Genomic DNA, 57,671 nt, shown 5'->3' with positions numbered 1-57,671 from the left:
AAGAAGAAAGGCGTTCCGCATAAGGTCTTGAATGCCAAATACCATGCGGAGGAAGCGGAAATCGTATCTCGAGCAGGTCAGCCTGGCGCGGTTACGATCGCAACCAATATGGCGGGCCGTGGTACGGATATTATGCTGGGCGAAGGTGTACATGATTCGGGTGGACTGCATATCATAGGTACAGAACGTCATGAGAGCCGCCGGATCGATAATCAGCTGCGCGGTCGTGCGGGCCGTCAAGGCGACCCGGGCTCGTCCCAATTCTATCTGTCCCTCGAGGATGAGTTGATGAAGCGTTTTGGCGCTGAAAATATTATGGCGATGATGGACCGCCTTGGTATGGAAGAAGACCAGCCAATCGAAAGCAAGCTGATTTCGCGTGCTGTGGAGTCGGCCCAGAAACGCGTTGAGGGCAACAACTTCGATGTGCGTAAAGTCGTCCTGCAATATGACGATGTGATGAATCAGCAGCGTGAGATTATTTACAAACAGCGTAGAGAACTGCTGGAGTCCGAGAACATCCGTGAAGTTGTAGAGAGCATGATTGACGGAGTGATCGAGCGAATAGTGAAAGTACATTGTCCGGAGGAACAGATTCCGGAAGAATGGGAAATTCATGAAGTTGCGAACTTTATGAATGCCAACCTGCTGACGGAAGGCCAAGTGTCCGATCAAGACATCTGGGGCAAGGAGCAGGAAGAGATCATCGAAAATCTGCAAGGACTTGTGAAAGCCCGCTATGATGAGCGCGAGGAAGAAATCGGCGCCGAATTCATGCGTGAATTCGAGAAAGTCGTTGCACTGCGTGCAGTCGACAGCAAGTGGATGGATCATATTGATGCGATGGATCAATTGCGTCAAGGTATTCATCTCCGAGCCTACGGCGGAACTGATCCGCTTCGTGAGTATCAATTCGAGGGCTTTGAAATGTTCCAGGAAATGGTCGAGGCCATCCAGGAAGAAGTTGCGAAGTACATCATGAAGGCCCATGTCCAAAGCAATCTGGAGCGTCAAGCGGTTGCGGAAGGTCAAGCGGTCGATCCCAAAAATGAAGCGACAGGTAAAAAGCCGCTAGTCAAAGACGACCGTATCGGGCGTAACGATCCATGTCCATGCGGCAGCGGTAAGAAGTTCAAACAGTGCCACGGCCAAGGCAGCTAATAGGCTTCATCGACTGGGGACCCATCTATTTAGCTTGGGTCACTAGCCGCGTGAAGGTGCGGCAACGATTGAACGATGACGTATGCTCAGCATACTCCATACCTGACTTACTAGGTCTAACGCAGAAGACAGAAGAGTAAGCCAAGGCCAATGGCAAGCAAATAAATGAGGTGTAAGACAATGCTAGAACCAGAAGTAAAGCAGGATCTTAGGGAAACGGCAAAGCGACTAACGGAATTAAGGGGGTCTCTTTGACTTAGATCATAAGCTCGAAGAGATCGGTGATTTCGAGGAAAAAATGGCTGCGCCCGATTTCTGGGACGATAACGAGAAAGCCCAGAAAACAATTAGCGAACTCAACGCGATCAAGGGCGTTGTGGAGCAGTTTCAGACGCTTTCCGGCGAGTACGACGACCTGCAGGTCATGGTCGAGCTCGAGGAGGAGGAAAGCGACGACAGTCTTGCCGCCGAGATCGGCAGCGGCATCAAGGCTCTCGTCAAGAAGCTCGAGGACTTCGAGCTTCAACTGCTGCTCAATCAGCCGTACGACCGGCTGAATGCGATACTCGAGCTGCACCCCGGAGCGGGGGGACCGAGAGTCAGGACTGGGCGGAGATGCTGCTGCGCATGTACCGCCGCTGGGCCGAGAAGCGTGACTTCAAGGTCGAGGTCCTCGACTACCTGCCCGGCGACGAGGCCGGAGTGAAGAGCGTCACGCTCATGATCAAGGGCTTCAACGCCTACGGCTACTTGAAGACGGAGAAGGGCGTACATCGGCTCGTCCGCATCTCGCCGTTTGACGCCTCCGGCCGCCGTCACACATCCTTCGTATCGTGTGATGTGATGCCGGAGATCGAGGACGACGCGGAGATTGAAATCCGCACGGAGGATCTCAAGATCGATACCTACCGGGCCAGCGGCGCCGGCGGTCAGCACATCAATACGACCGACTCGGCCGTTCGGATCACGCATATCCCTACAGGCGTCGTGGTCAGCTGTCAGCAGGAACGTTCCCAGATCAAGAACCGTGAGAAAGCAATGAAGATGCTTCGTTCCAAGCTCTATGAGAAGAAGATCGAGGAGCAAGAGAAGCAGCTTGCCGAGATTCGCGGCGAGCAGTCGGACATCGCGTGGGGCAGCCAGATCCGCTCCTACGTGTTCCATCCTTACAGCATGGTGAAGGATCACCGCACGTCTGCGGAGACGGGCAACGTCGGCGCGGTGATGGACGGCGATTTGGATATGTTCATGGATGCGTACCTGCGTCATCAGATTCGCAAGGAATAGTCAGCTTCACGCATAGTTCCCGCGTTGGACGAAAATCCTACACCTGACAGGTGTGGGATTTTTTTGGAGTTTGTCGAGGGAGGCATACAGCGGCCGGTGATCGTACTGAGCAGGCTGGCAGGTGAACTAAGCTGAGAATGTGCTACTGTAGGATGATAGGCATATGCGACTTTGCAAACCAGATGTTCCCGAAGGCGAAGGTCAATAAGCATGTGCGTGCCGGACTCATCCCTGAGAGACCCGATAAATCCTAACTCATCAGAAGCGATGTAAGGTGAAAGTAAAGCCCTGCATAGTCTGTGACAACCAGAGCTCGCATGCAAAACAAACAATCCGTGCCGAAAGTCTGGCTTGGTGATCCGTTGGTGCAGAATGGAAGAGTCATGAATAAGAGGCTTACCTTCCCAAAGAATTCACATCGAACGCCTTAGCGGTCCAAGAGCTTCAAACGCACGTAGGTACGTTACCGTCCGAACTGTAAGGATGATGGAGTCAGATCGATTGATCCGAATATCGGATCATAAGGACGCAAGGATCAACGCTACACGAGAAGATCGAAGCTGGCAACTGCTCAGGGCAGGCAGCCAAAGTCGAGCAACTGGCACTCGCCATCCCTTTTTTCGACAAATTCAGAAATCATAGCTTCCCCTTATAAAGGAGGGCCGCTTGTGGCCAGAAGAAAACAAGGAATCCCGATCGGGAGTCCTGCACATACGGTAATCGAATATGTCATGCTGGTTGTCGGATCGCTGATTATCGCGGCCAGTTTTAACGCCTTTTTGAACCCGAATCAGATTGCCTCCGGAGGGGTCTCCGGCGTGTCCACCATCGTGCAGCATCTGACAGGTATCAGCCCGGCCATCACACAATGGGCGCTGAACATTCCGCTTTTTCTACTGGGATTATGGCTGCTGGGCGGGCAATACGGTGTGAAAACCGCCGTAGGCTCTGTGGTATACCCGCTTTGTGTGCTACTGACAAGTCATATTGGAGTCCCTACTCATAATACGCTGCTCGCGACCATTTATGGAGGGATGGGCATCGGTCTGGGGCTGGGTATCGTGTTCCGGGGGAGAGGGTCAACAGGAGGACTCGGACTGGCTGCTCAGATCCTGCATAAATATACAGGTATTAGTCTAGGTTTTGCTGTAGCCATCTTTGACGGTCTCGTTATCCTTTCGGCAGGTGTTGTGTTTACGCCGGAGAATGCACTGTTTGCCTTAATCGGATTATTCGTGACAACGAAAACGATCGATATTGTACAGCTCGGGTTCAACTACGCGAAGGTCGCCTTTATTATATCGGAGCACACGGAGGACATCCGGAAAGCGATTCTATACGAGCTGGACCGAGGCTTGACGGAGCTAAGCGGTGCGGGAGGCTATACGGGAGCGTCAAGAGTTGTACTCATGGTGGTCGTCAACCAGAACGAAGTGAGTCGGTTAAAAACACTGGTACAGGCTGTCGACCCGCAGGCCTTCGTCATTTTGAGCGATACGAATGAGGTGCTGGGGGAAGGCTTCCGCAGACATAGCTAGCAAGACGGGAGGGGCACGACTCACATAGCTACGAACTAGCACTGTATATTGGACACACTCCATAGCTACGAACTAGCACTGTATATTGGACACACTCCATAGCTACGAACTAGCACTGTATATTGGACACACTCCATAGCTACGAACTAGCACTGTATATTGGACACACTCCATAGCTACGAACTAGCACTGTATACTGAGCACGAACTCACAAAGTTACGAACTAGCACTGTATACTGAACCCGAACTCACATAGCTGCGAACTAGCACTGTATATTAGACACGAACTCACATTGCTGCTAACAAGCACTTTATACTGGTCACGGCTCACTTAGCTGCTAGCAAGCACTCCACATTGAACGTGAACTCATATAGCAACAAACTAGCCCCTCATATTGAACACGCTTCATCAACTATCCTAGCGAGTGGAATCTATGCATTTGAAATAGAAGTTGCTCTTTGGGTCTAGATTCTGGGATAATAATACAGGGCTAGAACAAAGGGTTGTAGACTGTATTAGATTTTATGCAGAGTATGCAAAATAGATCGAATGCTGCAAGCCGAAAAAGCTGCATAATCACGCGAAAACTCTGGAAAAAATCCATTGAATTATTATGTATAAGTCCGTATAATAATACATATCTTTTTGGGGACGTTTGGAGGAATAACCATGAGCAATTCACTAAGAGCGGCAATTATTGGGGCTACCGGCTATGGCGGTGCCGAGTTGATTCGCCTTTTACAGGCGCATCCTTATGTTACGATTACTTCCGTTGTTTCAACCTCAAATGCAGGGGCGCCTCTTGCAGAGAGTTTTCCTCATTTGAATCAAATATTTGTGGGCATTCTAGATGAGTTGGACGTCGATTTGATCGCCGGAAAAGCGGATCTCGTCTTCTTGGCGACACCTGCGGGAGTCAGTGCTGAGCTTAGTATGAAGCTGCTTGCAGCAGGACTCAAGGTCATCGATATTTCAGGCGATCTGCGTCTTAAATCAGCGGAAGCCTATGAAAATTGGTATAAGAAGCCCGCAGCGCCGGCCGAAGCTCTGGAACGAGCAGTGTATGGCTTGTCGGAAGTATTCGGTGACGAGGTCAAAGGAATGGACCTTATTTCCAATCCAGGCTGTTATCCGACTGCAACACTGCTTGGTCTCATACCTGCGGTGCAAGCGGGATGGATCGATCCGTCCACGATCATTATTGATGCCAAGTCCGGTGTTTCCGGAGCGGGCCGTGGATTAGGACTGGGCGCTCATTACGCCGAAGTGAATGAGAATTTCAGTGCTTATAAAGTCAATAAGCATCAGCATATTCCAGAGATTGAGCAGGCGCTGAGCCGCATCGCGGGCAAAGACATCGTGACGACGTTCACGACACATTTGGTTCCGATGACGCGCGGGATCATGACGACCATGTATGCAACGATAATTGGCGAGCACACAGAAGCAGAGTTTATTGAAATGTACCGTCAGTATTATGAGGGCCGTAAGTTCGTGCGGATTCGTTCCAACGGCAAGATGCCTGCGACGAAAGAAGTGCTCGGCTCCAATTACTGCGATATCGGGTTTGCCGTTGACGAACGGACAGGGCGGTTGACGATTTGCTCGGTCATCGATAACGTCGTGAAGGGCGCTGCCGGTCAGGCGATTCAGAATTTGAACCTCATGATGGGCTGGGAGGAGACAACGGGCTTGTTGTTCTCTCCGGTGTATCCTTAATTCATAGTGAAAGCAAGAAGATCGAATCCACAATCCACATCCAAAAGGGACAGGTGAAGGGCGAAGATGTCGTCACAAGAGCAAGGGAAGTTTATCGTTGTGCCGGAGGGGTCCGTTACGACTCCGAAAGGCTTTCGCGCAGGCGGACTGCACTGCGGACTGAAGAAAACTGAGCGCCACGATCTGGGCGCTATTGTCTGTGAGGTGCCGGCGGCAGCGGCGGGCGTGTATACGCTCAACGCGTTCCAAGCGGCACCGCTGCGCGTTACGCAGGAGAGCATCGCCCAAGACGGCAAGCTGCAGGCGATGATCGTGAACAGCGGCAACGCTAATGCGTGCACCGGCCAGCAGGGCGAGGACGACGCGCGCGCGATGCGCGCTGCGGCGGCAAAGGCGCTGGGCCTGGAGGTGCATCACGTAGGCGTGACGAGCACGGGCGTTATCGGCGAGCTGCTGCCGATGCATAAAGTTCTTGGAGGCATCGAGGAGCTGCCGCAGCGTGTGAAGACGGACGGGGGCGACGACTTCTGCCAGGCGATCCTGACCACGGATCTCGTGCAGAAGATGACATGCGTCCGCGTAAGTATTGGCGGCCATGACATCCATATTGCCGGCGCGGCCAAGGGTTCGGGGATGATTCACCCGAACATGGCGACGATGCTCGGTTTTATCACGACCGACGCCAAGATCGAAAGCCAGCACCTGCAGCTGCTGCTGAACCGGGTGACGGACAACACGTTCAATATGATCACAGTTGATGGCGACACCAGCACCAACGACATGGTTGTGGTGATGGCAAGCGGACTGGCAGGCAGTGAGACGCTGAATCCGCAGCATCCGGATTGGGAAGCCTTTGCAGCTGCGTTCCAATACGTAGGCGAATACCTGGCCAAAGCGATTGCGCGAGACGGCGAAGGAGCGACCAAACTGATCGAGGTTAATGTGGTCGGTGCGGAGTCCGACAATGCGGCAAGAGCCATCGTCAAGTCGATCATCGGATCGAGCTTGGTGAAGTCGGCAGTGTATGGCGCAGATGCCAACTGGGGCCGCATCATTGCGGCAGTGGGATATTCAGGCCAGTCGGTGAATGTTAATACGGTCGATATCCGTCTCGGCGACATTACGGTTCTGGAACAGTCTCGTCCTGTGAAGTTTGATGAGGAGCAGGCTCTTGCTTATCTGAAAACAGATACGATTCATATTCATGTGAATTTACATATGGGAAGCGGCAAAGCTACGGGCTGGGGCTGTGATTTGACGTATGACTATGTACGGATCAATGCAGCTTATAGGACGTAGAGGCAGCTCACTGGCGAAATCTATTGAAATAGCAGCCAGCTTCAAGCGGCAATGATGTGAGGCCTATGCCATATTAGGAGTAGGGGAATCGTATTTCTGGCTGGGCGAGCCAATCAGCGAGCTGTGAGCTGCAGCGGCTATTGAAGAGTTCACGGTTAACATACAGGTTGATATAGATTTGTAAAGGGGAAGCGGCAGTGAAAAACAATTGCTTTGTCATGAAATGCGGCGGAAGCACGCTGGCGGCTCTGCCAGAAAGCTTTTTTGCCGATATGCGTCAGCTTCAGGAAGAAGGAATCGTGACGGTCATCGTCCACGGTGGCGGACCCGCAATTTCCGATACGCTGTCCAAGCTTGGGATTGAGACAGAATTTGTGAACGGACTGCGCCGGACAACGGAAGACGTACTGGATGTTGTGGAGATGGTGCTCTCCGGCAAAATCAACAAGGAAATTGTACGGCGTATTCAGCTGGCAGGCGCGTCGGCGTTAGGTCTGTCCGGGGTGGACGGTCAATTGATTGAAGCTGTTCCCGTCAGTAACGCAAACGAAGTCGGACTGGTTGGCGATGTAACGAAAGTCAACGCAGAGCTGATTCAGGATGTTGTCCAAATGGGATACATTCCGGTCATTGCTCCAGTTGGCTTGGGTGCAGACGGTGGACAACGTTATAACATTAACGCAGATACGGCGGCGGGAGCGGTTGCCTCGCACCTGGGCGTGGAACAAATGATCGTGGTAACCGACGTGCCGGGCATCATGAATGGTGAGAAGCAGGTGCTTCCTGTGGTAACGGTTGCTGAAATTGAAGCGATGATCCAAAGCGGCGTCATTTATGGAGGCATGATTCCGAAGGTGCGTGCTGCCATTGCATGTATACAAGGTCGAGTTAAGGAAGTTGTCATCGTCAACGGCTCCGAGCCGAACGTTTTGAGCAAAGTGTTAAAAGAAGGCGGCATCGGCACACGGATCGTGAGATAAGAAGCTATTTATTCACAGAATCGATTGATTGATAAAGCCATTCGTCATGGCTTCCGGGAGGGTTTTCAATGACTGCAGCTGGTAATAGCGCGCTTTTTCCTACCTATGCGAGATATCCGATTACGCTGGTAAAAGGGGAAGGCAGCCGTGTATGGGATGATACGGGAAAAGAATATATCGATTTGATGAGCGGAATCGCGGTAACGAACCTCGGACACGCTCCGCAAGCGGTGAAAGAGAAGCTGGTCGAGCAGCTCGATCAGTTATGGCACGTCAGCAATTTGTTCCACATTCCGAACCAGGAGAAGCTGGCGCAGCTGTTAACGGAAAATAGCTGTGCGGATAAGGTATTCTTCTGCTCTACGGGTGCGGAAGCCAATGAGGCGGCGATCAAGCTGGCTCGACGTTACGCGCAAAAGGTCCTGCAGAACGGCAAATATGAGATCATTACGTTCAACATGTCCTTCCATGGCCGTACATTGGCTACTTTGACTGCTACAGGTCAGGATAAGGTGAAAGAAGGCTTCCTGCCGCTGCCGGAAGGATTCGTGTACGCGCCTTACAACGATATCGAGGCGGTTCGCGGCCTGGTTAGCGATAAGACCTGCGCCATCATGATCGAGATGGTTCAAGGGGAAGGCGGCGTGCTCCCGGCTGACCCGGCATTCATCAAACAGCTGGCTGAACTCTGTGAGGAGCGCGGTCTGCTTCTGATCGCGGATGAGATTCAGACGGGAGTTGGGCGCACGGGCAAGCTGTTCGCTTACGAGCACTACGGTATCGAACCGGATATATTCACCCTGGCCAAAGGGCTTGGAGCGGGCTTCCCAATCGGCGCTATGCTGGGTAAGGGTAAGCTTGCAGAAGCGTTCAACGCAGGAAGCCATGGTTCCACGTTTGGCGGAACTCCGATTGCAACAGCGGCTGGTATTGCTTCTATTGAGACCATTCTGGAGAATAAGCTCCCGGAACGTGCGGCGGAACTTGGTACCTATACGGTTAACAAGCTGCAAGAACGACTTCAAGCGAACCCGCTAATTTCTAAGATTAGAGGTTTAGGTCTTCTCATTGGAATCGAGTGCACACAGCCCGCTGGAGAGATCATCAGCGAAATTCATAAGCGCGGCGTGCTGGTTATTCCGGCCGGAGCGAATGTCATCCGATTGGTGCCTAGCTTGACGATTCCGCAGGAAGACCTGGACCGGGGTATTGATGTCATTTGCGAAGTATTGGCGGAGAAAGCGGCTGCGGCCGTTCAATAAACGAGTTTATTTGAAGCAGAAAGGTAGGATGATATGAACAGTACGTTAAAGGAAGAGTTGGCTGCCCAGCTGAAAGGGCGCGATTTTCTTGCACTTATTGATTATACACCCGAAGAAATTCAATATTTGATCGATTTGGCAATTGATCTTAAGCGCAAGCAGAAGGCAGGAGAGCCTCATAATCTGTTAGCCGGCAAGACGCTAGGCATGGTTTTTGAGAAATCCTCCACACGTACTCGGGTTTCTTTTGAAGTGGGCATGTATCAACTGGGCGGCCAGGCGCTGTTTCTAAGCAGAAATGATCTGCAGCTTGGGCGTGGCGAGACGGTTTGGGATACGGCGCAGACGTTGTCCCGCTATCTGGACGGCATCATGATCCGCACGTATGAGCACCGCAAGGTTATTGATCTGGCCAGAGGGGCGACAGTTCCCGTGATCAATGGACTGACGGACTACGCGCATCCTTGCCAGGTCATGGCGGATTGCCAAACGATCCTGGAGCACAAGGGCAAGCTGCGCGGTCTGAAAATGGCCTACATCGGCGACGGCAACAACATGGTGCATTCCCTCATGATGGGCGCTGCTAAACTGGGCATGGATTTTGCGGTTGCAACTCCAGAGGGCTACGAGCCGGATGCCAAATCCACAGCGGCTGCGAAGGACAATGCGGCACAAACCGGCGGAAGCGTACTGGTGACGCATGATCCGCGTGAAGCGATCGAAAAAGCCGACATCGTGTACACGGATGTATGGGCGAGCATGGGCTTTGAAGCTGAGCAGCAGGAGCGGGAAACGGCATTCAAAAACTATCAGGTGAACGAGGATCTGGTGAAGTACGCGAAATCCGACTACCTGTTTATGCACTGCCTGCCGGCGCATCGCGGTGAAGAAGTGAGCGAAGGCGTCATCGACGGCGAGCATTCGATTATTTTTGATCAGGCGGAGAACCGTCTTCATGCTCAAAAAGCAATTATGGCGGCATTGATGTAAACCACCTTCATGCAGATGTGTGAAGTGAGGATATAGTTTATACAAGGGAAACGGAGAGATGGATTCATGGCAAAGGAAAAAATCGTGTTAGCCTATTCCGGCGGGCTGGACACATCAGTAATTTTGAAATGGTTAAAAGAAACCTACGATGCGGAAATTATCGCGTTCACAGCGGATATTGGACAAAAGGAAGAGCTGGACGGCCTTGAAGAAAAAGCGCTGCAAACCGGCGCATCCAAAATCTATATCGACGACCTGCGCGATGAATTCGCTAAGGATTTTATTTACCCGATGTTCCAAGCGGGCGCTCTGTACGAAGGACAGTACCTGCTAGGTACAAGTATCGCGCGTCCTCTGATTGCGAAGCGCATGGTTGATATTGCCCGCGCAGAAGGCGCAACGGCTATCGCTCACGGGGCGACAGGCAAAGGCAACGACCAAGTCCGTTTCGAATTGACGGCAGCAGCGCTTGCTCCGGAAATTGGTGTAATCGCTCCTTGGCGTCTCGAAGAGTTCCGCGAGCAGTTCCCGGGACGTGCTGAAATGATCGCTTACGCGGAGAAGCATGGTATTCCGGTTCAAGCTTCGGCTGCCAAGCCTTATTCGATGGACCGCAACCTGCTGCATATCAGCTTTGAGAGCGGCATGCTGGAGGATCCTTGGTTTGACTCCGCGGCTGAGTCCAATAAAGATATGTACGTACTGAGCGTTTCCCCTGAGGATGCTCCCGATCAAGCGGAATACGTAGAACTTGATTTTGAAAAAGGTGACTGCGTAGGTCTGAACGGCGCGAAAATGAGCCCACTTCAAGTCATGGAAGCCCTGAATGAGCTTGGCGGTAAGCACGGTATCGGCCGCGTGGATATGGTGGAAAACCGCTTCGTCGGCATGAAGAGCCGCGGTGTATATGAAACTCCGGGTGGTACGATCCTGTTCACCGCTCACCGCAAAATGGAATCGCTGACGATGGACCGTGATGTGATGCACCTTCGCGATTCCTTGATTTCCAAATACGCTACGCTCGTTTACAACGGTTTCTGGTTTGCCCCAGAGCGTCTGGCAATCCAAGCGCTAGTAGAAGAAAGCCAAAAGAACGTAACGGGTACGGTTCGTTTGAAGCTGTACAAAGGCAATATCATGGCTGCCGGCGTGAAGAGCCCTGTCAGCTTGTACAACCCGGATATCGCGACAATGGAAGCCGATCCTTCCAAAGCGTACGATCAAGGTGACGCTACGGGCTTTATCCGCCTGAACGCGCTGCGCCTGAAGGTTTCTTCCGGTGTGCAGCAGAAGGCGAACCAATAAGCAGATCAACATAGCAAATGCGCGGGCTTTCCCTCCGAGGAAAGCCTTTGGGCTGTATCGGCGGCTTGTCCGCCGCCGTGCCGCTCTAATGACGAGAGGAGAATGAATCGTGTCTAAGCTTTGGGGTGGACGATTTACGAAGCAAACCGACCAACTGGTCGAAGAATATACAGCGTCGATTATGTTCGACAAAGAGCTGGCTGAGGAAGACATCCAAGGTAGCTTGGCCCATGTCTCGATGCTTGGCAAATGCGGCATTCTGCCGGCTGACGATGTGGAGAAGATCAAAGACGGCCTGCACGCTGTACAGGGCATGATCCGCCGCGGCGAGTTGGAATATACCGTTCAGAACGAAGATATTCACATGAATATCGAAAAAACGCTGATCGACCTGATCGGTCCGGTCGGCGGCAAGCTGCACACCGGCCGCAGCCGTAACGACCAGGTTGCGACGGACATGCATCTCTACCTGCGCAAGCGCGTGGTAGAGTTCGTCGGGCTGCTCATCAAGCTGCAGGAAGCGCTGCTTGATCAAGCCAAGAACAATCTGGATACGATTGTTCCGGGATATACGCATCTACAGCGTGCGCAGCCGATTCTGTTTGCGCATCACATGATGGCGTACGTCAGCATGTTCCAGCGCGACCTGGAGCGCTTGCAGGACAGCTACAAGCGCATCAACATTCTGCCGCTCGGCGCTGGAGCGCTCGCCGGCACTACGTTTGCGATCGACCGCCATTTTGTGGCGTCGGAGCTTGGCTTCGACCGCGTGTACGAGAACAGTCTGGATGCGGTCAGCGACCGCGACTTCATCCTGGAGTTCCTCTCGAACGCGTCGATGATCATGATGCACCTTTCTCGCTTCTGCGAGGAAATGGTGCTCTGGTCCAGCACGGAGTTCGCCTTCGTTGAACTCGATGACGCCTTCTGCACCGGCAGCTCGATCATGCCGCAGAAGAAGAACCCGGACGTTGCTGAGCTCGTCCGCGGTAAGACGGGCCGCGTCTATGGCAACTTGTTCGGTCTGCTGACCGTACTGAAGTCGCTGCCGCTAGCCTACAACAAGGACATGCAGGAAGACAAGGAAGGCATGTTCGATACGGTTCGTACCCTGCAGGGGCGCTGCAATTGTTTGCCCCTATGGTTTCAACGATGAAGGTGAACAAAGACCGCATGAAGCAAGCAGTCAACCAGGACTTCTCGAACGCAACGGACATCGCAGATTACTTGGTGAACAAGGGTCTGCCGTTCCGTCAGGCGCACGAAGTCATCGGCAAGACAGTCCTGTACTGCATTCAAAATAAGAAATACCTCCTCGATATGAGTATCGAAGAGTTCAAGGGCTTCTCCAGCCTGTTCGAAGCGGACATCTATCAAGTCCTGCAGCCTGAACAGGTCGTCAATGCGCGTAACGTCTACGGCGGAACCGCAAGCAACCAAGTGTCCGCGGCCATCGAGCGGGCAGAAGAAGTGCTGAAGCAGGCCGACGACTGGTTCCAGACCTATTTGGCAAAGAGCAAATAAGTGAAAAATAACATCAACCTCCGACCCGCTGAATGCAGCGGTCCGGAGGTTTTCATTTGTTCAAATACTATTTCCCCATCACCGTAATCGATCCCGTATCCGTCCGCAAACGCACTTTGCTGTGTCCGTCTCCGATGGTGCCAGTCAGGGCATTACGGCCGTCTCGGTTAGCGGTGGCTCCTGGCACATCCAGATTAACCCTGCCGACATCGGAGGATAGATCGAAGAAGGCTGATGTAGGCTTCGCAGTCAGCTGAAGGTCAATGGAGCCGGTATCGGCATCCATTTCGACTTGTTCCCCCAGCTCTCTGAGCTTGGCCTGGATACTGCCTGTATCTGTCTTGATGGTGACGTTGCCTTGCGCATCACCGACTGTAATTCGTCCTGTATCACTTTCCAGGTGAAGCTTAGAGCCTTCAAAGCGGTCGAGCGCGATGCTGCCCGTATCCGTTACGGCGTGCAAAGATTCGGATTTGATATCCTTCAGCTGTAGGGACCCGACATCGGATGAGACGCTTATGGATTTGTACAGTTTGTTCGGCAGCGTGACTTCTGTGCGGAGTCTAGTATCGTGATGGGCGATCAAGTTCTTGAGTTCATTCAGGTCAAAGCCGAATTGAAAATTATTGCGCGGGTTATTACAGACGTTGACGGTCCAGGTGTCGGAACCTTCGGTTACCGCGTCAATCGTGCAATCCTTAGCTAACGTTTTACTCACTGTGCCGACAAGATGAACCGTGATGTCCTTGCCGTCAGACGGAATGAAGGTCATGCCGATAAAGTCGGTGCTGATGGACAGATTCTCAATCTGGGCGGCATCCATACTTTTTTCCACATCAATTTGTGTAATACCGGAGTCAAAATCCGTCTCTTTGAATGAGATGGCGGTTCCTACCAAACCTACAGCGAGACACAGAAAGCCAAGCACCATCCAAAATTTATAGCTTTTTTTCATGGATTAAGCCCCCTTGATTAGTTTCGCGTTGAATCGAATGTAGGATCCGGTGAGTTTGAAAAACCAATGGAACAACCAGGTAGAAGCGGAAGTCAGAATGAGCCCCAGACCAAAGCACGCTAGCATAGCGAACACGATGAGCCTCATGTCTTCTCCCGAACTGCCCCAAAGCGTGGCGACTACACCGATTACGGGTGCTACCAGCAAAGCAAATCCGGCTGCAAATAAGCCGATTAATGTTCCGAACAAACCGAACCATGGCCCGACGACAAAGATCAGATTAAAAAATCCAAGTGCAATACTGACGATAATCGCCTTGATACCTGTTTCTGCTTTGACTGCATGTGGATAAGGCGGTATATGCGTGTAGGTCGGTACGGAATGCGGTGGTGGCGGCGGGGCCGTTTGCGGGCCTTGTGAGCCTCCTGCATATTGGCTTGGAATAGGTTCATAGGAATAGGGAATCTCGGCTTTGGAGTACGTTTGCTTGAACGCTTCGGGAGCCGGATTTTTTGCATTCTCAGCAGACTGCTGTCGTATTCGAGCTTCAGCATCCGCTTGCTCGTGGGAGGACGCTGGGTTCTGAACTTGGTTTTGTGCATTCCAGCTAGGAATGCGAGGATAACCAAGCGACTCGGCAACATCATCCTCATGCTTACCGTTTTCTATTGCTTTTTGAAATAGTTCTTCATAGACAGACAATATATTTTGGCGTTCCTTCTCGGGGAGACCGCGTAATCGGTGGTTCAGTTCCTTGAAGTAATCCGCTTTACTCATGGTGCGATTCCTCCTTCAGCATTCCTTGATACTCCTAGAATAAAAGAAAAAGTCATAGTGACCTAGTATCTAGAGTCATATGACCTGTCATAATCTTTTGGAACCCGCTTGCTATCGAAAAGTAGGCCCTTTGACGCCGTCCTCCAGGAGCGGGCTGCCCGGCTCAGCGGGCTTTCCTTCATCGGGCTTGATATCGCCCGTATTGGCGGCGACAAGAGTGGGGACCGGAGAGTACCGATCCTTGGAGATCAGCTCCTTACCCACAACTACACCGTCTTGCTTTTTGTACCGATAGGTCTCTACGACATAACCCGCCTTTCCTGTGCTGATCGGTCTGGTTGTACCGCGGCGCAAGGACGGATTATGAACGTATTTGACCGGTGGCGATATCGTCGCTATGATTTTGGATTCGATCTCATAAGTCAGGGAGGAGGACATATGGCCAAACAACTTGACCGTCACATTCTGGCCTGTCGTGACCGTGCGTATCAGCAGATAGGAGTCCGTGTTGTTCCGAAACTTGAAATTAATATACCCACTTGCAAAAGTCGCATCCTGGCCTAGCGGCACGTAGCTGACGGGCAGCGAGTGATTGCGCCTTTCGACAATCTCAAGACCGCTTCGCAGCACGGCATTGTACAGCGTAGAGGACACTTGGCAAATCCCTCCGCCAATGCCCGGCACCAGTTTTCCGTTTAGAATGACAGGAGCTTCTTTATAGCCGAAGTGAGCTTCCGTTTGCTCAATGATTTTACTATAGTCAAATACATCATCTGGGGCTAAGAGCAGATCGTGGATGGTTGCGGCAGTGGATCTGATATTGTGAATCCGTCCCTCTCCGCTGGGGGGAACGATGTTGTGAACTGAGCGATTTTTCGTTCAATCTTTTGCTGCTTGAGTGAGTCAACCGTGACACTAGCCGGCTGCTCATAGAGAGGGATGGTAATTTGAAGTGTTTTCTGTTCCATGTACCCAGGTGTGACGGGTGGAATCAAGGAATCTAGCTGTTTTTTCAAAGTGACTAGATCAATTCTAGGAACACTGCGGTCAGGTTCATATTGAATGGTATCATCGGGATTGACGATTCGTCGTGCAGCAGTAGGTTGATGATCGTAGACTTCCTTCCATGATTGTTGAATGACTGCTTGAAGTTTGTTGGTGTCGATAGAGGCGGACATTGGAAGATCTGCATGACTCAACGACCATCTGGCGGAAATCCGATTGGCCATAGATCCGTGAAGTAAGCTCTGTAGGGCTCGATCAACTTGTTCTCTGTGTAGGACAATGCCCAATTGCTCTAAAGAGAGTGTTTTTCCTGTGATTTCTGGATTTGTTGATTGAAGCTGAACGGGAAGGGAAGAGATCTGTCTCCATCTCTGTTCTAACTGCTGTTCAAAGACTTCGTGTGGCATTCCTCCAGCGTTCCAGCCGGCAACCTGAAAGTGAGAGGGCAGCTTCTGTCCGCTTCCATAGGTATAAAGCGCGCCACCTGCAGCGCTAGCACTGACGATGACGATAGCTGCAAGCAGTAATATTTTTCGAGCAGGCGTTAAGTAGACGGAGTTGGACAACATGCAGCAGCGTCTCCTTTACAACTTAGGTACAGGCTGCAAGAAATTCGCAGCCTGTACTACTATTTGTATCGTGCTCTCGTCTATTTTATTACGATATTTGTTGACTCCGATGGTCTCAGACATGCCCTTCATTCATACTACTGAAGTTTGACAGGTAGGGGTGTAGCGCTTTTCTTAAAGGTGGCATCTCCGAGCTGTCCGGCTTGATTTTGCCCCCATGCAAACAGTTTGCCGTCCATCGTAACAGCTAGAGCATGATTATATCCTAGAGTGACAGCAGATACTTTCTGTAACCCTTCAATTTGTTCAGGAGTTGTATTCCAAACTGGGCTTTCACTTTCAATCTTCGCGCCTAGAATCCATGCCGTCCCATCTTTCTTCACTATGACCGTAGTCCAATCATTGGTTGTGATGGAGGAAACCTGCTGCAAGTCTTTAATTAGAGAAGGCTTAGTGACAGTATCAATCCCCTTTAAGCCGAGGGAGCCGAAGCCGTTGTTTCCCCAGCCCCATACGGTTCCGTCTTTCTTTATGACAAAATAATGATCCGAATGACCTGAGGAAAGTGCAGTAACATGAGTGAGTTCCTTCATTTGTACTGCTTGGTAGCTCTCATTTTGACGGTCGTTCGTATAGCCTGACCACTCCCATACAGTTCCATCACTTTTTAAAATATGCAGTTTGCCGTGCCCAACGGAAATATCTTTAGCTTTCTGAATATTTTCAATTCGGGTCACATTGTTAGTATACGGATATGGAAACCAGACCCACACGGTTCCGTCTTGATCTAATGCAGCGTTCAAATAGTCGGTTGAGATTTTAGTAATATGGTTTAATCCCTCAATTTTTTGAGGCGCAGGAAACTCAGATTTCCCTGTAATATCATTTAATTTCCTTCCCCAGCTCCATACAGTTCCGTCTTTTTTGAGTATGACGTCTCCATTTCCATATTGCGCAGATACAGCGGCGATTCCTTCCAAGTTGTTCATTACTTCCGGTTTATTGTCTCTTTCTTTTAACTTATACTCCGGTCCATATTCGCCTTGCGTAACCACCGTATCACGATCAGCTACATTGCCCCAGTACCAAACCTTCCCCTCCGAACTAGTGACAACATTGTGATAATCAGAGGAGCTTATTGCATACGCAGGATTTTTGTTCGATTCAATGCGCGGTGAGTCTGCGAATGTATGACTTCCGAGGGTTAGCGACAAAACGGTTGCAATCCATAATACTCGCCCTTTCTTTACAGTAATAAAGCTTCGTTTGGTTGGCTTCACTACAATCACTCCTTCGTTTATCCTAATTTCGATATATACATACCATAAAAATGGGAAAAAGTTTTGGTTAAATCCAAAATTTGTAAGATGGTTAAAGGCTTGCTGGTATTCATGCTTAAACTTACTAGCGCAGGATGCCTCAAATTCTCTCAAAAAATGATATAATGGGGGTGATGTGCACGAAATTTCTGGACGAAGTAAAGGATTTTCCGCTTTTATGTCGAAAGGATAAAAGCTATCTATATGATTGGATGTGATATTGTGATCGAAATGCAGGACGTATGGAAAACATACTCCAACGGCACTCATGCATTGCGAGGTATTGATATAAAGGTGGACCGCAATGAGTTCGTTTATGTGGTAGGTCCGTCCGGTGCAGGTAAGTCGACATTTATGAAATTAATGTATAGAGAAGAAAAGCCGACCAAGGGTCAAATCTTTGTGAACGGCTTTAACCTGGAGAAGCTGAAGCAGCGCAAAATTCCTTATGTACGCCGTAATATCGGCGTTATTTTTCAGGATTATCGTCTGCTGCCGAAACTGAGTGTCTATGACAATGTCGCTTTCGCTATGGAAGTCATCGAGGCTCCGAAGAAGCAGATCAAGAAGCGGACCATGGAAGTGTTGGAACTCGTGAAGCTCAAGGACAAGGCGCTTTCACTGCCGACCCAATTATCCGGGGGCGAACAGCAACGGGTGGCTATTGCCCGGGCAATAGTGAACAATCCATCCGTCATTATCGCCGATGAACCGACAGGAAATTTGGACCCCGATACCTCTTGGGGCATTATGAAGCTGATGGAGGAAATTAATTTCCGCGGCACGACAATCGTTATGGCCACACACAACAAAGAAATCGTCAACACGATGCGCAAACGGGTTATTGCGATAGAGAAAGGCGTCATCGCTCGTGACGAGCAGCGGGGGGAATACGGCTATGAAGATTAGCACGGCCGCTCGTCATTTCCGTGAGGGTACGCGCAACATTATCCGCAATGGGTGGATGACATTTGCTTCAATCAGCTCGATTGCTATTTCCTTGTTTATATTGGGGATTTTCGTTTTGATCACGCTCAATGTCAATGACATCACGGGTCAGATTGAGAAGCAGGTCGAGATTAACGTCTATCTGGAAGTGAATACGCCTCAAGATCAGGTAGCTTTGCTGCAAAGCCAAATCACGGGCATTCCTGAAGTGAAATCGGTCAAGTTCGTCTCGAAAGAAGAAGGGCTTATTTATTTGAGGGATAAGCTTGGCGAGAGCGGTAAAGCGCTGCTGGAAGGCTTTGAAGGGGAGAACAATCCGCTGAACGACGCATTCACGGTTGAAGTGGATGATCCGCATCATGTCGCGGCGGTTGCCGATAAAATTAGTGCGCTCAATCTGGGCAAAGATCCAAAGCCGATCTATAAAGTCAACTACGGCAAGGGCACGGTTGAAACCTTATTTAAGGTGACAGAGGTGATCCGCTGGGTAGGCTTCGGCATCGTGATTCTGCTTTCCTTTACCGCTGTTTTCTTGATTGCCAATACGATCAAAATTACCATTCTGGCGCGCCGCAAGGAAATCGCCATTATGAAGCTCGTAGGGGCAACCAATTCATTTATACGTTGGCCATTTTTCATAGAAGGAGCTTTGCTTGGTTTTATAGGTTCTATTATTCCCATCCTTATTATCTTGGGAGGGTACTGGAAGCTGTTAAATACAGGCTCCATCGATCTGAGCATGCTGATGATTAAGCTGACGCCGTTTGAACAGATTGCTCCTACCCTTACCCTGCTGCTCCTTGGCATTGGTATGGTGATCGGGATCTGGGGAAGCTTGATTTCGGTACGTAAGTTTTTGCGTGTGTAATGGTGCTTGTTTATTTTCAAAGTTTCATAGAAGGATCTACTAGGTTAGGAGGCTATGTGCTTGAAGAAAAAGATGTTGCCCACGTTGCTAACACTTGGAATTGTAAGCAGCCTTATGGTTCCATACGCTGGCTACGCCGCATCAGCAACGGAAAAGATCGACCAGCAGCTGTCTCAACTGAAGAAGAAAAAAGCGGAAATTCAACAGAAGGCGAACAATGCCCAACATCAAATTGTGAAAGTACAGAATGAAAAAGAGCAAACCACGAAAGACATCAAGACCTTACTTGCGCAAGTAGATGAAGCCAGTAAAACGCTGTCTGATTTGAACACACAGATTGACGATGTATCCGACCAATTGGAAGATAACGTCAAGCTGCTTGATGAAGCGGAAGGCAGGGTGGAGAGCCGGGACCAGATGCTGAAATCCCGCCTTCGGCTGATGTATATGAACGGGTTTGTTTCGTATATGGATGTGCTGATGAGCGCGACGAGCTTCTCTGATTTCTTGAACCGTCTGGAAGCCCTCAAGTCGATCGTGAACCAGGACAAAGAAATCCTGGAAGCGAATAAGAAGGACCGCGATACGGTGGAGCAAAAGAAAATCGAGACGGAGCAGCAGCTGGAAGAGGTCAAAGGCCTCTATGCCAAAGCGGATACAGCCCGCGACGAGCTTCAAGCAAAGGAAAAAGAAAAAGAAGTGAGAATCGCTTCGCTCAGTAAGCAGGAGAAAGAACTCGAGGAAATTTCCGAGGATAGCGAAGATCAGATCATTCAATTGGCTAAGCAGGAATCAGCACTGCAAGCCAAAAAGCGCGCTGCGGCAAATGCGAAGTCACCATTTACTTACTCTGGAGGCAAGTTCGGATATCCGCTGGCAACCCAGGCTACACTGACATCCGATTTTGTTATGAGGATTAATCCAGTTACAGGCAAATCAGAGAACCACAAGGGGATTGATTTGGCTGTGCCGAAGGGGACGGAAATCCGGGCGGCAGAGAATGGCTCCGTGATCTATGCTTCATGGATGAGCGGTTATGGGAATTGCGTTATTATTGATCATGGCAACGGAGTTTGGACTTTATACGGTCATATTATGAATGACGGCATTTATGTGAAGAAGGGCGATACGGTCAAGCGCGGTCAAAAAAATTGCGGGCGTGGGCTCCACGGGGCAATCGACCGGCAACCATTTGCATTTTGAAGTGAGAATCAATGAGAAGCCTGTAGATCCCAAACCCTACTTAAGATAGGACAACTTGGTTATAAAACGGGGGGCGCTTGTCATATACTAATCAGGCGAACTCGTTCCGAAAGGTGTAAGCCTTACGGGCATAAGGGGTTTTAAGGACAAAGGTGGTGAATCACGCTGTGCAGTTTAAAGGAAGAACGGTATTAGTATTCGTCATGCTATCGGTGATTGCGAGCAGCATGGTCACGTTAACATTTGCGAACCCATCGATACTTCCTCTGTGGGGAGACAAGCCGGCGGGGAGCTCTGCGGCTGCGGCTTCAGCAGCAAGTGGGCTGACGAATAAGGATTTGAGCAAAATCGCAACAACGTACCAGTTAATCGAGAGCAAGTTTTTGAAACAGACGGATCATGACACGGTCGTGAATGGAGCTATCAACGGCATGCTGGAGTCGCTCGAAGATCCTTTTACCGTGTACATGGATCAGAACGAAGCCAAGCAATTTGATGAAAGTATTACTTCTTCCTTTCAAGGAATAGGAGCGGAAGTATCCTCCGAGGATGGGAAGTTTGTCATTGTATCCCCAATTAAAGGCTCGCCGGCGGAAAAGGCAGGCATTCAAGCGCACGATGTGATCGTATCGGTGAATGGCGAGAAGCTGGATGGGCTGACGCTTAACCAAGCCGTTATGAAAATCCGCGGTCCAAAAGGGACGCAGGCGAAGCTGGATATTGTGCGACAAGGCGTAGGCGATCCGATACAGGTTATTGTCGTCCGCGACGATATTGATGTCGAGACGGTGTATGCCGAGATGCTGCCGGATAAAATCGGGAAAATCGAGATTCGTCAATTCTCCTCCAACACGGCTACCCGTTTTGCAGAAGAGCTGAAGAACCTTGAAGATCAAGGCATGAAGGGTCTTGTGATCGATGTGCGGAATGACCCGGGCGGTCTCTTGAACGTCGTTGTAGATATCGTGAATCCGTTCGTGAAGGACGGCAAACCGATCGTTCAGGTGGAGAACCGCGACGGTAAGCGCGAACCGACGCCTTCTACCGGCAAAGGTAAGGATTATCCGATTACGGTGCTTGTGAATAAAGGCAGCGCGAGCGCTTCTGAGATTCTGGCTGGGGCCTTCCAAGAGGCTGTGGGCAGTAAGATTGTTGGTGAAACCTCCTACGGCAAAGGGACCGTTCAGGTTACCTTCGAGAAGGAAATGGGCGACGGCAGTAATATCAAGATGACCGTGTACAAATGGCTGACGCCAAACGGCAACTGGATTCATAAGAAGGGTATCCAGCCTGATATTGCCGTAGACCAGCCAGCGTACTTCAAAGCGGCTCCTCTTTCTAAGAAATCGGTAATTAAGCCTGACACAACTAGCGATGATGTGGAAAATATGCAACTGATGCTGTCTGGACTTGGCTTCGCGCCGGATCGGACAGATGGCTACTTCAGTGACAAAACGGCACAGTCCCTCAAAGCATTCCAGCGAGTAAACGGGCTGCCGATGACTGGTGAAGTAGACACGGATACGGCGAATAAGCTGGAGAAAGCCATTCTCACAGAGATTCGCGATCCGAAGAATGATCTGCAATTAAAAGCTGCCGTAGCAGAATTGCAAAAGGAACTAGCGAAATAATTTTGCAAAGATACTGGAAAATAGACCGGTAAGGCAGGAAAACCAGCGAACTGGTCGAAATACATGTAGGAAGGCTGCGAGATTGGCGGCCTTCCTATTTTCTTTTTAAACAAGGAGCCTGCGCGATATGGAATTTGCGGTACCGTTATTGGAACGATTCTTGCATGCCATTGTACAGTTGTTGATCAACCCTTTTTACTATATAGGCGTTGTGTTTATCCTGCTTCAATACCGGAAACAGGTGCAGTTAGAGCGAAAGCTGTTTCATACGAAGCTGCACTCCCTCTTGGACGAGACATGGCGAACGTTGCTTTGGGGCTGGGCCTGCGGTATGGCAGCATCAATCGTCATGATGTTCATCGGCGTCAGTGTAGCAGCTGAAACGATCATGCTGCTGTGGGTTACTTCCCTCGTGCTGTTGTTATTTCGCGTCCGCTTTCTGTGCTTCGCCTATGCGGCTGGCATACTGGGGATTGCCCACTCCATTTTGTCATGGCTTCCTAACCGGGCAGAGCTGGAAGGGAGCGCTCCAATGGTTCAGTGGTTAGGGCAAGTGGATGTCCCCTCACTCCTGGTCATTGCAGCTGTGCTTCACCCTCTGGAGAGCTTCTTAGTGGGGATGCAAGGAGCAAGAATGGCAAGTCCTCTTTTCCTGGAAGGCAAGAGAGGCAAAATCGTTGGAGGCTACCAGCTGCAAGGCTTCTGGCCGGTGCCGATGTTTTTACTGGTGCCGTTCTCCGGCGGAAGCACGGAATCGCTGCCTTGGGGAACGATGCTGCATGCAGATTGGAGTGCGGGCTGGAGTCTGCTGGCTTTTCCTGTCATGATCGGATTCACCGAGCTGACGATTTCCAAGCTGCCGAAGGCTCAAACCAAGCTAAGTGCGAGCCTGCTTGCTGTATATGGCATCGTTACTTTACTACTTGCCTGGGGTGCCGCCCTGTGGACGCCGCTTATCATGGTCTCTTCCCTACTGACCTTGCTTCTGCATGAAGCCTTAATCAGATACAGTCAGTGGCGGGAATTAAAGCAGGTTCCGTTCTTCGTGCACGGTTCCCGCGGGCTTATGGTGCTGGCTGTCATTCCTAAGAGTCCTGCTGAGGAAATGGGGATTCTTGCAGGTGAGACGATTTCGAAGGTAAATGGTCATGCGGTTGCTAATAAGGCGGACCTTCATGCGGCTATTCGCATAAATTCTGCTTTTTGCAAGTTAGAGGTGCTTGATCAGCGAGGAGAGGTACGATTTATGCAGCGTGCTATTTTCTCTGGAGACCATCACCAGCTAGGGATTATCCTGGCACCTGACCAACAAGCTCTCTATTATATGGAGCACAAGCCGCAACATTTGTTTTCCTACTTGCGCGGCAAGCTGACCGGCGTATCATCCAATCAATCGGGGAAGCCGATGTGATGAACAACAAGACCCTGGTTCTCTCAAGGAGAAGCAGGGTCTTTTGGCAGGCTCGGGGTCAGATCTTCACGCAGTACGATAATTTCCACACGTCGATTCTTGGCGCGGTTCGCATCGCTGTCATTGCTGGCTCTAGGCATGGTATCGGCATAGGCGGTAGCTACGAATTTATGCTCATCGATCCCTGCCGTGTCGCTGAAATAGCGGAGCACGGAGAGAGATCGGGCGAAGGAGAGTCCCCAGTTGTCCTTGTAAGGAGAGCCCGTCGCAAGCGGGATATCGTCTGTATGGCCTTCGATGCTGACCTTGGATTGCAAGGTTGGAAATAGGGAAGCCAGCTTTTGCAGAATCGGGTACGAAGCAGGCTTGAGATCGGCTTTGCCCAGATCAAACAGGAACAAATCGTTCAGGGTAATGGCGACGCCGCGATTGGTGTCGACAGCGGAAACATCGGCCTCTAAGTTTTGATCTGTGATGTACGTTTGAACCTGCTGTAGGAGATCTTGAAGCTCCTTTTCTTTCTTTTCCTTCTCGGAAGCCTTAGGAGCCTCCGTGGGCTCGGGCGTCGGTGCAGGTGTCGGTTCCGGCTGCACCGCATTATCTTGTTTGGGCTCTTCTGTGTCCTTTGTGTCGGCATCACCTTGTGTAGGGGTCATTTGCCCGCTGATGCCCCGGCCTTGGTCAAGGATCGAGTCGGCTTTTTGAAATTGCAGGTTTAGCGCCTGAGCTAGAACGGAATACTTTTGAACATCGAGTTTACTCATGGCGTACATAATGATGAAGAATACAAGAAGCAGCGTAATCAAATCGGCGTAGGTGATGAGCCAACGCTCATGGTTGACGTGTTCCTCCTGTTTTTTACGCCTCCTCGGCATAGCTTCCACCTGCCTCTCGGGACGTTCCTTTCGACATCTTATCGTGAAGGAAGGAGTTTAGTTTCTTCTTGATCAGTTGAGGATTTTCACCGGCTTGCAATGCGAGAATGCCTTCCAGCATCAGCTCCATTTCGGACGTTTCCTCCTTGCTGCGGAGCTTGATTTTATTTGCGATAGGCAGGTAGATCAAGTTGGCGCTCATAACGCCGTATAGAGTAGCTGTGAATGCGACCGCAATAGCGGGTCCGAGACTGGAGGGATCGTCAAGATTACCGAGTACGTGAATCAGTCCCATGACCGTGCCGATAATGCCCATTGTAGGTGCATAACCGCCTGCCGATTCAAATATTTTTGACATGTTCTCTTTCTCATGCTCGATAGCATCCATCTCCAGCTCTAGAATTTGTCGAGCTAGTTCGGGATCAGTTCCGTCTACGACCATCATAAGCCCTTCTTTAAGAAATGGATTGGCATGCTCCTGGGCTCTTTGCTCAAGGGCCAGAACCCCTTCCCGTCTAGCGACGGTGGCCATGTCCACAATTTCTTCTATCGTGTGGGAGGGATCGCTTTCTGTTTTCATGAAGGCAATTCGCAGCGCTTGAGGTACTTTCGTGAGTATACGTCCGGGGAAGCTGACCGCAACCGCACCAAACGTGCCTCCGAACACGATCAGCATGGCACTGGGGATGAATAGAGATCCAAGGTGCCCGCCGTCCCACATATAGCCTCCGATTAAACCTGCCAGGCCCAATACAAGCCCTAAAATCGTTGTTAAGTCCATGGTTGTACCACTCCTCATTGAACGTTTGATAAATGGTGGATGCGCCTGTGCTCAGCAGATATTGCCGTTTGCAACGAATTTGATAAAAAGGGTATAATAGGTAGAAACGAGAACAAACATTCCTATGGATGAAAAATAAGGAAATGCTTGTTAAGACACCTGATGAACTGTATAAATATTGGAAGTAATACATGTAGTATCGGAAACCGAAGACATAAAGTTTATAGATAGTTTGATATATCCAAAGTGCGGGTGATAAGGATGAATGATATTCAAATCAGTTCCAAGAAGTTCGAATTAGTGTCGGAGTTTGCACCTCAAGGCGACCAGCCTAAGGCGATCGAGGAGCTTGTCCGGAGTATCCAGGCCGGGAACAAGCATCAGACGCTGCTTGGTGCTACAGGAACGGGGAAGACGTTTACGGCGGCGCAATTAATCGCCAAGTTGAACAGACCGACCCTGGTGATTGCTCACAATAAGACATTGGCTGCGCAGCTGTGCAGCGAGTTTAAGGAGTTTTTCCCTAATAACGCGGTATCCTATTTCGTCAGTTACTACGACTACTATCAGCCGGAAGCTTATATTGCTTCCTCAGACACTTATATTGAGAAGGATTCCAGTATCAACGAAGAGATCGACAAGCTCCGTCACTCCGCAACCAGCTCCCTGTTTGAGCGCCGCGACGTCATCATCGTAGCGAGCGTTTCATGCATTTACGGTTTGGGTTCACCGCAGGAGTACGGTTCTTTGCTGCTTTCTTTGCGTGTCGGCATGGAGAAGTCGCGCACCGAAATTTTACATCGTCTCGTTGATATCCAGTATCAGCGCAATGACCTCAATTTCGTGAGGGGGACGTTCCGGGTGCGTGGAGACGTGGTCGAGATTTTTCCTGCGTCGCATGGCGAACATGCGGTTCGCGTCGAACTGTTCGGAGATGAAATTGAGCGGATTACAGAGATTGACGTTCTGACGGGAGAGATTATCGGGGAGCGTGATCATGTTGCCATCTTCCCTGCATCCCACTTCGTTACTAAAGAAGAAACGATGAAGCTCGCGCTTGTCAATATTGAAAGAGAGCTCGAAGAGAGACTTGCGGAGATGAGCGAACAGGGCAAGCTGCTGGAAGCCCAGCGCCTTGAGCAGAGAACGCGGTACGATATTGAAATGATGCAAGAGATGGGCTTCTGCTCCGGAATCGAGAATTACTCGGGACCGCTCACGTTCCGCGAACGAGGGGCAACGCCGTATACCCTGATGGATTATTTTCCGGAGGATATGCTGTTCATTGTCGACGAATCCCACGTAACGCTGCCTCAAATACGAGCGATGTATAACGGAGATAGAGCGAGGAAGGAAGTGCTGGTTGATCACGGCTTCCGTCTGCCGTCCGCCTTGGATAACCGTCCGCTGCGTTTTGAAGAATTTGAGGATAAGATCACGCAGATCGTGTATGTATCGGCAACGCCTGGACCCTACGAGCTGGAGAAATGCCCGCAGATGATTGAACAGATCATCCGTCCGACTGGCCTGCTCGATCCGATCATTGAAGTGCGTCCGACGAAAGGGCAGATCGATGATCTGCTTGCGGAGATTCATGACCGGATACGCAAGGATGAGCGTGTGCTTGTTACAACATTGACGAAGAAGATGTCCGAGGACTTAACCGATTATTTAAAAGAGGTTGGTATCAAGGTTCGTTACCTGCATTCGGATATTAAAACATTCGAGCGAATGCAGATTCTGCGTGACTTGCGTTTGGGCGTGTTTCATGTGCTTATAGGTATCAACTTGTTGAGAGAAGGACTCGATCTGCCGGAAGTTTCGCTGGTAGCGATTTTGGATGCGGATAAAGAAGGATTCCTACGTTCGGAACGTTCCATGATCCAAACAATCGGTCGCGCCGCTCGAAATGCTGACGGCCGTGTCATCATGTACGGTGATAAGATCACGGACTCCATGGAAAAGGCAATTAGCGAGACGAATCGGAGAAGATCCATGCAAGAAGCATATAATCAGGAGCGGGGCATTACACCGCAGACGATTGCCAAGAAGGTCCGTGATGTCATTGAGGCAACAAAGGTTGCCGAGCAAAAAGCGGATTACCTCACAGAAGTTAAAGGCGCTAAGATGTCCAAGAAGGATCGGGCTTCGCTGATTGAGCGCTTGGAGGCGGAGATGAAAGAAGCGGCCAAGAACCTGCAGTTTGAGCGGGCAGCCGAGCTTCGCGACGCACTAATGGAAATGAAAGCGGAAGCCTAGCACTCATAGATGAGGGATGGAGAGGAAGGATACCCCGTGTCCAGAGATAATATCGTCATTAAAGGAGCGAGAGCTCATAATTTAAAAAATATCGACGTGACCATTCCGCGGGATAAGTTTGTCGTGCTGACAGGGTTAAGCGGCTCAGGCAAATCGTCGCTCGCTTTTGATACGATTTACGCAGAGGGGCAGCGTAGGTATGTAGAGTCGCTGTCCGCTTACGCAAGACAGTTCTTGGGCCAGATGGATAAGCCGGATGTAGACTCCATTGAAGGGCTGTCTCCAGCGATCTCCATTGACCAGAAGACGACAAGTCGTAACCCACGCTCTACGGTTGGTACGGTGACGGAGATTTACGATTATCTCCGGCTTTTGTTTGCGCGGATTGGAAGACCCCATTGCCCAACCCACGGTATTGAAATTACGTCGCAGACGATCGAACAAATGGTGGACCGGATTATGGAATATCCGGAACGGACCAAACTGCAAATCCTGGCACCTTTAGTATCGGGCCGCAAGGGAGAGCATACCAAGCTGCTGGCGGATATTCAGAAGCAGGGCTTCGTGAGGGTGCGGATCAATGGAGAAACAACGGATCTCGCCGAGAAAATCGAGCTCGATAAGAACAAGAAGCACAACATCGAAGTGGTCGTTGACCGAATTGTCGTCAAGGATGACGTGCATGCAAGGCTTGCTGACTCGTTGGAGACAGCGCTGAAACTGGCCAACGGCCGAGTTATCGTCGATGTCATTGACCAAGAAGAACTGTTGTTCAGCCAAAATCTGGCTTGTCCGGAGTGCGGATTCAGTATTGAAGAATTGGCGCCGCGGATGTTTTCGTTTAACAGCCCATTCGGCGCATGTGCGGAGTGCGACGGACTGGGCAGCCAAATGATTGTGGATCCTGAGCTTCTCGTTCCGAACAACTCGCTTACGATTGAAGAGGGAGCTTTCGAAGCTTGGGCAGGCAGCACATCGAACTATTACCCGCAGTTTCTTGCCGCTGTGTGCGAGCATTACAAGATTCCCCGGGACCTCGCGGTATCGGAGCTCTCTAACGATCAGATGAAGGTGCTCCTCTATGGAACTGGAGGCGAGAAAATCCGGTTTCGTTACGAGAACGATATGGGAGCGACGAAAGAAGCTTTAGTTCCATTCGAGGGCATTATCCGCAACCTGGAGAGAAGATTCCGGGATACATTCTCCGAAGGAATCAGAGAGCATATTCAGACGTATATGAGCACGAAGCCTTGTCCGAAATGTAAGGGCCAGCGTCTTAAGCCCGAAACGTTAGCCGTGACGATCAATGGCAAGAATATCGCACATGCGACGGCTCTTTCAATTGGTGAGGCTCAAGAGTGGTTTGAAGGGCTGCAGCTTACCGATAAAGAGAAGACCATTGCGCATCTGATCTTGAAAGAAATCAACGCGCGTCTGGGGTTCCTTGTTAACGTTGGGTTGGATTATCTGACGATGCATCGAGCGGCGGGTACGTTATCCGGGGGTGAAGCCCAGCGGATTCGTCTCGCTACGCAAATCGGCTCCAGTCTGATGGGAGTTCTCTATATTCTCGATGAGCCAAGTATCGGTCTTCACCAACGCGACAATACACGACTCATCAGCACACTGGAGCATATGAGAAACTTGGGCAATACGCTAATCGTCGTTGAGCACGATGAGGATACGATGATGGCTGCGGACTATATCATCGATATTGGCCCAGGAGCAGGTATCCATGGCGGACAAGTGATTGCTCAGGGAACTCCCCAAGAGCTGATGCAGGATTCGAATTCACTCACCGGTCAGTATTTGAGCGGCAAAAAGTTTATTCCGGTACCAGCAGAGCGTCGCAAGCCTAATGGCAAATGGATCGAAATCAAAGGTGCTAAGGAAAACAATCTGCGCAACGTGACCGCGAAGTTCCCTCTGGGAGTGTTTTCGGCAGTAACGGGTGTGTCGGGCTCCGGGAAAAGTACGTTAATCAATGAGATTCTATATAAAACGTTAGCGCGTGAGCTCAACGGAGCCAAGGTACGTCCTGGCGAGCATAAAGAGGTTCTGGGACTGGAGCATATCGATAAAGTCATCGATATCGACCAATCTCCAATCGGACGCACGCCGCGTTCCAACCCTGCGACATATACAGGTGTATTTGACGATATCCGTGACCTGTATTCCAACACGACGGAGGCCAAAATCAGAGGCTACAAGAAAGGTCGCTTCAGCTTCAATGTGAAGGGCGGACGATGTGAAGCCTGCCGCGGCGACGGCATTATCAAGATTGAGATGCACTTCCTTCCGGATGTCTACGTGCCTTGTGAAGTCTGCAAAGGCAAGCGCTACAACCGGGAGACGCTAGAAGTAAAATACAAGGGCAAGAGTATTTCTGAGGTACTCGGGCTCACCATCGAAGATGGCTGTGAGTTCTTCAAGAACGTGCCGCGCATCCACCGCAAGCTGCAGACGCTGCTGGACGTGGGGCTGGGCTATATGACGCTCGGCCAGCCGGCAACGACGCTGTCCGGGGGCGAAGCCCAGCGTGTGAAGCTTGCGGCGGAGCTGTACCGCCGCAGCACGGGCAAGACGATCTATATCCTCGATGAGCCCACTACGGGGCTTCATATCGACGATATCGATCGTCTGCTGAAGGTGCTTCACCGTCTCGTAGAGAACGGTGAAACGGTGCTAGTCATCGAGCATAACCTCGATGTGATTAAGACGGCGGACTACCTTATCGATCTGGGACCTGACGGCGGAAGCCGCGGTGGACAGATCGTAGCGACCGGCACGCCGGAAGATGTTGTGAAGGTGGCCGGGTCCTACACCGGCCAGTATTTGAAGCCGATCCTCGAACGGGACCGCGAGAGGTCGGAGGATTACGCCAAGCGTCTGGAAGTTCTGGAGGACGCAGTAGGCTAGAAGTCTTCTGTGAAAGAAGACCAAAGCTTCGATTCGCACTTGAGAAGAGAAGAGAAATTTAAAGTGAACGTTGAATTTAACGTTATATTAGAAAGTATCAACAGTGAAAAGCTTGGAGTCCGAATGCCCATGAGGCGTTTGGGCACCAGGCTTTTTATTCGTCTATCGGAGAGTGCGAAAGAACACTTTATAAAAAAACGCTATTTTTTATAAAATTATCGCCCCCAATTCCGTATAATTTTTGGGAATAACAGGGGATTTGTTAATATTTACGAGAAAGGAACAGGCTTCGACAATTTAACCCTCTATCTTAATTTTAAGTGTAAGCTGTATAATAAATGTGTGAGATGTGTACGTAGGATGGAAAAAATCATGTGGAGGCGCTTTCATGAAAAGAACGCTTGAACTTCAGCAACTAGTTTCGCAGTTGGGGATTGATCCGCAAAGGTACCTGGCATGGAAAGAACAAGAGCTGCTAGATGAAGTCAGCATGAACATAATCCTAAATGAACACACCGTAGATATCGTTTATGAGCTGGCGAAGTAAGGATAATAACGCCGGATATTGAAACAAGCGTGGATGGCCTGGTACGGGCGGCTGCGCTTGTTTTTTACTATTTATAGAGGCGTCCATCAATCATCGAGTAAAGGAGGAAGTAGACTACTTATAGCCCGTAAGAGAGCCCGTAAGAACAAGCTTCTTCAATAAGCGAGTTCATTACAAATTACTAGGTAACAACCTAAGTTTGTACGTATCGCTAGGCGTTATAAATCTGTCTACATTTGGACATCGTATACTACGTGACAAGATCTTTGTAAAACAATTGGTGACAAACTTGTTACACATCCGGGAATCACTTGATTCTTGCGCCCAATCAGGCTAACATAGTATTAAAATAGCAGAAACTGTGCCATGCACCGAGTATTAAGAGGAGGTCTCGCAATGTTTTTAGCGGAAGAAGCGGCAGCAGCAACAAGCACATACAGTACCTTTGATATTTATGTGCTGATCTTCACATTGGTCATCGCAATTGGTTTTATCAGACAGCTGATTCAACCAAAGAGAAATTATTTTGCAGTCGGCTTTGCCGGTGTCGCTTTGCTCGTATTCGGCATCATGGATGTCGTCATGATCAAAGGCTGGTAATCAGCTCAGTACTGACTGAAAATCAGGGAATACATGAAGAAAAGAAAGCCCGCAGAGAAGCCGGTATTACCGGAATCTGCGGGCTTTTTCTATAGGAGTGAAGGCTGCTAAGCCTTACACCCACCACATTTCGCCAAGAGGCTCACGAATAAGAACTTGCTGCAGGTTCTGAACGGCTTTGGAGAAGCCTTCATCAACCGACATTAGACCATCTTCGTGCTCAATGCTTACAACGTAGTCGTAACCCACCAGACGAAGCGCGCTGATGATGTCCGCCCAAGTTTTCAGGTCATGACCGAAACCTACGGAACGGAACTGCCATGCGCGGTCCAGCATGTTGGCGTAGGACTGCATATCCGTCAAACCGTAGCGGTTTACGTTGATCGGATCAATCGTGGTGTCCTTCGCATGGAAGTGATGGATGGCTCCAGCACGGCCAAGGATTTGCACCGCTTGAACCGGATCAATCCCTTGCCACCACATGTGACTCGGATCCAGGTTGGCGCCAATGACTTCACCTGCAGCTTCGCGCAGACGCAGAAGCGTAGCTGGTGTATGTACAGAGAATCCGCCGTGGAGCTCAAGCGCGATCTTGATGCCGCGGTCCGAAGCGAACTTACCTGTTTCTGTCCAGTAAGGGATGACTTTCTCTTCCCACTGCCATTTCAGAACGTCTTGGAAATCGTTCGGCCATGGAGCGACAGGCCAATTCGGATATTTAGCATCTTCATGATCGCCTGGGCAACCGGAGAAAGTAGTAACAACAGGAACTTCCAGACGCTGAGCAAGCTCAACAGTTTGAATAAATGTATCGTGATACTCTTTCGCGATTTGCTTTTGCGGGTGCAGCGGGTTGCCGTGGCAGCTCAGCGAGCTAATCGTAAGTCCGCGGGATTCAACCGCTTTCTTGAATGCTTTAAGCTTCCCTTCATCGGCCAGTAATTCTTCCGGCTTGCAGTGAGCGTTACCAGGCCAACCGCCGGTTCCAATTTCAACGGCATCCAGACCTTTCGCAGCTACATAATCCAGAGCTTCCTCAAAAGGCTTGCCGCTGAACAGAACCATAAAAACGCCTAACTTCATTAGGTACACCTCCAAATATGAGTAGAAAACTACCATTACAAATTATACCACTACAACTATGCAAAATGAAACAAGCCCTTGTAGATACGGAAAACCGTTTCATAGTTGGAGCTGTAAATAATGACGGAGAAGGTAACGAGCGCTTGGGTGATCAGGCAGCGCATGTAGAAATAGGTCTTCGACACTTTCTTCTTATTTACGGTTGTCAGCTTCAGAAGATTTTCCACAGCAAGAATAATGCCATGATAGAGTCCGTAGAACAGATACAGCCATGTAAAGCCATGCCAAATCCCGATCGAAACCATAATCACAACAGACAACATGGAAGCGACCCAACGTGAGGGAGCTTTACGCGAGAAGAACATAAAGATATGATCCCGGAAAAAATCACCCAATGTCGCGTGCCAATTGCGCCAGAATTGCGTCATGGACGGCGAAAGCAGCGGCTTTTTGAAGTTCTCAGGAACGGTGTAGCCCATCAACCGGCCAAACCCGATGGCGATATCCGAATAGCCGGAGAAATCAAAATAAATGATCGCATAGAACCAAACCATCAGGAACAGTGACTGATGCGTATGCAGGTCCTGCTTCAGCACTTCGTTAAAGATTCCAGTCATCCAGGTGACGACGACCATCTTTTTGAACATACCAAGAATAATTCGTTTCACAGAAGCCTCAAACAATGCGGAATCAACGCGATACGGCTGCTTCGTATCCGCCATGAAGTCCCGGAACTTCAAGATTGGACCCGATGTGAAGGTCGGAATGAACAAGATATAATTGCCGTAATCGATAGCGGGAACCTCGCCCTCTTTACCGAAGAAGTAGGCAAAGTAGTAAGCATCAATCACTTTTAAGACATTGTAGATGAGGCCTAGATAAATAATAGTATCGAAGAGCGGATGATGAAAGATATCCATCACGAATAATCTGACGCCAAGAAACACACCGGCAACATTGGCTGCTATCGCAAAAATAAATGTCGCCTTCCGCCATACGGCTGTGCGGCACAAATACACAAATCCGCCGTAGTTGATGAGCGTATAGACGGTGTAGAACACACAAAGCTTTTTACTGAAAAACAGTAGAAAGAAGAGGCTGAATACAATCATAAGTATTCGCTTGTTATTTGCCCACTTGCGTGTGAGCATCAGAACGGCAATCATCCCAGCCATGGCGACAATCGCGTTCATATTCATATAAAACATAGCTGATAAACTCCTCGCAGCTGCGGCACTACCTCCAGGTCAATCAAGCGCAGCAGCTAGAATTTCTCGTAAATAAACAGGCCTTTCCCCGTGAAATACGTCAGTACAAAATAGAGCATCACGAGATAAATTAGGATTTCGAAGGCTTTTCTAAGGAATGAAGCCATGCGTCAACCTCCTTCGTAAAGAGAGGCGCTCCGTCCTCGCGGTTAAGATGAACAAGATCATGGAAGTATTGCGGTTCGTAGTGGTCTAACAAATCCAGCACCGGCACATGAGCCTGTTCCAGTTGAGCATTTACTGTCTGCTTCAGGGAGGCGACATAAGGGGGCTGCTCGTAGCCTTTATTCCAAGGCATCCAGATGACCCTTAGCGTTAGGTTATGGGCTTTCGCGTACTCAAGCACCCACTGAAGCGCATCCAAGTTGTCTTGGAAGTCCTTCAACGTCATCCAGCCGAACCGTTTATCATAATCCGCCCACTTCTCCTTGAGAGCAGCATCGTCGATTCGGTTGTGGTAGAGCTCCTTGTCGATCCATCTTGGCTGGTAGGCGAAAGGATCTGATTTGCTTAGCTTCAATGTCTCAGGAAACTTGGCGCAAGCCTCCATACGGGAAGCATCCTGCTTCGATAACCCTTCATACAAGGCGCATGCGAACTCCGTGCCGGAATCGCGGAAATAGTCTCGGTACGTGTATACATAGGGCTGATACCAAGGCTTGAACCATGGATAGGTGGGATCGGTCTCCAGGCTGTCCAGCATGGTATGTACGTCAATACCGACAACAAGCTCGTCTTGCACATGGTACAGTCCGCGGTCCAGAATCTCCTTCAGGTCGGTGATTTTGCCATAAGACAGCCCCATCTCAATAAGATGAGAATCCGACTGTTCCTCGATATAGGCTGCAGTGACAGAGGAGTTACCGAAGAAAACCGGTCCCGATTGGGACCAGTTATGATGGAAAAGCGTTTTAGTAAAATCATTTTTATAAAAACGGCGTGAGCTCACCATCGGATTCCACCAGGAAATCAACAGATCAGAGACGATGAGAGCGAGCAGCAAGCCCAGTACAAAGCCGTTTTTCTTGAGAAAAGCTGCAAACTTCACGAAGATCACTCATTATCAAATGGATTGGAAGAACGGCGACGGGACAAAGCCTCATTCAGCCGTTCACGTAGAACGTGTTATTTCTTACAGAGACTTCTCTTGCCAAGCATGGTACTGCTCGCGGAATGCAGCCGGCCAGAGCTGCTCGTCGAGGCCGTATTGAGCCAAGAACGCGAATGCCCAACGTTCGATACCAAAGCCGACACAGCCGGTCACCGCATTCCGTTTGCCCATTTTGATATTAAAAGCATTACCGAACGTATTGCTGTGGAAGTTCACAGAGCTGCAAGCGATGGACTTCTTAATTGAAGGAATCGTCAAGCGAAGCTCGTATTTCATTTCCTGGTTGCGCTGGAAGGAGGCTTTTACTTGGAAATCGTTCGTGAAGAAAGGATCGTTCGCAATTTCCAGCAAGCTGTCCACATTCCACTCTACGGCCAATTCCTTCAAGTATTCGATGGACTTCAGGCGGTTTTCTTTCACAAAATCTGGCTTCCCGACGAAAATAATCTCCCTCATTGAGAAATCAAGCAAGCGACCAAAGTCCGTATGATTCTTGGACTCGAAGCGGTGGCACTTGGCAATCGCCGTCACGACCACGCCCTCGCCTTCCAAAATTTCATCCTGCAAACCTTCATAACAGTGGTAACAGGTCGAAGGATTCATCGTGAAATTCGGCTTCGGCATGTTACGGTCTAGTTCCAGCTGATGATCCTTGTTCCAGCCACCGGCTTCGCGAATGGATTGCGAGAACGTCTCAATAACATCAAGGTCTTCCCTGAGGTGAGTCAAGAAATGAATGTGCTCCGGAAAGGAGGTAAAGTGATTCGTTTTATTCAGTGTCTCCGCATGAATAACAGCCGGATAGGATTCCTCTTGGAGTCCTTCGAACCTCTTAGCAATCTTGGTTACAAAGGAATAGTCTAAAAAGCGCATCAAGCTGGAAAAAGGTTCTCGAAATATAAACAGCCCCGGCTCCAGCACCTTAATGGCTTTTCGTTCTACCAGCTCGGCGATAATGTCGCCTTCGTACGGCGTATCTACCTTGTGCTCAAACAAGATATTTTCTTTAAACCCGAAATCGCCTTTGGAAAAACGCTCGATGAGCCGTTCCACGCGCTCGGTAATGGCCTCGTTACCTGCGGGAGAATCGTGCTCGATATGGATGTGTCCGTCTTCGATACGAATATCTCGGATATGTTCATCAACAAAAGCAGAAGCGTACTTGAGCTGTCCGTGCTGGCTTTCAGCCAAGCGCTCCAGAGAGATCTTACATGGCATGGAAGTGTTACCTCGCAGTCTTTTTCGATATAAATTCGGCTATCTCACGCACGGTATTCATCGGATAGAGCATCAAATCCTGATTCGTGACCTGTACGGAATACGTTTTTTCGATATGGGCAATCAGGGCCGTTGCTCCGATTGAATCGATAAATCCATAATCAAATAAGTGAACATCGACGCCAAAGTCATCATCGTCTTCTTCAATTTCATAACGTTCGCGAATATGCTGCTCAAGTTCTGCTAGCAGATCATCATGGGCCATGCGGACCAACCTCCGGTTCTAGGGTTAAAAATGAAAAAAGGAAGGCGGCAATTCAGTTACTGCTGCGCCTTCGTTAACATGAATTCAGCTGCATCCCCGTATCGGGTGATGGTATAGGTATGTGCCTCAGCATCATGCTTGATATCAGCACCGGCTGCTTCAATATGAAGCTCATCCCTACTGTAAAGCTTCACCTGCTGCAAGCCTGCTGCTTGCAATTGGATGTGATAGACGCCGTCCTGCGAAGTGATTTCAACAGGTACATTAGAACGGATCAGATGTAAACGGTCCTGATTGGGCTGAATACCAACTATGACGGGCTTGTCCAGACCGATGTACATTCGGGAGCCCTGAGATGTGTAGATGTCTGAGGTGGTGTCCAGACTAAGGTTGCTAAATGCTGCGCCTTTCTCGATGACCACTCCGAGTGTGCGGGCATAAGGTCCGGCCAATTCGGAAATCGGATCGATGTTTGGCGTAATCGTAGCATGCCAGTGTGGAACCCCGCCTTTTACAAGATCCTTCACCTTGTCCAATAAATAAGAACCCCAAGTGCGTTTTATTTCTACTTTGCCCTGAATGGCCGTCAGGAACGACTGAGCCATCTGGGTTTCACTCATGAAGTTATAATCGTGCGCCGTTCTAAGCTTATCGAAGTAATCGGCGAACTCGGTTAAATCGGCAATCTTGGACGGTATCGGAAAATGGTACTCGATATGCTCGAAATAATCGATCGGCATATCCAGCTTCACCATTGAATCGAATACGTCAGTCGTAGCGTAATCCCCTGTCTGAGGACAGGAGTAGGTGTGTGAATCAGGAACGGTTTGCCATCGCGTTGTTCTCCCTGAAGGAGGAAAGGAAGAGACCAGACTGATTCGGGTCTGGACAATACCGGCGATTCCGACGGCAGGAAGCCGAAGTTGTACCACATGTCCTGCGCCTGTTCGCTTCGCATTGTTTGCTGATGATTCGGGTTGTTCACCCGCCAGGTATGCTGGTTCGTGCCCGGATGCGTCCAGGGAATGCCGAGATTGGCGAACGCTCGTTTTTGCATGAGAAGCTCCTGAGCTTCTTCTTCATCGCTTTTATAATTATGGACAAATACATGCGGATTCAACTGCATGTGTTGATCCTGGGTATATTGAATAAATTCCTTGAGCTCTGCCGGGTAAGGGAACTTCGGATCATCGATCGGCACCGGAGAGCCAAACTCGACGCCTCCCACGATCAGATCCTCCTTACCGTCATGATTCAGATCCATCCATAACGGAACGGAGTAATGCCCGGCAATCAGAGCATGATTGCCCACTTGATTCAGGGTTGCACCCTCGAGGGGCCCTTCAAGCTCCAAGCGCCATCGGCGCCTTGGAGATAGACCAGCAGGTCCCCTTCATTGCTGCCGACCACGAGATCAGGTCGGCCGTCGCCGTTCATGTCGCGCACCGCAGGCGCGGCATGCGTCCGCCCCTCGGGCAGCTGGAACAGCTCGCTGCCCGCTGCCAGATCAAGGCCGGCTGCGCCGCGGCCTTGCAGTACAAGTACACGCGCCCGGCTGCATCTCCGGCCGCGAGGTCGAGCCCGCCGTCGCCGTTCACGTCGGCGACCGCCACCGCTGCCGCTCCGCCAGGCAGCGTCAAGGGCTTGCCGCCCGCGCGCACGGCCGCGGGCTCCCCGAAGCTGCCGCCCGTTAGCTGCGGCAGCGCCAGTACGGCGCCGGACTCATCGGAGACGATGAGGTCCGTGCGCCCGTCCCCGTTCACGTCAGCCGCGTGAACGGTGGTGTAAGAGCTGAGCTGGAGCGGCCTGCCGGACGCCAGCATCAGCTTTTGCGCGGCGCCGAACGTGTCCGGCAGCGCGAGGCCCACTGGCGGCGGCTCACTCGTGTAGGCCGCCGGATCCGGCCCTTGATTCGTGTAAAGGTACACGAATCCGTCGGCGCTGCCGGCCGCAAGATCCGTGCGGCCGTCGCCGTTGAAGTCTCCCGCGGCCGGATACGCGCGGTAGGGACGCTCAATCGCGCTCGCCAGATCGCGATATTCCGGGAACAGGGCTTGGCGCAGCGGCACGCCGCCCGCCATTACATGGAGGCCGCTCGCGTAGCCGGAGCCGACCAGCTCCCCGACGAATTGCGGCTGCTCATTCGTCCCCGTATTCAGCTGCGCGGTGATGCTTTCGCGCCACTGCCCCCAATAGAACGAGCTGCGTACGAGTGTAAACGAGGGAACCTCGTTATACTTCTTCAGCAGCTCGGCCCAAGCGATGCCGTCCTTTTGCTGAATCGCCGGCATCGCCTCAAAATGGTTCTGAAACGCCATAGCCGGTCTCCCGTAAGGGCCGAGTACCTTTTTGATGCTGTACCCAAGCTTCTCTTTGGACACATACGACAGCATCTCACTGCGGAACTCCATATTCGCCGCCGCGAACGAGAAGCTGAATGAAGGCTGGTTCAGCGGCAAATCCCTCTTATTGAAGTAGGTCGCTCCCGGCGTTGGTTTGCTTTCCGCCTTATACTTGGCTGCGTACTCGCTGAAGCCCTGCGCCGGATCGCTTCCTCCCGTCATATCAAAGCCCGTTGCGAAATAGCGGTTCGGCAAAAAGCTGCTGCTGAGCAGCACGCTCCCTTCGCCTGTTTGCTGGACGGCGCATAGGGCAAGACCGTTTCGGGCCACGATGGTCTGCGCAGTGTCCGGCACGAGACCGTAGCCCCAATTGAAACCAGGCAGATCAGCCAGCGTGTTGTGCTTGAAATACGTGTCCGTAAATAGCTGGAATACCTGCTGCAGGCCTTGCAGATTGTACGCGACCGGAGGATAGCTGATCCCCGGCGAGTCGGCGGGAGCACCGGTCTCTTTTCCGATCGTAACAACCTCTTTCGCTCCTAAGAACTCGGGAGGGAAGCTGGCAGCGTAGCTGTTTTCCAGTAAAAGATGGCCTCCGTTTTGCGTGTACTTCATTAATATCGTTGCTTCCTTAGACCAATCGGCTGCACTTTTTAGGGCCGGGTCCAGGTAAACGGCGTCATACTTGCTCAAGCTTCGTGCGGACAAGCCGCTCAGGGCTCGGCGTTCAAGACGCAGATTGGCTTGCAGGCTCTGCTCAAAATTCCCGTAGGCTGCCGTGTCATAGCTGTCTCCATTCGTTGCGTAAAGCAGCTTCACCTCGTCGGTTTTCGGAATGGCAAACAAAACCGCGCCGAGGACAACGAGAATGAACATAATCCCGCCCAGCAGCTTCCATAGACGAAATTTCGACAAGTTCAATACATATCCCTCAACTATTCATATGGTGAGTTTCCTTGCCATTATAGCATTTACTCCTGGCTTTGTTAACTTATGGAGAGCCTTGCTGGGGAGGTTTTATGGGGAGAAGAAACGGTTTGTGTCGAAACCAAGAACAACGAAACGACAAGCGGGTATGTACCTTCTTTTTTATGCCGAGGATAGGTATTGTCCAACCATTTCTATAGCTTCCATCCCTCTTTATCTGTTACACTTAAGGGAAGGCTATTTTTTATTATGCATAAAGATGCGATTGAAAGGATTTGCTGCCATGCGTACGATACGCAGAGAAGATATAGAGCTCCTGGCTCCTGCCGGAGACTGGGATTGTTTGAGAGCCGCTGTGGCCAATGGGGCCGATGCGGTGTTTTTTGGTGTGGAGAAGTTTAACGCCCGCGCTCGCGCCCACAATTTTACGATGGACGAGCTGCCGGATATTATGTCGTTCCTTCATTTATATGGAGTAAAGGGTTTTCTGACGTTCAACATCCTTGTGTTTGAAGAAGAACTGACCGATGCCAAAGAGTTAATCGAAGCATGTGTGGATGCGGGCGTCGATGCTGTGATCGTGCAGGATTTAGGACTTGTGAAAATGATTCGCGAAATCTCACCGGATTTCCCGATTCACGGCTCCACGCAGATGACGATTACGTCGCCGGAGGCTGTTGAGTTCACGAAGCCTTTTGATATTGAACGCGTCGTGCTCGGTCGTGAAAATAATTTAAAGCAGATCAAGCAGATCGGCGACCAGGCGAAGCTTCCGATGGAAGTGTTCGTGCATGGCGCGCTTTGTGTATCCTACTCGGGCCAGTGTCTGACTTCCGAAATGTGGGGAGGACGCTCGGCGAATCGCGGCGAGTGCGCGCAGGCCTGCCGATTGCCGTATGACCTGATGGTGGACGGCGTACAGAAGCCGATGGGTGATGTGGCTTACCTGCTGTCTCCCAAAGATTTGGCCGCATTGGAGCTGGTTCCTGAGCTTATTGAAGCTGGCGTGACCTCTTTTAAAATAGAAGGCCGTTTGAAAAGCCCTGAATACGTAGCAAACGTGGTGAGCAAGTACAGAGCGGCAATTGACCGTTATTTTGACGGCGAGAACCCTCGCCCGACGAAGGAAGAATTGCGTGAGCTGGAGCAGAGCTTCTCGCGAGGCTTTACGGTTGGCTTCCTGAAAGGGACCAACAATAAGCAGCTGGTCGAGGGCACGTATCCGAAGAGCCGCGGCGTTTTCGTAGGACGCGTCAAGCAGATTCTGCGCGACGGCGTCGTGTGTGAGTTGGAAGCACCGCTGAAACGAGGCGACGGTATCGTGTTTGACGCCGGAGACCCGACGAAGAAGGAAGAGGGCGGGCGCATTTACGACTTGCGCCGCAGCGGTACAAAGCTGGAAGGCGAGGCAGGCGGCGGTATCATCGAAATCATTTGCGGGCGCAATGATGTGAATCTCGGACGTCTGCATGTCGGCGACCGCATCTGGAAGACGAACGACCCGCATTTGGACAAACGTCTGCGCCAAACGTATGAAACAGATAAGCCGTACCGCACGTTCCCGGTTAACGTGAAGATCGTCGGCTCCGAAGGGGAGCCTTTAAAAAGCTGGTGGACCGACACACAAGCGGGCCATACCGTCTTTGTCCAGTCCGAGCTTCCGCTCGTGCTTGCGGAGAAACGCCCGATGGACGAAACGCTTTTCCGTGAGCAATTCGGTCGTTTGGGCGGTACGATCTATGAGCTGGATCAAGTGGAGTTGGACCTCGGCGGACTATTGATCGTACCGATGAGAGAGCTGAACAGCATGCGCCGTCAGGCTGTCGAGCTGATGGAGGATGAGCGTCAGAAGCCCCGCGCATACGTGAAGCGCATGGTCGGTGCATATGACGATGCGCCGGCAATGCCTTCCTCTGCTCCTGAGCAGGTGGAATTAACCGCTCTTTGCCGTAACCTGGACCAGGTTAAGGCAGTGCTCGAGATGGACGTATCCTTTATCTACGCGGATTTTGAGTTTATCAAGCAGTTCCCTGCCGCTGTCGAAGCGGTTCACGCCGCAGGCCGCAAGATTGCTTTAGTCACGCCGAGAATTCATATGCCTGGCGAAACGGGCTATTTTAACAATATCTTAAAGCTTGGACCGGATGCCGTTCTTGTCCGTAACACAGGTGCTGTTTATTATTTCTTGAAGCATCAGCTGGAGAATCCGCAAGCAGCGCGTCCGCAGCTGATCGGGGATTTCTCACTGAATGTGGCGAACCATAAGACCGCGTCGCTGTTCCTGGAGGCAGGCCTCTCGAAGGTTACGCCTTCCTACGATTTGAACATCCAGCAGATGGTCGACTTGCTCCGCCGCACGGATACGTCCAAGCTGGAGGTCGTGATTCATCAGCACATGCCGATGTTCCATACGGAGCACTGCGTTTACTGCACGTTCCTGAGCGAAGGAACGGACTATACGAACTGCGGACGCCCTTGTGAGGAGCAGCGCGTATCGCTGCAGGACCGCGTAGGTATGTCACATCCGGTGCGTGTCGATGAAGGCTGCCGCAATACGGTGTACAATGCGATCGACCAGTCCGGCGCCGAATATTTGAGTCATTTTATGGAACTGGGGATTCGCTCTTTCCGCGTTGAATTCCTGGAGGAATCACCGGATAAGGTCAAAGAGGTCCTTTCGCTTTACCGCAGTGCCATTAATGGTCAAATAACAGGAACACAGGTCTGGAAGTCATTGAAAGCAACCAACCAACTAGGTGTAACTAGGGGACAGTTAATTAAATAAAACGAGGAGCCATAGACATACATTTGTCTATGGCTCTTTTGTGTGCTGGTAAAGCCCGACCAAGATGGACGAGCTTCACGGCTTTTTTCAAAACGCCGCTGCCCCTACCTCCCAAAATGTGGTATACAACCAACATGTTCCCATGATAAAGTGGAAATTATGTCAATAAACTAGAACTTTTGTCGCATTGGAGGAGCTTGTCTTGTCTTCGGAGTATACCTTTCCCAATCCATTTGTCCCGGAAAAACGACGGTTGAAGCCAAATCGAAAGCTGATATATGGACTTTGTTCCGCCCTTGTGTTTCTCTTGCTGCTCTTTGCGGCGCTGGCCTTATATATACAATTCGACGTATTCAAGAGTCCAAAGCTGATCTATTTGCAATCGGAGGTAAGCACCATAGAGAGCTGGAGTCAGGATTGGCTCAAGCTGTGGGAGGACTGGGCAAAGGACGGTACGCTGAATCCGGACCAGCCGATCCATTCCGTTTTAGAGCTGAGCGACGTGCAAATTGACCCCGATGCGTCTGGCGAATTTCCGCCTGATTTACTTGATGTGATCGCCAAATCACAGCTGGTTATGGATACACAGGAAGATGCAGGCAACCATCAGTTCGCCCAGAAGCTGGACTGGTATGTGGACGATACATCCTTTTTGGGAATCGAAAGCGCAATGGATTCGGAAAAGGTTTTATTTCGGATACCTGCTATTTATGATAAATACGGCTATATACAAGCGAAGGACATCGATGAGATGAAGAAGCGTTTCCAAATGGGTGCCTTTCCCAAGCGGGTTGTAAGCTTGCAGGAATGGTTGGATGCACTTGGGATGGACTCCGATGAGTTTAGCAGATTGATGCTACCGTATGGGAAGCTGTACGCCGACGGCATCGCCTCCGAACAGGTGACATTAAATAAGAACGGTGTATTAGAAGAAGCGGGAACAAGCGTCAAATGCCGGGAGCTAACGATTTCATTTAGTAATGAGGATATGAAGCGGCTAATGAGCGTTTTTGCAGATAAACTGGCCGACGACCAAGAGCTTCAGAATAAACTCTATGATCGCTTGCTGAGTACACGCCTCTTGATCAGTGACAGCGGTTATCCGGTCAAGTATTTGGAGAAAGAGCAGTTTTTGCAGCAGTGGAAGCAGTTGGCTGCAGGCTTCAAGCAGGTTGCTTCAGGACAGACGCTGCGTGATGGCTTAACGATGAAAGTCTATATTGATCGCCATCACCGGATTCTCCAGCGCAAACTGGACTTTGACGTCAAAGATGGGGTAGCCGACGAGGCTGTGACCGTCAAGCTAGGAAGCTGGAAGGCAAACAGCTCACTAACCTATACGTTACTGTCGATCGCGAGTACCAATCAGCAGCAAGGTGACAAAGAAGAGATAACGTTCCTCCATACGCAAGAAGTAGATGATTCCCGCATGCAGGGCAAAGTCGCTTTGAATATGAAGCTGCATCCGGAAGATCAGGCAGTGAATGAGACCGATTTTTCAGCTCAGCTGGCTTATGACAGAAAAACGCTGGCTGATCGTGAGACAAGCAATTATCATTTTAAAATAAGGATGCCCGAAGAAATACCGCAAAGCCCCTTTAATTATGAGGGTGATATTACGGTCGATAAGACGAGACAGGACCCTTATGTGACCGAAAGAAATAGTCGTATCCGCTTAGGCATCTATAGTGCGGAAGATCAACTATCCCATCACCTTGTGGATTTCAAGCTGCATCATACACTGGAAACGGGTGCGCCTGTAAGAATACCGTTGTTAAGCGAGGATAATTCGATCAATCTGGGGCAGATGTCGGACCAGGATATGGAAGGAGTTTATAGGGATATCGGACAGGGCATACAGCGCTTGGCCCAAGAGCATCAGGAGCTGTTGCGAGTGCTGGGCGTGCCCGCAGCACTTTTCGACAGACAGGGAAGCTTGGGTGAAAGCAAAGCCCCCAGATCTCGAAACAAGCTGTCTACATAGACTTGACAAACGTAACCATGCAGAGGCTTCAAGCTGTTCTTCAAGTGAATCTACTTGAGGGGCAGCTTGTTTTGTTTACAGTTAAATTGGACATAGATGGAAGGTGAAAGTTTCCTCTTACACTAGATGGGTTCACAACTTAGACACAATTTTTTAATCTAATTTTCAGTTTCGCTTAAGGTTGGCTTATTGTTCCAAGGGTATATTGAGGGAGGTTTCTTATGAACGAACGTTTGAAATGGAGGGTCATTCATGCTTGAGGTGAAACAAGTCAGCAAGCTGTACGAGAATCAGCGCGGCGTGCATAACATCGATTTTTCGATGCAGCGCGGTGAAATCGTTGGTTTTCTAGGGCCGAACGGAGCTGGCAAAACGACGACGATGCGGATGATTACAGGGTATCTGAATCCGACGCACGGACAAATTCTGGTGGATGGCCATTCAATGGCGGACAGTCCCAAGAAAGCTCGCCGCAAGATCGGCTACCTGCCGGAGACGCCGCCGCTCTATCCGGAGATGACGGTACAATCATACTTGAACTTTATTGCTAATTTGCGTGACGTGCCGGCGCGCGAGCAGAAGCTTCGTGTTGGCGAAGCCATAGAGAAGTTGGGCTTGCAGGGACGTGAGAAGCAGGTCATCCGCGGCCTGTCCAAGGGCTACAAGCAGCGTCTGGGGCTGGCTCAGGCCATCCTGCACAATCCGGATCTGCTCATTCTGGATGAGCCCACGTCAGGGCTCGATCCCAAGCAGATCATCGAGATCCGCCAGCTCATCCGCGAGCTGGGTGAGAATCATACGGTGCTGCTAAGCACGCACATTTTGCCGGAGATCAACACGCTCTGTAATCGCGTGCTGATCATTAACCAAGGACGCGTCGTGCTTGACGAGCGTCCGGAGAATCTTGGCCGCACGATGGGCGAGACGTTCGAGGTCTCACTCGAGGTCAAGGGACCTCGGGAGCGGATTATTACCGAGCTGCGCGGGCTTGAGTCCGTCGCGAAGGTGAAGGAGCTGGATACCGCCGACATCCTATCAGGCAGCGAACAATCGACCGGTGAGCCAAGCCTCCCGCTGGCGGATGCCGACACTGACACCGACACCAGCACCGGCACTGCAGACTCGCAAGAGGTTCATGCTGCTGCTATGGGATCCGTAAAGCTGCTGATTACTTCCGCGGATCGTTCGGACATCCGTGAAGAAGTGTTCTTCCGATTGGCGCACGCAGGCTTTCCGATTCTGGAGATGAAGCGGGAGAGCCTAAGCCTGGAGGATATCTTCCTCAAGCTGACTACAGACGAGGCCGGAACGGTAGACGCCGATCAAGATGAAGAGGAGGCAGCCGTCGATGCGTAGAGTGTGGGCTATTTGCTCCAAAGAGCTTCAAATGTATTTTTATTCCCCCGTTGCTTATGTAGCGTTTGCTTTCTATATTGTGCTGTCCAGCTTCTTTTTCTATGTCAACTTTGTTGTCGGACAGCCGCCGATTGTCGACGCGCGCTATGTAGTAGGGAATACGACGTTCATTTACTTGTTCATCATTCCCCTGCTGACGATGCGGCTGGTGGCGGATGAATTCCGCCAAGGTACGGACGAGCTGCTGCTGACGTCGCCCGCTGGTATCAGCGAAATTGTACTGGGCAAGTATTTGTCTGCATTTATCGTCCAAATCGGTCTAGTAGCTGTCAGTCTGATTTATCCGCTGATTATGTCTGCATTTGGAGAGTTAGATAAACCGATTCTTTGGCTGTCCTACCTCAGCATGTTTCTGCTGGGCTGCGCCATGATGGCTATCGGCCTATTTGCCTCAAGCTTGACCAACAACCAGATGGTTGCTGGGATCGCAGGGTTCGTCATTTTGCTTCTCTTATGGCTGCTGGATTGGTTAGGCGATGCATTCGGTGGTAAGCTGAAGGATTGGATCGGCCAGTTCTCCCTGACCAGCCATATGGCCAATTTGCAGAAGGGCGTTTTGCATGGGGGAGACATCGTGTTCTACATCACGTTAGCCGCTATGTTTATCGTGCTTAGCATACAAGTACTCGAAAGAAAGCGCTGGAGGTGAGAAGGATGAACAAGTGGATACGGGGTACCAATGCGACAGTGTTATCGATCGCCGTCATCGGCATTTTCATCATTCTGACGATCTTCCTTCATTCGCTCAAAGGCTTTCAGTTGGATCTGACGAAAAACAAGAGTTATACATTATCTGAACAAACGGTAACGACGCTCAAAAATTTAAATCAAGACATCCACATCATCGCCTTTACGAATGTCGGACAGAGCACGGACGACTTCTTGACGAAGCAAGTAACGGACTTGGCTGAAGAATATAAGAAGCAGAGCAGCAAAATCACCTTTGATCAATATGATATGCTCAAGCAGCCATCTATGGCGAAGCAGTACGGCGTTGATCAAAGCGGTACACTGGTGTTCGAGCTTGGCGACAAGAAGAAAAACATTAATTTCTACGAAATGTTTAACGGCCAGCAGGACGGCTCCTATACGTTTAGTGGAGAAGAGAAATTTACGCAAGCGATCAATAACCTGACTTCGACGGAGAAGCACGTCGTTTATGTGCTATCCGGACATCAGGAATATCCGCTGAGCGCGATGACGATTCTCAATAACAGTCTGCAGAGCGAGAACTATGATGTGAAGGAATTGAACCTGTATCGCGAAGGTGAAATTCCGGATGATGCATCGATGCTGCTCCTCTTAGGACCGCAAAACGATTTGAACGACAAAGAAACCGAGCTTATTAACACTTATTTGCAGAATAAAGGGAAGATATATATCGCCCTTGGCTTTAACAAAGATATGGCGACCAAGTGGAAGAATATCGATTCTATCATGAATACATTCGGTATTCAGGATCAGCATGCGGTTGCGATTGAAGCCAAACAGACGTCGCTTTTCGATCCGCTTACCATTATTCCGGAATACGGCAGCCATGATATTACGAACAAGCTGTCCGATTACAATCTGATCACCATGCTTTCACTTGCCGTTTCCTTGAATGCGGATGAGAGCAAAACGGATTGGACGAAATCACTCTTGCTCAAAACTACCGACAAGGCTTATGGAGAAACGGACATCAACCTGCTGACGCAATCCAAGACCAAGCAGGATGATCAAGATATTAAGGGACCGCTGAACCTGGGCTATGCCATCGAAAACAAGGATAAGAAACCGAAAGCAGTCATCCTTGGCGGCTCGACGTTCCTTCTGGACCAGGATATCCAGAATCAAGGGAATAAGGACTTTGCTTTAAACAGCATCGGCTGGCTGCAGGAGCAGAAGGACCAAGTTACAATCCGGCCTCGCGAGGGAGCGGCGATTCAGCAAGCGGTCATCACGCCTAGTCAGGCCAACACGATTTTCCTGGGCACAGTGATCGTTCTGCCGCTCTTGTTCCTGATCATCGGTGGAATCATCTGGTGGAGGAGGAGACGGGGATGAGAAGGTTTATTCCTACGATTCTGTTGGTCGTCGTTTGCATCGGGGCGTTCTGGTACGCCTCGAGCAAGGACTTTTTCCGAGAGAAGAAAGATGAACCGAAAGCCCTCGTCGCCCTGCAGCAGGAGAACGTTCAATCCTTCAGCCTGCATACGGCTGATCAACAGATTGAGATGAACCGCAAAGACAACAGCTGGGAGATGGCTAAGCCTGCGGCAGTACCGATCAGCGGGAGCCAAGTGGATAGCTGGCTGGATTCCTTTGGTCTTGTCAATCAGGAAAAGGTTGTTGAAGAGAATGCGGCGGATTTAGCCAAGTACGGCTTGGATCAGCCTGCTCAGGTGTATGAAGTCACGATGAAAGACGGCTCTAAGAAAGGGATTCAGGTTGGCGCAGCACTGCCGATTCAAGGTTTTTCCTATGCAAAAACAGAGGATTCACCGACGGTCTATCAGGTCAGCGACCAATCCTTGCAGCTCTTGGCTAAGACGCCGGTAGATTTTATGGATACCAGTCCGTTCGCCTTTGATAACGATAAGGTTCAGAGCGTCAAGCTGACGTGGAAAGGCCAGAGCTGGACATTATCCAAGACGGACAAGGACAAAGTAACCTCGGAAGCGAACTGGAAGCTGGGAGATAAGGAGCTAAAAGGCTCTGATGCGAGCTCTCTGCTGAATGAACTTGTTTTCCTCCATACTACCGTGCTGGCCAAGCCAGCCGGAGAGGTGCCAACAGCAGGCGGTGAGCTGAAGGTGGAGCTGACGCTTTCCGATAACGGCAAAGAAACGACAGATACGTATGAAGGCAAGCTGAGCCAGGATCAGGTATGGCTAGCCAAGCAGGGCGGGCAATGGGCTTACCAGCTTACAGCTGCCGATATTCAAAAAATGGCGGATGCCTACGATGCTAAGCTGAAGGAAGAGGCGCCAACGCCAACGCCTGCAGCTAAATAAGAATAAGAATAAGAATAGAGCATGACCGGGACCAAAACGTCTTGGTTATGCTCTTTTTCGCATGGGGGATCAACCGGAATTACCCGGATGAAATCCTTCCAAACGATAACCGGCGGAATCGTAGGCCACCCCTTTCAACCTTCCAACCTTCTCTAGGCATTCTCGACCTTCTCGACCTTCTCGACCTTCTCGACCTCCTCAACCATCTCAACCAACCAACCAACCAACCAACCAACCAACCAACCAACCAACCAACCAACCAACCAACCAACCAACCAACCTTCCCGGACTTCTAATGAATCTCACCATCTCAGGCCTCTCGTTACCAACCGACTCAACGACGAGTTTTTTAGCCCAGCGTGAACTTCTTTCAGAACAGCTACATAAAACGGAATAAATTGGGAAGTCTAATAATAACACCGGAAGGGAGGGTAACATTCACATGTACAATCAAGGAAATCAAACCATCTCCAGCAAGGAACTCGCGTACATAGCCGATTCGATCAAAAACGAGGAGCTGCTCACCAAGCTATGCGTACAAGGCGCGGTAGAATGCCAGAACTCGTCCTTGAAACAGGTTTTATCCCAATTGTCGCAAGAACGTCTGCAAAACGTAAGTACGCTAACGAACACGCTGCAGCAGCAAGCTGGCATCACTCATTAATTCGCCCATCAGGAGGTGCAAGGAACGTGTTTCAACAAAATCCCTATCAACAGCAATCCTTCGGCACACAGCAAAATCAGCAAAGCCAAGGAAACCAAGTATATCTAGAAGATCAGGATCTGGCCAATTTCGTTCTTTCCGAATTAAAACGCGCAGCGCGCGAATATACAACAGCGGCACTGGAGTCCGCCAATCCACAAATTCGCCAAACATTCCAGTCTCTACTCCAAAAAACGTTGAACGATCAAGCAACCATCTTTCAAGAAATTCAAAAGCTGGGCGGGTACGATGTACAGCCTGCTAACCAGCAGCAGCTCCAACAAGAGCTGCAAAAACACAGTCAATGCGCAACTCGCTTGCAGTCGTTCGTTCAGCAGAACATGGGTCAAATGAACACAACACAACAGCAAAATCAATTTATGGCCGGGCAACAGCAGCAGTACGCACAGTATTCGCAACAACCAAGCCAATATACCAACACGATGGCTGCCCAACAACAGGCTTTCCAGCCGCTGCAAACGATCAATGCCAACGCTTATCCAAATGCAATATCCAGCCAAAGCTATCCGCAGAGTGCTGCTAGCCAGCATACATCTTACAACACACTGCATAATAAGGCTCAGCAGGAGCATGACATCACGTCTTCACAAGGCATGACGTCTTCCGATTACGGAATGGGCGGCTTGAGCCAAAGCGCAGGCTCCTCACAAACCGGAAGAACCGGTTATTATACGGGTTCCGGCTCCATCTCGGAAGCGGGTGCCAATCCGTCTTCCGTGCAGGGTCAAAGCTCCGGTATCGCAGCCCGTCATCAGACAACAAGCGGATCGACCTCGGATAGCTCATACATTAGCAAGCATCATGAGGGCAGCAAATACAGCTTCTAAATATAAGCTGCTTAAACAACGAAGCGCCTTGGAGCTTTGGCCATGCCAATCCTCTTAAGGCGTTTTTCAATATTTGCCCATCACTACTTAACGACGTGGACCAACTTAGAAAGACCTCAATAATTCCCGCGAAGCTGGCGCGACTTGCGGATACGCGGCAGCAGGGTAGGTGGCTGCTTGCGAATCCATTTGAGAAAACGCCCCATCTCTTCGTTGCCGCGAAGCGCTTCAATGGTGTGCAGCTCTTGCTCCAACTGTTCGTTGGTGAACAGTGCGTGAATATGCTTATGACAGGGAATGCACAGGTCAGCGGTTGGCAGATGGGATCCGCCACGCTCTCGGGGCGTCAGATGATGCTCCGTGGTCACCACGCCGCTGCGGCCGCACAGCTTGCAGGTATCCGGCTGATGGTCAAGAGTCGTTCTGGGTGCAATAGGTACTTCCGCATGTATGTGTTTCTTCCTCGTGCTTTGTCTTCTTCCCATGTTGATGGTCCCCCTATTTTCACTATTTTGTCCCACATTGCCGCAAATCATGGCATGGAACCTGCTTGTCACTCATATATAAGGTACAAAGGATGTCCAAAATTTTGTGACAAGGGGTGTTGAAGATGAAGAAAGCATGGATTTACGGCACGGCCTCGCTCGTTTTACTGACAGCGCTAACGACAGCCTGCAATTCGAAGGGAGAAGAGCAAGAGCTGGCTTCACAGATCTCAACAACAACAGCGGTACAAACGCAGGCGCAGCTTGGAACGCAAATCCAGGAGGCTGCAGGGGCTGGGTCCCTACAAGCTGGAGCCATGCCGTCAATAGACGGGAATCTCAAGCTGGACGGCCGTACAGCGCTCATTACCTACTCCGTTAGCAATCTGCAATTATCCAACGAGCATGTGGGCAAGCAGAATGTTCAGGGGGAAGGGCATCTGCATTTGTACGTCGATGGCAAGCAAAAGGGGATGTTTTCTCAGGTTACACCGCTTAAGCTGACAAATTTGGCGACAGGCAAGCACGAGATCAAGCTGGAGCTGCAGCAGAACGACCACTCCGACATGAATATCCAGAAGATCTTCAATATCGAAGTGAAGTAACAGCTTCGAGGGAGAGTCGATACGAGTGGCTTAAAGATTCCTTCAAGTGATGAGGGCGTCCCAGTGTTTCTCTTTGTTAATTGTAGTAACAGACACTCCTCCTTGCTAATCGTAGCAACTGACAACCCTGCTAATAATAAGAAATAATTGTCATCACGCCACTGAACAAGCCTATATCCCATATCTTCCAATATCTCGTAGCTCATATCTCACATCTCACATCCCATATCTCATAGCGCATAGCTCTTAGCTCATATCGCCCCCTGCATCACATTAATGTAAATAGCCCCAGGTATTAGGGAATGCATGTTCGTAATCCTGCGTATAGTTGACATAGAAGGAGTCTAGGACAGATATGCCACATATAGACGAAAAGACGGGCCTACAGCCCGTCTTTCGTCATTTGACACACCCATTCACGTAGCATAGACTGGTGATATTATGGCGAATTTGCCGCTTATCGGAGGGAAACTCTTGATCGTCGATATACGCAAGTGGAAGCATGTATTTAAGCTTGATCCGGACCGTGAGATTTCGGACGAGCACCTGGATCGGATCTGCTTATCCGGTACGGATGCCATCATGGTAGGCGGCACAACAGGCGTAACGTTTGATAATACCGTAGATTTGCTCGCGCGCATCCGGCAGTATGAGGTGCCTTGTGTGCTGGAAATTTCCAACCGTGACGCGATTGTGCCGGGATTCGATTTGTTCCTCATACCGGTTGTCCTCAACAGTATGGACCCGGATTGGATCCTCGGACATCACCATGAGGCGATAAAGGAATACGGCGCTATGCTCAATTGGGACGAAATCGTGCCGGAAGGGTACATCATTCTTAACGGAGAAGCGTCGGCTGCAAAACTGACTTCAGCAAAGACGGCGCTGGATGCCAAAGACGCGGCAGCTTATGCCCGAATGGCGGACAAGCTGTTTCATATGCCGATTGTTTATGTAGAATATAGCGGAATCTTTGGAGATATGGAATTGGTGCGGCGCACCCAGAGCGTGCTTGAAGATGCACGTTTGTTCTACGGCGGGGGCATTGATAGCTTGGAGCGTGCCCGGGAAGCGGCTGAGGCTGCTGATACCATCGTCGTCGGCAATATCATATACAGCGATTTGGAGCAGGCGCTTCAAACTGTGAACCTTGATAGAACAGGAAGGTAAATTATGAACGAAACGGTTAACATCTTGGATGCGATCAAGAGGCTGAATCCGCAGCAGCGGAAGGCTGTTGAAACAGTAGACGGTCCACTGCTCATTATGGCCGGAGCGGGGAGCGGCAAGACCAGGGTGCTGACGCACCGCATTGCTTATTTAATCGGTACACGTAAGGCGGCTCCTTGGAGCATTCTTGCCATAACCTTCACCAATAAGGCGGCTCGCGAGATGCAGGAACGGGTCGGCAAGCTGGTCGGCGGAGCGGGCAGCGACATTTGGGTGTCGACGTTCCACTCTATGTGTGTGCGGATTCTTAGGAAGGACATTTCACGGATTGGCTTCACGTCGAATTTTACGATTTTAGACTCGGGGGATCAGCTTTCCGTCATTAAGACCTGCTGCAAGGAATTGAACATCGATACCAAGAAGTTCGAGCCCAAAGCATTCCAAGCGGCCATCAGCGCAGCCAAGAATGAGCTTGTGACTCCGCAGGAGTTCGAGACCAAGATCGGGGATTATTTTCAAACCTTAACCGCCAAAGTATTTACTTTGTATCAAAAGAAGCTTAGAAGCAACAACTCCCTCGATTTTGACGATCTGATTATGACCACCATTCAATTGTTCAAGGAAGTCCCGGAAGTGCTGGATTTCTACCAGAACAAATTTCAATATATTCATGTGGATGAGTACCAGGATACGAACCGCGCACAGTACATGCTGTGCCAGATGATGGCGGCCAAGCACAAGCGAATTTGCGTAGTGGGTGATAGTGACCAATCGATTTACCGCTGGCGGGGCGCTGATATTTCCAACATCCTTAACTTTGAAAAAGATTATCCCAACGCTACCGCGATTCTGCTCGAGCAGAACTACCGCTCCACGTCCAATATCCTTCAGGCCGCGAACAAGGTGATCGCCAACAACACCGGGCGTAAGCCTAAGAACCTGTGGACGGATAAAGACGGGGGCAACTTGATCAAACTGTATCAAGCCGACTCCGAGCATGAAGAGGGTTACTTTGTTACCAATGAGATTAATAAGAACCGTTCTAAGGGGAAAAAGTTCTCCGAGCACGCCATCCTGTACAGAACGAACGCCCAGTCCCGGGTAATCGAGGAAATTTTAATTAAATCCGATATTCCGTACACCATTGTCGGCGGCGTCAAGTTCTACGATCGTAAAGAGATCAAGGATATCCTGGCGTACCTTCGTCTGATCTCTAATCCGGATGACGATATCAGCCTGATGCGTATCGTTAACGTGCCCAAGCGAGGCATCGGAGGCACGACGATGGACAAGGTAGCCGAAATGGCGGGGCGGCGCGGTATCTCGTTATATGCCATGATTGATGAAATCGAAGCGCTTGAGATTACAACCAAAGCCAAGCATGCCTTGGCGGATTTCCGTCAAATGATCGAGAACTTGAATCAAATGGTTGAGTATTTGTCCGTAACAGAATTAACGGAAAAAATGCTGGAGCTGACCCAGTATCGCCTTGAATTCCAACGCGAGAATACCATTGAATCCAAAGCGCGTCTCGAGAATATCGATGAGTTCCTTTCCGTGACCATGGACTTTGAGAAGCGCAACGACGACAAGTCGCTGGTTTCCTTCCTTACAGACCTGGCCTTGATCGCGGATATTGATACGATGGACAAGGATAAGGACGCAGACGAAAAGGATGCTGTCGTGCTGATGACGATGCACAGCGCCAAGGGACTCGAATTCCCTGTCGTGTTCATCATCGGCATGGAGGAAGGCGTGTTTCCGCACAACCGCGCCTTCACGGACGATGAAGAACTGGAAGAAGAGCGCCGCCTGGCCTATGTAGGCATCACGCGCGCGGAGGAAGAGCTCTTCCTGTCGTGCGCCCGCATGCGCACGCTCTTTGGACGCACCGCCTCCAACGCCCCTTCGAGATTCCTCACCGAGATTCCGCAGGAACTCGTCGAGAACCTCTCGATGGCCGGCGGAGGCGGAGGCTTCGCCCGAGCTGCCCGCGGGGGCAGCTCCTGGGGCTCCGGCGGCGGCAGCTTCGGCGCCGCCTCTACCGCAGCGAGCCGCACTTCGTCCGGCTCGTCTGCCTGGGGCCAGCCGTCCTCCTTCGGAAGGACGGCTCCTGGCAGAGCTGCGGCACCGCAAGCCGCAGCTCCAGCCCCTGCGCGGCCGGCGGCGTTCCGTTCGCCGCAGCCGGCCGCCGTTGGCGGCGCGGTGCCGGACTACAAAGCCGGCGACAAAGTGTCGCACGGCAAGTGGGGCATCGGCACCGTCGTTTCTGTCAAAGGCTCGGGTGACGACACCGAACTGCAGATTGCTTTCCCGGCGCCTGTAGGCCTCAAGCGCCTGCTAGCCAAATTCGCTCCGATCAACAAGGAATCCTGATCCGCCGGAGCGTGTAGCTTTTATTTTTCCATAAAGAGAGGACGAGTCCGTCATGACTGATGCCATCGCGGCAATGAAAACCCTCATCCAAGAAATTAACCTGCATAACCATAATTACTACACGCTCGATCAACCGACGATTAGCGATAAAGAATGGGATGCCTTATATGACAAGCTGATTGCGCTGGAGAAGGAGTCGGGTGTAGTCCTGCCTTCCTCTCCTACGCAGCGGGTAGGCGGAGAAATTTTGAAGGGCTTCGAGCCCCACCGGCATCTCTCCCGTTTGTGGAGCTTGGATAAAGCACAAAACGCGGAAGATCTGCAGGCATGGCATACCCGCGTTCAAAAGCTCGTAACCGACTACAACAGCAAGAACCCTGACCAGCCGCTGCCGGACCCATCATTTGTCGTAGAACTGAAATTTGACGGGCTCACTCTGAATTTGACTTATACAGACGGTCAGCTGGTGCAGGCTGCAACTCGCGGCAACGGTCAGATTGGCGAGGGGATTTTGGCGCAGGTTAAGACCATCAAATCCATTCCTCTCGAGATTCCTTACACGGGCGGTACCATTGAGGTGCAGGGGGAAGGGATGATGTTCCTTTCTGTGCTTGAGGAATATAACAAGACAGCTGCCGACCCGCTTAAGAATGCCAGAAATGCAGCTGCAGGAGCGCTGCGCAACCTAAACCCAAAGACAACTTCGGAGCGTAAGTTGAACGCATTTTTCTATAATGTAGGCTACTCGGATGACATACAGTTTGAAAATCATGCCCAAATGCAGCAGTTCCTGAAGGATAACCATTTTAAAGTGAGTGATCGCACCCGCTATTTCAGCTCAATTGAGGAAGTAGCAGCGGAATTGGAGCGGATCGCCGAGGAACGCCTTAGCTTTGACTTTTTGATCGACGGGGGCGTTGTCAAGCTTACCGATATGCGTACGAGAGAGGTGCTTGGCTACACAGAAAAATTCCCGCGTTGGGCTGTCGCCTTCAAATTTGAAGCTGAGGAAGCGACAACAGTGCTGCAGAGCGTCTCGTGGGAAGTGGGACGTACAGGCAAAATAACCCCGCTAGCACGCGTAGAAGCTGTGGACCTAGCCGGTGTTACCGTTCAAAACTGCACGCTTAACAATATAGGTGACATTGAACGCAAGAACCTGAAACACGCGCTCGGCAGTCTTGTGTACATTCGCAGGTCTAATGACGTCATTCCTGAGATATTAGGCAAAGTGACCGATGAGAACGATGGGGAAGAGATCGTGTATCCTACTCATTGTCCTGCTTGCGGTAGCGAACTCGAGATGCGTGGCGCGCATTTATTCTGTCTGAATCGTTTGGGCTGCAGCCCGCAGCTGATCGGCCGAATTACGCATTTTGCATCGCGTGATGCTATGGATATCGAAACCTTCAGTGAAATGACGGCTGCACAGCTGCATCAGGAACTGGGAGTTCGTGACCCTGCGGACTTGTATGACCTTACTTATGATGATCTCATTAAGCTGGAACGCTTTGGTGCCAAAAAAGCTCAGAAGCTTCTCAATTCGTTCGAGAAAAGCAAGTCTCGCGACCTAGCTTCGTTCTTGTACGCTCTTGGCATTCCGAATTCAGGCAAGACAACAACTAAAGTACTAGCCGATCATTACCGCAGCCTGGAAAAGTTGATGGAGGCAACTCCTGAGGAACTGGTCACCCTGCCTGATGTAGGAGGTATTGTCGCGGACAGTATCTATAACTTCTTCCGTGACCCGGTGATGATGGACAGCATCAATAGAATGCTTGCATCTGGTGTAACCCCCGTTGCGGCAGAGTCTCCAGTTGTTGAGGCTAATCCGGATAATCCGTTTTACGGGAAGACCGTTGTTCTCACAGGTACCTTGTCCAGTATGGGGCGAGATGAGTGTGCCAAGAAGCTCGAAGCACTCGGAGCGAAAATCACGGGCAGTGTCTCCAAAAAGACCGATATCGTTATTGCTGGCGACAGCGCAGGAAGCAAGCTGACTAAAGCGCAAGACCTCGGCATTCATATCATCGATGACGAGCAGGAGCTACTGAGCCTCTTAGGCGAAGGGCAATAGCATTAGTGAAATAGTGGGCTACGTATTTTCTGGTGCACACATGAATTTTCTAATAGGAGGGCTCAATTAGAAGCATTGTCTAGTTGTGCCCTTTTTGAGTAGATAAGAAAGTATAAGCTGTTTACTTTTGCTTCGCATCAACCTTGACAAACGCGCTCGTCCCTTAAGGACAACGAACTCGTTTATCCTTGAGCTGCTTGCATATGTTATGGAGGAACTAAGGAGGACTAGACATTAGACCAACAGTAACGCGACGTTTAGAGCGAAGCAACAGCCACA

At 50.5% G+C, this 57,671-nt stretch carries 47 protein-coding genes and 3 pseudogenes (1 of these 50 only partly in view); 32 read left to right on the top strand and 18 right to left on the bottom strand.

Annotated elements, in window-relative coordinates:
* From secA to argH, 10 genes and pseudogenes are all read left to right on the top strand, one after another.
* A pseudogene (gene secA / locus L0M14_RS27240) lies at positions 1 to 1,161 on the top strand (preprotein translocase subunit SecA) (it extends 1,349 nt beyond the left edge of the window).
* A 180-nt stretch (positions 1,162 to 1,341) separates the two neighbouring features.
* Positions 1,342 to 2,448 (top strand): annotated as a pseudogene (gene prfB / locus L0M14_RS27235) (peptide chain release factor 2).
* A 668-nt stretch (positions 2,449 to 3,116) separates the two neighbouring features.
* Complete coding sequence (locus L0M14_RS27230) at positions 3,117 to 3,986, top strand: YitT family protein (RefSeq protein WP_235119526.1); 870 nt, start codon at positions 3,117 to 3,119, stop codon at positions 3,984 to 3,986.
* 670 nt (positions 3,987 to 4,656) lie between these two features.
* Entirely contained in the window at positions 4,657 to 5,706 is a 1,050-nt protein-coding gene (gene argC / locus L0M14_RS27225; protein ID WP_235119525.1) for an N-acetyl-gamma-glutamyl-phosphate reductase, read from the top strand.
* A 66-nt stretch (positions 5,707 to 5,772) separates the two neighbouring features.
* Positions 5,773 to 7,005 carry a bifunctional glutamate N-acetyltransferase/amino-acid acetyltransferase ArgJ gene (gene argJ, locus L0M14_RS27220; RefSeq protein WP_235119524.1) on the top strand — a complete coding sequence of 411 codons (1,233 nt, stop codon included), beginning with the start codon at positions 5,773 to 5,775 and terminating at the stop codon, positions 7,003 to 7,005.
* 218 nt (positions 7,006 to 7,223) lie between these two features.
* Positions 7,224 to 7,985, top strand: coding sequence for an acetylglutamate kinase (gene argB / locus L0M14_RS27215; RefSeq protein WP_235123046.1), 762 nt, complete (start codon positions 7,224 to 7,226; stop codon positions 7,983 to 7,985).
* A gap of 68 nt (positions 7,986 to 8,053) precedes the next feature.
* Positions 8,054 to 9,247 carry an acetylornithine transaminase gene (locus L0M14_RS27210; protein ID WP_235119523.1) on the top strand — a complete coding sequence of 398 codons (1,194 nt, stop codon included), beginning with the start codon at positions 8,054 to 8,056 and terminating at the stop codon, positions 9,245 to 9,247.
* Between the two features lie 33 nt (positions 9,248 to 9,280).
* Entirely contained in the window at positions 9,281 to 10,237 is a 957-nt protein-coding gene (argF, locus tag L0M14_RS27205; protein ID WP_235119522.1) for an ornithine carbamoyltransferase, read from the top strand.
* A gap of 66 nt (positions 10,238 to 10,303) precedes the next feature.
* On the top strand, positions 10,304 to 11,542 hold the full coding sequence (locus L0M14_RS27200) for an argininosuccinate synthase (protein WP_235119521.1): 1,239 nt from the start codon (positions 10,304 to 10,306) through the stop codon (positions 11,540 to 11,542).
* Positions 11,543 to 11,651: 109 nt separating this feature from the next.
* A pseudogene (gene argH / locus L0M14_RS27195) lies at positions 11,652 to 13,066 on the top strand (argininosuccinate lyase).
* A gap of 67 nt (positions 13,067 to 13,133) precedes the next feature.
* On the opposite strand, the gene L0M14_RS27190 reads toward argH, so the two are convergent.
* The 5 genes from L0M14_RS27190 to L0M14_RS27170 form a co-directional block, all read right to left on the bottom strand.
* On the bottom strand, positions 13,134 to 14,021 hold the full coding sequence (locus L0M14_RS27190; protein ID WP_235119520.1) for a DUF4097 family beta strand repeat-containing protein: 888 nt from the start codon (positions 14,019 to 14,021) through the stop codon (positions 13,134 to 13,136).
* Between the two features lie 3 nt (positions 14,022 to 14,024).
* On the bottom strand, positions 14,025 to 14,798 hold the full coding sequence (locus L0M14_RS27185; protein ID WP_235119519.1) for an HAAS signaling domain-containing protein: 774 nt from the start codon (positions 14,796 to 14,798) through the stop codon (positions 14,025 to 14,027).
* 111 nt (positions 14,799 to 14,909) lie between these two features.
* Positions 14,910 to 15,587, bottom strand: a complete 678-nt coding sequence (locus L0M14_RS27180; RefSeq protein WP_235123045.1) for a VanW family protein — start codon at positions 15,585 to 15,587, stop codon at positions 14,910 to 14,912.
* Positions 15,578 to 16,372 (bottom strand): peptidoglycan binding domain-containing protein, encoded by a 795-nt coding sequence (locus L0M14_RS27175; protein WP_235119518.1) that lies wholly within the window; start codon positions 16,370 to 16,372, stop codon positions 15,578 to 15,580. Before L0M14_RS27175 ends, L0M14_RS27180 begins: the two co-directional genes overlap by 10 nt.
* A 137-nt stretch (positions 16,373 to 16,509) precedes the next feature.
* Positions 16,510 to 17,652: an RCC1 domain-containing protein gene (locus L0M14_RS27170; RefSeq protein ID WP_235119517.1), complete on the bottom strand. Its 1,143-nt coding sequence runs from the start codon at positions 17,650 to 17,652 to the stop codon at positions 16,510 to 16,512.
* 261 nt (positions 17,653 to 17,913) lie between these two features.
* On the opposite strand from L0M14_RS27170, the gene ftsE reads away from it, so the two are divergent.
* The 6 genes from ftsE to L0M14_RS27140 all read left to right on the top strand — a co-directional run bounded on the left by ftsE (position 17,914) and on the right by L0M14_RS27140 (position 23,752).
* Complete coding sequence (gene ftsE / locus L0M14_RS27165; RefSeq protein ID WP_235119516.1) at positions 17,914 to 18,600, top strand: cell division ATP-binding protein FtsE; 687 nt, start codon at positions 17,914 to 17,916, stop codon at positions 18,598 to 18,600.
* Positions 18,590 to 19,507: a permease-like cell division protein FtsX gene (gene ftsX / locus L0M14_RS27160; protein ID WP_235119515.1), complete on the top strand. Its 918-nt coding sequence runs from the start codon at positions 18,590 to 18,592 to the stop codon at positions 19,505 to 19,507. Before ftsE ends, ftsX begins: the two co-directional genes overlap by 11 nt.
* 60 nt (positions 19,508 to 19,567) lie before the next feature.
* Positions 19,568 to 20,710, top strand: coding sequence for a murein hydrolase activator EnvC family protein (locus L0M14_RS27155; RefSeq protein ID WP_235119514.1), 1,143 nt, complete (start codon positions 19,568 to 19,570; stop codon positions 20,708 to 20,710).
* On the top strand, positions 20,667 to 20,759 hold the full coding sequence (locus L0M14_RS27150) for a M23 family metallopeptidase (RefSeq protein ID WP_235119513.1): 93 nt from the start codon (positions 20,667 to 20,669) through the stop codon (positions 20,757 to 20,759). Before L0M14_RS27155 ends, L0M14_RS27150 begins: the two co-directional genes overlap by 44 nt.
* 118 nt (positions 20,760 to 20,877) lie before the next feature.
* Positions 20,878 to 22,341 carry a S41 family peptidase gene (locus L0M14_RS27145; protein ID WP_235119512.1) on the top strand — a complete coding sequence of 488 codons (1,464 nt, stop codon included), beginning with the start codon at positions 20,878 to 20,880 and terminating at the stop codon, positions 22,339 to 22,341.
* A gap of 127 nt (positions 22,342 to 22,468) precedes the next feature.
* Positions 22,469 to 23,752: a PDZ domain-containing protein gene (locus tag L0M14_RS27140; RefSeq protein WP_235119511.1), complete on the top strand. Its 1,284-nt coding sequence runs from the start codon at positions 22,469 to 22,471 to the stop codon at positions 23,750 to 23,752.
* A gap of 23 nt (positions 23,753 to 23,775) precedes the next feature.
* Here the strand turns inward: L0M14_RS27140 and L0M14_RS27135 are convergent, their stop codons facing one another.
* Positions 23,776 to 24,627 carry a flagellar motor protein MotB gene (locus L0M14_RS27135; RefSeq protein ID WP_235119510.1) on the bottom strand — a complete coding sequence of 284 codons (852 nt, stop codon included), beginning with the start codon at positions 24,625 to 24,627 and terminating at the stop codon, positions 23,776 to 23,778.
* Positions 24,611 to 25,408: a flagellar motor protein gene (locus tag L0M14_RS27130; RefSeq protein WP_235119509.1), complete on the bottom strand. Its 798-nt coding sequence runs from the start codon at positions 25,406 to 25,408 to the stop codon at positions 24,611 to 24,613. The genes L0M14_RS27135 and L0M14_RS27130 overlap by 17 nt, the downstream gene beginning before the upstream one ends.
* 261 nt (positions 25,409 to 25,669) lie before the next feature.
* Between L0M14_RS27130 and uvrB the strand changes: the two genes are divergently transcribed.
* The 4 genes from uvrB (at position 25,670) to L0M14_RS27110 (ending at position 31,733) form a co-directional block, all read left to right on the top strand.
* On the top strand, positions 25,670 to 27,667 hold the full coding sequence (gene uvrB, locus L0M14_RS27125) for an excinuclease ABC subunit UvrB (protein ID WP_235119508.1): 1,998 nt from the start codon (positions 25,670 to 25,672) through the stop codon (positions 27,665 to 27,667).
* Between the two features lie 36 nt (positions 27,668 to 27,703).
* Positions 27,704 to 30,586, top strand: coding sequence for an excinuclease ABC subunit UvrA (gene uvrA, locus L0M14_RS27120; RefSeq protein ID WP_235119507.1), 2,883 nt, complete (start codon positions 27,704 to 27,706; stop codon positions 30,584 to 30,586).
* Between the two features lie 388 nt (positions 30,587 to 30,974).
* Complete coding sequence (locus L0M14_RS27115; RefSeq protein WP_235119506.1) at positions 30,975 to 31,133, top strand: hypothetical protein; 159 nt, start codon at positions 30,975 to 30,977, stop codon at positions 31,131 to 31,133.
* Between the two features lie 396 nt (positions 31,134 to 31,529).
* Positions 31,530 to 31,733 (top strand): DUF2759 family protein, encoded by a 204-nt coding sequence (locus tag L0M14_RS27110; protein WP_235119505.1) that lies wholly within the window; start codon positions 31,530 to 31,532, stop codon positions 31,731 to 31,733.
* A 114-nt stretch (positions 31,734 to 31,847) separates the two neighbouring features.
* On the opposite strand, the gene L0M14_RS27105 is transcribed toward L0M14_RS27110, so the two are convergent.
* The 9 genes from L0M14_RS27105 to L0M14_RS27070 all read right to left on the bottom strand — a co-directional run bounded on the left by L0M14_RS27105 (position 31,848) and on the right by L0M14_RS27070 (position 39,935).
* The gene (locus L0M14_RS27105; RefSeq protein ID WP_235119504.1) at positions 31,848 to 32,816 is read right to left on the bottom strand and encodes a sugar phosphate isomerase/epimerase family protein; all 969 of its coding nucleotides are present in this window, start codon (positions 32,814 to 32,816) and stop codon (positions 31,848 to 31,850) included.
* Between the two features lie 56 nt (positions 32,817 to 32,872).
* Positions 32,873 to 34,024, bottom strand: coding sequence for an MBOAT family O-acyltransferase (locus L0M14_RS27100; RefSeq protein ID WP_235119503.1), 1,152 nt, complete (start codon positions 34,022 to 34,024; stop codon positions 32,873 to 32,875).
* A gap of 130 nt (positions 34,025 to 34,154) precedes the next feature.
* On the bottom strand, positions 34,155 to 35,132 hold the full coding sequence (locus tag L0M14_RS27095; protein WP_235119502.1) for an SGNH/GDSL hydrolase family protein: 978 nt from the start codon (positions 35,130 to 35,132) through the stop codon (positions 34,155 to 34,157).
* A gap of 84 nt (positions 35,133 to 35,216) precedes the next feature.
* Positions 35,217 to 36,413 carry a class-II aminoacyl-tRNA synthetase family protein gene (locus tag L0M14_RS27090; RefSeq protein ID WP_235119501.1) on the bottom strand — a complete coding sequence of 399 codons (1,197 nt, stop codon included), beginning with the start codon at positions 36,411 to 36,413 and terminating at the stop codon, positions 35,217 to 35,219.
* Between the two features lie 7 nt (positions 36,414 to 36,420).
* A complete protein-coding gene (locus L0M14_RS27085; RefSeq protein ID WP_235119500.1) occupies positions 36,421 to 36,678 on the bottom strand; it encodes an acyl carrier protein in 258 nt (85 codons plus the stop codon).
* Between the two features lie 56 nt (positions 36,679 to 36,734).
* On the bottom strand, positions 36,735 to 37,418 hold the full coding sequence (locus tag L0M14_RS27080) for a hypothetical protein (RefSeq protein ID WP_235119499.1): 684 nt from the start codon (positions 37,416 to 37,418) through the stop codon (positions 36,735 to 36,737).
* A gap of 8 nt (positions 37,419 to 37,426) precedes the next feature.
* On the bottom strand, positions 37,427 to 38,032 hold the full coding sequence (locus tag L0M14_RS27075) for a hypothetical protein (RefSeq protein ID WP_235119498.1): 606 nt from the start codon (positions 38,030 to 38,032) through the stop codon (positions 37,427 to 37,429).
* Entirely contained in the window at positions 37,996 to 38,115 is a 120-nt protein-coding gene (locus L0M14_RS32105) for an FG-GAP-like repeat-containing protein (RefSeq protein ID WP_350340484.1), read from the bottom strand. The genes L0M14_RS27075 and L0M14_RS32105 overlap by 37 nt, the downstream gene beginning before the upstream one ends.
* Positions 38,112 to 39,935 carry an FG-GAP repeat domain-containing protein gene (locus tag L0M14_RS27070; RefSeq protein ID WP_235119497.1) on the bottom strand — a complete coding sequence of 608 codons (1,824 nt, stop codon included), beginning with the start codon at positions 39,933 to 39,935 and terminating at the stop codon, positions 38,112 to 38,114. Before L0M14_RS27070 ends, L0M14_RS32105 begins: the two co-directional genes overlap by 4 nt.
* Before the next feature lie 295 nt (positions 39,936 to 40,230).
* On the opposite strand from L0M14_RS27070, the gene L0M14_RS27065 reads away from it, so the two are divergent.
* The 6 genes from L0M14_RS27065 (at position 40,231) to L0M14_RS27040 (ending at position 49,128) form a co-directional block, all read left to right on the top strand.
* The gene (locus L0M14_RS27065) at positions 40,231 to 42,732 is read left to right on the top strand and encodes a U32 family peptidase (protein WP_235119496.1); all 2,502 of its coding nucleotides are present in this window, start codon (positions 40,231 to 40,233) and stop codon (positions 42,730 to 42,732) included.
* A 202-nt stretch (positions 42,733 to 42,934) separates the two neighbouring features.
* On the top strand, positions 42,935 to 44,716 hold the full coding sequence (locus L0M14_RS27060; protein WP_235119495.1) for a DUF6583 family protein: 1,782 nt from the start codon (positions 42,935 to 42,937) through the stop codon (positions 44,714 to 44,716).
* A 252-nt stretch (positions 44,717 to 44,968) separates the two neighbouring features.
* Positions 44,969 to 46,072, top strand: coding sequence for an ABC transporter ATP-binding protein (locus L0M14_RS27055; RefSeq protein ID WP_235119494.1), 1,104 nt, complete (start codon positions 44,969 to 44,971; stop codon positions 46,070 to 46,072).
* Entirely contained in the window at positions 46,065 to 46,781 is a 717-nt protein-coding gene (locus tag L0M14_RS27050; protein ID WP_235119493.1) for an ABC transporter permease subunit, read from the top strand. Before L0M14_RS27055 ends, L0M14_RS27050 begins: the two co-directional genes overlap by 8 nt.
* 5 nt (positions 46,782 to 46,786) lie before the next feature.
* Positions 46,787 to 48,178, top strand: coding sequence for a GldG family protein (locus L0M14_RS27045; RefSeq protein WP_235119492.1), 1,392 nt, complete (start codon positions 46,787 to 46,789; stop codon positions 48,176 to 48,178).
* Positions 48,175 to 49,128 (top strand): DUF4340 domain-containing protein, encoded by a 954-nt coding sequence (locus L0M14_RS27040; protein WP_235119491.1) that lies wholly within the window; start codon positions 48,175 to 48,177, stop codon positions 49,126 to 49,128. Before L0M14_RS27045 ends, L0M14_RS27040 begins: the two co-directional genes overlap by 4 nt.
* Positions 49,129 to 49,280: 152 nt before the next feature.
* Here L0M14_RS27040 and L0M14_RS32280 read toward each other — a convergent pair whose 3' ends face one another.
* Positions 49,281 to 49,403 carry a hypothetical protein gene (locus L0M14_RS32280; RefSeq protein ID WP_311198789.1) on the bottom strand — a complete coding sequence of 41 codons (123 nt, stop codon included), beginning with the start codon at positions 49,401 to 49,403 and terminating at the stop codon, positions 49,281 to 49,283.
* A gap of 167 nt (positions 49,404 to 49,570) precedes the next feature.
* Here L0M14_RS32280 and L0M14_RS27030 point away from each other — a divergent pair, with 167 nt between their 5' ends.
* Both L0M14_RS27030 and L0M14_RS27025 read left to right on the top strand, forming a co-directional pair.
* Positions 49,571 to 49,792, top strand: coding sequence for a hypothetical protein (locus L0M14_RS27030; RefSeq protein WP_235119490.1), 222 nt, complete (start codon positions 49,571 to 49,573; stop codon positions 49,790 to 49,792).
* A 26-nt stretch (positions 49,793 to 49,818) separates the two neighbouring features.
* Complete coding sequence (locus L0M14_RS27025) at positions 49,819 to 50,679, top strand: spore coat protein (protein ID WP_235119489.1); 861 nt, start codon at positions 49,819 to 49,821, stop codon at positions 50,677 to 50,679.
* A gap of 116 nt (positions 50,680 to 50,795) precedes the next feature.
* Here the strand turns inward: L0M14_RS27025 and L0M14_RS27020 are convergent, their stop codons facing one another.
* Positions 50,796 to 51,164 (bottom strand): hypothetical protein, encoded by a 369-nt coding sequence (locus L0M14_RS27020; protein ID WP_235119488.1) that lies wholly within the window; start codon positions 51,162 to 51,164, stop codon positions 50,796 to 50,798.
* Between the two features lie 125 nt (positions 51,165 to 51,289).
* Here L0M14_RS27020 and L0M14_RS27015 point away from each other — a divergent pair, with 125 nt between their 5' ends.
* The 4 genes from L0M14_RS27015 (at position 51,290) to ligA (ending at position 57,392) form a co-directional block, all read left to right on the top strand.
* Positions 51,290 to 51,769 (top strand): hypothetical protein, encoded by a 480-nt coding sequence (locus L0M14_RS27015; RefSeq protein WP_235119487.1) that lies wholly within the window; start codon positions 51,290 to 51,292, stop codon positions 51,767 to 51,769.
* 441 nt (positions 51,770 to 52,210) lie between these two features.
* Complete coding sequence (locus tag L0M14_RS27010; protein ID WP_405030805.1) at positions 52,211 to 52,939, top strand: heptaprenylglyceryl phosphate synthase; 729 nt, start codon at positions 52,211 to 52,213, stop codon at positions 52,937 to 52,939.
* 3 nt (positions 52,940 to 52,942) lie between these two features.
* Positions 52,943 to 55,315, top strand: a complete 2,373-nt coding sequence (gene pcrA, locus L0M14_RS27005; RefSeq protein WP_235119485.1) for a DNA helicase PcrA — start codon at positions 52,943 to 52,945, stop codon at positions 55,313 to 55,315.
* A gap of 52 nt (positions 55,316 to 55,367) precedes the next feature.
* A complete protein-coding gene (gene ligA / locus L0M14_RS27000; protein WP_235119484.1) occupies positions 55,368 to 57,392 on the top strand; it encodes an NAD-dependent DNA ligase LigA in 2,025 nt (674 codons plus the stop codon).
* Positions 57,393 to 57,671: the final 279 nt, after the last annotated feature.

This window comes from Paenibacillus hexagrammi (genome assembly GCF_021513275.1).
GTDB classification, from domain to species: domain Bacteria; phylum Bacillota; class Bacilli; order Paenibacillales; family NBRC-103111; genus Paenibacillus_E; species Paenibacillus_E hexagrammi.
Note: the sequence above shows the minus strand (reverse complement) of the source record. Positions and strands in the feature narration are given on the sequence as shown.

Coding starts and splice junctions, on each gene's coding strand:
- L0M14_RS27090 (WP_235119501.1), bottom strand. CDS start 36,413: ATGCCATGTAAGATCTCTCTGGAGCGCTTGGCTGAAAGCCAGCACGGA.
- L0M14_RS27210 (WP_235119523.1), top strand. CDS start 8,054: ATGACTGCAGCTGGTAATAGCGCGCTTTTTCCTACCTATGCGAGATAT.
- uvrB (WP_235119508.1), top strand. CDS start 25,670: ATGAATGATATTCAAATCAGTTCCAAGAAGTTCGAATTAGTGTCGGAG.
- L0M14_RS27115 (WP_235119506.1), top strand. CDS start 30,975: ATGAAAAGAACGCTTGAACTTCAGCAACTAGTTTCGCAGTTGGGGATT.
- L0M14_RS27185 (WP_235119519.1), bottom strand. CDS start 14,798: ATGAGTAAAGCGGATTACTTCAAGGAACTGAACCACCGATTACGCGGT.
- ligA (WP_235119484.1), top strand. CDS start 55,368: ATGACTGATGCCATCGCGGCAATGAAAACCCTCATCCAAGAAATTAAC.
- L0M14_RS27140 (WP_235119511.1), top strand. CDS start 22,469: ATGGAATTTGCGGTACCGTTATTGGAACGATTCTTGCATGCCATTGTA.
- L0M14_RS27100 (WP_235119503.1), bottom strand. CDS start 34,024: ATGTTTTATATGAATATGAACGCGATTGTCGCCATGGCTGGGATGATT.
- L0M14_RS27030 (WP_235119490.1), top strand. CDS start 49,571: ATGTACAATCAAGGAAATCAAACCATCTCCAGCAAGGAACTCGCGTAC.
- L0M14_RS27190 (WP_235119520.1), bottom strand. CDS start 14,021: ATGAAAAAAAGCTATAAATTTTGGATGGTGCTTGGCTTTCTGTGTCTC.
- argC (WP_235119525.1), top strand. CDS start 4,657: ATGAGCAATTCACTAAGAGCGGCAATTATTGGGGCTACCGGCTATGGC.
- L0M14_RS32105 (WP_350340484.1), bottom strand. CDS start 38,115: ATGAACGGCGACGGCCGACCTGATCTCGTGGTCGGCAGCAATGAAGGG.
- L0M14_RS27105 (WP_235119504.1), bottom strand. CDS start 32,816: ATGAAGTTAGGCGTTTTTATGGTTCTGTTCAGCGGCAAGCCTTTTGAG.
- L0M14_RS27055 (WP_235119494.1), top strand. CDS start 44,969: ATGCTTGAGGTGAAACAAGTCAGCAAGCTGTACGAGAATCAGCGCGGC.
- L0M14_RS27015 (WP_235119487.1), top strand. CDS start 51,290: ATGAAGAAAGCATGGATTTACGGCACGGCCTCGCTCGTTTTACTGACA.
- L0M14_RS27135 (WP_235119510.1), bottom strand. CDS start 24,627: ATGCCGAGGAGGCGTAAAAAACAGGAGGAACACGTCAACCATGAGCGT.
- L0M14_RS27085 (WP_235119500.1), bottom strand. CDS start 36,678: ATGGCCCATGATGATCTGCTAGCAGAACTTGAGCAGCATATTCGCGAA.
- L0M14_RS27080 (WP_235119499.1), bottom strand. CDS start 37,418: ATGCCGATCGATTATTTCGAGCATATCGAGTACCATTTTCCGATACCG.
- argF (WP_235119522.1), top strand. CDS start 9,281: ATGAACAGTACGTTAAAGGAAGAGTTGGCTGCCCAGCTGAAAGGGCGC.
- L0M14_RS27110 (WP_235119505.1), top strand. CDS start 31,530: ATGTTTTTAGCGGAAGAAGCGGCAGCAGCAACAAGCACATACAGTACC.
- pcrA (WP_235119485.1), top strand. CDS start 52,943: ATGAACGAAACGGTTAACATCTTGGATGCGATCAAGAGGCTGAATCCG.
- ftsX (WP_235119515.1), top strand. CDS start 18,590: ATGAAGATTAGCACGGCCGCTCGTCATTTCCGTGAGGGTACGCGCAAC.
- argB (WP_235123046.1), top strand. CDS start 7,224: ATGAAATGCGGCGGAAGCACGCTGGCGGCTCTGCCAGAAAGCTTTTTT.
- L0M14_RS27175 (WP_235119518.1), bottom strand. CDS start 16,372: ATGTTGTCCAACTCCGTCTACTTAACGCCTGCTCGAAAAATATTACTG.
- L0M14_RS27065 (WP_235119496.1), top strand. CDS start 40,231: ATGCGTACGATACGCAGAGAAGATATAGAGCTCCTGGCTCCTGCCGGA.
- L0M14_RS27040 (WP_235119491.1), top strand. CDS start 48,175: ATGAGAAGGTTTATTCCTACGATTCTGTTGGTCGTCGTTTGCATCGGG.
- argJ (WP_235119524.1), top strand. CDS start 5,773: ATGTCGTCACAAGAGCAAGGGAAGTTTATCGTTGTGCCGGAGGGGTCC.
- L0M14_RS27020 (WP_235119488.1), bottom strand. CDS start 51,164: ATGGGAAGAAGACAAAGCACGAGGAAGAAACACATACATGCGGAAGTA.
- L0M14_RS27200 (WP_235119521.1), top strand. CDS start 10,304: ATGGCAAAGGAAAAAATCGTGTTAGCCTATTCCGGCGGGCTGGACACA.
- L0M14_RS27045 (WP_235119492.1), top strand. CDS start 46,787: ATGAACAAGTGGATACGGGGTACCAATGCGACAGTGTTATCGATCGCC.
- L0M14_RS27130 (WP_235119509.1), bottom strand. CDS start 25,408: ATGGACTTAACAACGATTTTAGGGCTTGTATTGGGCCTGGCAGGTTTA.
- L0M14_RS27050 (WP_235119493.1), top strand. CDS start 46,065: ATGCGTAGAGTGTGGGCTATTTGCTCCAAAGAGCTTCAAATGTATTTT.
- L0M14_RS27010 (WP_405030805.1), top strand. CDS start 52,211: ATGGCGAATTTGCCGCTTATCGGAGGGAAACTCTTGATCGTCGATATA.